This is a genomic window from Peptoniphilus sp. HMSC062D09 (assembly GCF_001811425.1).
In the GTDB taxonomy this organism is placed as follows: domain Bacteria; phylum Bacillota; class Clostridia; order Tissierellales; family Peptoniphilaceae; genus Peptoniphilus_A.
This window is the reverse complement of sequence record NZ_KV804704.1, coordinates 26,148-82,106: the sequence shown is the minus strand read 5'-3', so window position 1 is coordinate 82,106 and position 55,959 is coordinate 26,148. Positions and strand designations below refer to the sequence as shown.

63 protein-coding genes, 1 tRNA gene and 5 other annotated features (1 of these 69 cut by a window edge) are annotated in these 55,959 nt (G+C 34.2%); of the genes, 7 read left to right on the top strand and 57 right to left on the bottom strand.

Annotated features, from left to right (window positions below; all coding sequences use genetic code 11):
• The 6 genes from zapA to polA all read right to left on the bottom strand — a co-directional run.
• A protein-coding gene (zapA, locus tag HMPREF2801_RS03890) for a cell division protein ZapA (protein ID WP_070610643.1) crosses the window boundary here: on the bottom strand, window positions 1-401 show its 5' portion. The gene continues 151 nt to the left of window position 1, outside the view; the window shows 401 of its 552 coding nt (coding positions 1-401); it begins with the start codon at window positions 399-401; its stop codon lies beyond the left edge, outside the window.
• Between the two features lie 10 nt (window positions 402-411).
• Complete coding sequence (gene pheT, locus HMPREF2801_RS03885) at window positions 412-2,787, bottom strand: phenylalanine--tRNA ligase subunit beta (RefSeq protein ID WP_070610642.1); 2,376 nt, start codon at window positions 2,785-2,787, stop codon at window positions 412-414.
• Between the two features lie 10 nt (window positions 2,788-2,797).
• Window positions 2,798-3,820, bottom strand: coding sequence for a phenylalanine--tRNA ligase subunit alpha (gene pheS, locus HMPREF2801_RS03880; protein WP_019125808.1), 1,023 nt, complete (start codon window positions 3,818-3,820; stop codon window positions 2,798-2,800).
• Window positions 3,821-3,976: 156 nt separating this feature from the next.
• Window positions 3,977-4,052, bottom strand: a tRNA-Trp gene (locus HMPREF2801_RS03875).
• Between the two features lie 109 nt (window positions 4,053-4,161).
• On the bottom strand, window positions 4,162-4,752 hold the full coding sequence (gene coaE, locus HMPREF2801_RS03870; protein WP_070610641.1) for a dephospho-CoA kinase: 591 nt from the start codon (window positions 4,750-4,752) through the stop codon (window positions 4,162-4,164).
• Complete coding sequence (polA, locus tag HMPREF2801_RS03865; protein ID WP_070610640.1) at window positions 4,739-7,396, bottom strand: DNA polymerase I; 2,658 nt, start codon at window positions 7,394-7,396, stop codon at window positions 4,739-4,741. The genes coaE and polA overlap by 14 nt, the downstream gene beginning before the upstream one ends.
• 207 nt (window positions 7,397-7,603) lie before the next feature.
• On the opposite strand from polA, the gene HMPREF2801_RS03860 reads away from it, so the two are divergent.
• Window positions 7,604-8,338, top strand: coding sequence for a Fic family protein (locus tag HMPREF2801_RS03860; RefSeq protein WP_070610639.1), 735 nt, complete (start codon window positions 7,604-7,606; stop codon window positions 8,336-8,338).
• Window positions 8,339-8,455: 117 nt separating this feature from the next.
• On the opposite strand, the gene HMPREF2801_RS03855 is transcribed toward HMPREF2801_RS03860, so the two are convergent.
• The 13 genes from HMPREF2801_RS03855 to thrS all read right to left on the bottom strand — a co-directional run bounded on the left by HMPREF2801_RS03855 (window position 8,456) and on the right by thrS (window position 18,171).
• The gene (locus tag HMPREF2801_RS03855; RefSeq protein WP_070610638.1) at window positions 8,456-10,102 is read right to left on the bottom strand and encodes a DEAD/DEAH box helicase; all 1,647 of its coding nucleotides are present in this window, start codon (window positions 10,100-10,102) and stop codon (window positions 8,456-8,458) included.
• A 144-nt stretch (window positions 10,103-10,246) separates the two neighbouring features.
• Window positions 10,247-10,537: a rhodanese-like domain-containing protein gene (locus HMPREF2801_RS03850; protein ID WP_070610637.1), complete on the bottom strand. Its 291-nt coding sequence runs from the start codon at window positions 10,535-10,537 to the stop codon at window positions 10,247-10,249.
• A gap of 56 nt (window positions 10,538-10,593) precedes the next feature.
• Window positions 10,594-10,971, bottom strand: a complete 378-nt coding sequence (locus HMPREF2801_RS03845; protein ID WP_070610636.1) for a RidA family protein — start codon at window positions 10,969-10,971, stop codon at window positions 10,594-10,596.
• A gap of 2 nt (window positions 10,972-10,973) precedes the next feature.
• Complete coding sequence (gene rsfS / locus HMPREF2801_RS03840) at window positions 10,974-11,333, bottom strand: ribosome silencing factor (RefSeq protein ID WP_070610635.1); 360 nt, start codon at window positions 11,331-11,333, stop codon at window positions 10,974-10,976.
• Between the two features lie 8 nt (window positions 11,334-11,341).
• Complete coding sequence (locus HMPREF2801_RS03835; RefSeq protein WP_070610634.1) at window positions 11,342-12,220, bottom strand: LCP family protein; 879 nt, start codon at window positions 12,218-12,220, stop codon at window positions 11,342-11,344.
• On the bottom strand, window positions 12,217-12,789 hold the full coding sequence (gene yqeK / locus HMPREF2801_RS03830) for a bis(5'-nucleosyl)-tetraphosphatase (symmetrical) YqeK (RefSeq protein ID WP_070610633.1): 573 nt from the start codon (window positions 12,787-12,789) through the stop codon (window positions 12,217-12,219). The genes HMPREF2801_RS03835 and yqeK overlap by 4 nt, the downstream gene beginning before the upstream one ends.
• On the bottom strand, window positions 12,779-13,387 hold the full coding sequence (gene nadD / locus HMPREF2801_RS03825; protein WP_070610632.1) for a nicotinate-nucleotide adenylyltransferase: 609 nt from the start codon (window positions 13,385-13,387) through the stop codon (window positions 12,779-12,781). Before nadD ends, yqeK begins: the two co-directional genes overlap by 11 nt.
• Window positions 13,384-13,674, bottom strand: coding sequence for a ribosome assembly RNA-binding protein YhbY (gene yhbY / locus HMPREF2801_RS03820; RefSeq protein ID WP_019125822.1), 291 nt, complete (start codon window positions 13,672-13,674; stop codon window positions 13,384-13,386). Before yhbY ends, nadD begins: the two co-directional genes overlap by 4 nt.
• Window positions 13,675-13,693: 19 nt before the next feature.
• Complete coding sequence (gene obgE / locus HMPREF2801_RS03815) at window positions 13,694-14,962, bottom strand: GTPase ObgE (protein ID WP_070610631.1); 1,269 nt, start codon at window positions 14,960-14,962, stop codon at window positions 13,694-13,696.
• A gap of 148 nt (window positions 14,963-15,110) precedes the next feature.
• On the bottom strand, window positions 15,111-15,410 hold the full coding sequence (rpmA, locus tag HMPREF2801_RS03810; protein WP_019125824.1) for a 50S ribosomal protein L27: 300 nt from the start codon (window positions 15,408-15,410) through the stop codon (window positions 15,111-15,113).
• Between the two features lies 1 nt (window position 15,411).
• Entirely contained in the window at window positions 15,412-15,741 is a 330-nt protein-coding gene (locus HMPREF2801_RS03805; protein ID WP_070610630.1) for a ribosomal-processing cysteine protease Prp, read from the bottom strand.
• Entirely contained in the window at window positions 15,741-16,046 is a 306-nt protein-coding gene (gene rplU, locus HMPREF2801_RS03800) for a 50S ribosomal protein L21 (protein ID WP_019125826.1), read from the bottom strand. Before rplU ends, HMPREF2801_RS03805 begins: the two co-directional genes overlap by 1 nt.
• 10 nt (window positions 16,047-16,056) lie before the next feature.
• Window positions 16,057-16,125, bottom strand: a sequence feature (ribosomal protein L21 leader region).
• A gap of 135 nt (window positions 16,126-16,260) precedes the next feature.
• Entirely contained in the window at window positions 16,261-18,171 is a 1,911-nt protein-coding gene (thrS, locus tag HMPREF2801_RS03795; RefSeq protein ID WP_210394458.1) for a threonine--tRNA ligase, read from the bottom strand.
• 45 nt (window positions 18,172-18,216) lie between these two features.
• Window positions 18,217-18,395, bottom strand: a binding site (T-box leader).
• A 159-nt stretch (window positions 18,396-18,554) separates the two neighbouring features.
• Between thrS and HMPREF2801_RS03790 the strand changes: the two genes are divergently transcribed.
• The gene (locus tag HMPREF2801_RS03790) at window positions 18,555-18,893 is read left to right on the top strand and encodes a hypothetical protein (RefSeq protein WP_070610628.1); all 339 of its coding nucleotides are present in this window, start codon (window positions 18,555-18,557) and stop codon (window positions 18,891-18,893) included.
• A gap of 11 nt (window positions 18,894-18,904) precedes the next feature.
• Here HMPREF2801_RS03790 and HMPREF2801_RS03785 read toward each other — a convergent pair whose 3' ends face one another.
• The 4 genes from HMPREF2801_RS03785 to HMPREF2801_RS03770 are packed head-to-tail and all read right to left on the bottom strand — an operon-like array spanning window position 18,905 to window position 22,038.
• Complete coding sequence (locus tag HMPREF2801_RS03785; protein ID WP_070610627.1) at window positions 18,905-19,594, bottom strand: DUF6873 family GME fold protein; 690 nt, start codon at window positions 19,592-19,594, stop codon at window positions 18,905-18,907.
• On the bottom strand, window positions 19,591-20,337 hold the full coding sequence (locus HMPREF2801_RS03780; protein ID WP_070610626.1) for a TrmH family RNA methyltransferase: 747 nt from the start codon (window positions 20,335-20,337) through the stop codon (window positions 19,591-19,593). The genes HMPREF2801_RS03785 and HMPREF2801_RS03780 overlap by 4 nt, the downstream gene beginning before the upstream one ends.
• A gap of 47 nt (window positions 20,338-20,384) precedes the next feature.
• Window positions 20,385-20,885: a DUF4342 domain-containing protein gene (locus HMPREF2801_RS03775; RefSeq protein ID WP_070610625.1), complete on the bottom strand. Its 501-nt coding sequence runs from the start codon at window positions 20,883-20,885 to the stop codon at window positions 20,385-20,387.
• Between the two features lie 49 nt (window positions 20,886-20,934).
• Complete coding sequence (locus tag HMPREF2801_RS03770) at window positions 20,935-22,038, bottom strand: DUF3048 domain-containing protein (protein WP_070610624.1); 1,104 nt, start codon at window positions 22,036-22,038, stop codon at window positions 20,935-20,937.
• Between the two features lie 125 nt (window positions 22,039-22,163).
• Between HMPREF2801_RS03770 and HMPREF2801_RS09295 the strand changes: the two genes are divergently transcribed.
• Complete coding sequence (locus HMPREF2801_RS09295; protein ID WP_168162836.1) at window positions 22,164-22,337, top strand: hypothetical protein; 174 nt, start codon at window positions 22,164-22,166, stop codon at window positions 22,335-22,337.
• Window positions 22,338-22,385: 48 nt separating this feature from the next.
• Here the strand turns inward: HMPREF2801_RS09295 and HMPREF2801_RS03765 are convergent, their stop codons facing one another.
• The 29 genes from HMPREF2801_RS03765 to HMPREF2801_RS03625 all read right to left on the bottom strand — a co-directional run bounded on the left by HMPREF2801_RS03765 (window position 22,386) and on the right by HMPREF2801_RS03625 (window position 46,922).
• A complete protein-coding gene (locus HMPREF2801_RS03765) occupies window positions 22,386-23,036 on the bottom strand; it encodes a potassium channel family protein (protein ID WP_070610623.1) in 651 nt (216 codons plus the stop codon).
• A gap of 3 nt (window positions 23,037-23,039) precedes the next feature.
• Window positions 23,040-24,368 carry a TrkH family potassium uptake protein gene (locus tag HMPREF2801_RS03760; RefSeq protein WP_070610622.1) on the bottom strand — a complete coding sequence of 443 codons (1,329 nt, stop codon included), beginning with the start codon at window positions 24,366-24,368 and terminating at the stop codon, window positions 23,040-23,042.
• A gap of 65 nt (window positions 24,369-24,433) precedes the next feature.
• Window positions 24,434-24,784 carry a 50S ribosomal protein L20 gene (rplT, locus tag HMPREF2801_RS03755; RefSeq protein WP_070610621.1) on the bottom strand — a complete coding sequence of 117 codons (351 nt, stop codon included), beginning with the start codon at window positions 24,782-24,784 and terminating at the stop codon, window positions 24,434-24,436.
• A gap of 12 nt (window positions 24,785-24,796) precedes the next feature.
• The gene (rpmI, locus tag HMPREF2801_RS03750; RefSeq protein WP_019107680.1) at window positions 24,797-24,988 is read right to left on the bottom strand and encodes a 50S ribosomal protein L35; all 192 of its coding nucleotides are present in this window, start codon (window positions 24,986-24,988) and stop codon (window positions 24,797-24,799) included.
• A gap of 11 nt (window positions 24,989-24,999) precedes the next feature.
• The gene (gene infC, locus HMPREF2801_RS03745; RefSeq protein WP_245543905.1) at window positions 25,000-25,587 is read right to left on the bottom strand and encodes a translation initiation factor IF-3; all 588 of its coding nucleotides are present in this window, start codon (window positions 25,585-25,587) and stop codon (window positions 25,000-25,002) included.
• Window positions 25,541-25,648, bottom strand: a sequence feature (ribosomal protein L20 leader region). (Overlaps the previous gene by 47 nt.)
• 44 nt (window positions 25,649-25,692) lie before the next feature.
• Entirely contained in the window at window positions 25,693-26,310 is a 618-nt protein-coding gene (gene udk, locus HMPREF2801_RS03740; protein WP_070610620.1) for a uridine kinase, read from the bottom strand.
• Window positions 26,300-27,529, bottom strand: a complete 1,230-nt coding sequence (locus HMPREF2801_RS03735; protein WP_070610619.1) for a peptidase U32 family protein — start codon at window positions 27,527-27,529, stop codon at window positions 26,300-26,302. Before HMPREF2801_RS03735 ends, udk begins: the two co-directional genes overlap by 11 nt.
• Entirely contained in the window at window positions 27,516-28,172 is a 657-nt protein-coding gene (locus HMPREF2801_RS03730) for an O-methyltransferase (RefSeq protein ID WP_070610618.1), read from the bottom strand. Before HMPREF2801_RS03730 ends, HMPREF2801_RS03735 begins: the two co-directional genes overlap by 14 nt.
• 42 nt (window positions 28,173-28,214) lie before the next feature.
• Complete coding sequence (locus HMPREF2801_RS03725; protein WP_070610617.1) at window positions 28,215-29,876, bottom strand: ribonuclease J; 1,662 nt, start codon at window positions 29,874-29,876, stop codon at window positions 28,215-28,217.
• Window positions 29,876-30,334 carry a Fur family transcriptional regulator gene (locus HMPREF2801_RS03720; protein WP_070610616.1) on the bottom strand — a complete coding sequence of 153 codons (459 nt, stop codon included), beginning with the start codon at window positions 30,332-30,334 and terminating at the stop codon, window positions 29,876-29,878. Before HMPREF2801_RS03720 ends, HMPREF2801_RS03725 begins: the two co-directional genes overlap by 1 nt.
• 8 nt (window positions 30,335-30,342) lie before the next feature.
• Window positions 30,343-30,582 (bottom strand): DUF1292 domain-containing protein, encoded by a 240-nt coding sequence (locus HMPREF2801_RS03715; protein WP_070610615.1) that lies wholly within the window; start codon window positions 30,580-30,582, stop codon window positions 30,343-30,345.
• An 8-nt stretch (window positions 30,583-30,590) separates the two neighbouring features.
• Window positions 30,591-31,007 carry a Holliday junction resolvase RuvX gene (gene ruvX / locus HMPREF2801_RS03710; RefSeq protein ID WP_070610614.1) on the bottom strand — a complete coding sequence of 139 codons (417 nt, stop codon included), beginning with the start codon at window positions 31,005-31,007 and terminating at the stop codon, window positions 30,591-30,593.
• 57 nt (window positions 31,008-31,064) lie between these two features.
• The gene (locus HMPREF2801_RS03705) at window positions 31,065-31,319 is read right to left on the bottom strand and encodes an IreB family regulatory phosphoprotein (protein ID WP_019125846.1); all 255 of its coding nucleotides are present in this window, start codon (window positions 31,317-31,319) and stop codon (window positions 31,065-31,067) included.
• Window positions 31,320-31,366: 47 nt separating this feature from the next.
• Window positions 31,367-33,982: an alanine--tRNA ligase gene (alaS, locus tag HMPREF2801_RS03700; protein WP_070610613.1), complete on the bottom strand. Its 2,616-nt coding sequence runs from the start codon at window positions 33,980-33,982 to the stop codon at window positions 31,367-31,369.
• A 77-nt stretch (window positions 33,983-34,059) separates the two neighbouring features.
• Window positions 34,060-35,343 carry an AI-2E family transporter gene (locus HMPREF2801_RS03695; protein WP_070610612.1) on the bottom strand — a complete coding sequence of 428 codons (1,284 nt, stop codon included), beginning with the start codon at window positions 35,341-35,343 and terminating at the stop codon, window positions 34,060-34,062.
• 4 nt (window positions 35,344-35,347) lie between these two features.
• Window positions 35,348-36,475, bottom strand: a complete 1,128-nt coding sequence (locus tag HMPREF2801_RS03690; RefSeq protein ID WP_210394457.1) for a cysteine desulfurase family protein — start codon at window positions 36,473-36,475, stop codon at window positions 35,348-35,350.
• A 7-nt stretch (window positions 36,476-36,482) separates the two neighbouring features.
• Window positions 36,483-36,878 (bottom strand): RrF2 family transcriptional regulator, encoded by a 396-nt coding sequence (locus HMPREF2801_RS03685; protein ID WP_019125850.1) that lies wholly within the window; start codon window positions 36,876-36,878, stop codon window positions 36,483-36,485.
• Window positions 36,879-36,889: 11 nt separating this feature from the next.
• Window positions 36,890-37,345, bottom strand: coding sequence for a Fe-S cluster assembly sulfur transfer protein SufU (gene sufU, locus HMPREF2801_RS03680; RefSeq protein WP_070610611.1), 456 nt, complete (start codon window positions 37,343-37,345; stop codon window positions 36,890-36,892).
• Window positions 37,335-38,576 carry an aminotransferase class V-fold PLP-dependent enzyme gene (locus HMPREF2801_RS03675; protein WP_070610610.1) on the bottom strand — a complete coding sequence of 414 codons (1,242 nt, stop codon included), beginning with the start codon at window positions 38,574-38,576 and terminating at the stop codon, window positions 37,335-37,337. Before HMPREF2801_RS03675 ends, sufU begins: the two co-directional genes overlap by 11 nt.
• Window position 38,577: 1 nt before the next feature.
• Window positions 38,578-39,624, bottom strand: a complete 1,047-nt coding sequence (locus HMPREF2801_RS03670) for a SufB/SufD family protein (RefSeq protein ID WP_070610609.1) — start codon at window positions 39,622-39,624, stop codon at window positions 38,578-38,580.
• Between the two features lie 7 nt (window positions 39,625-39,631).
• Window positions 39,632-41,044, bottom strand: a complete 1,413-nt coding sequence (gene sufB, locus HMPREF2801_RS03665) for a Fe-S cluster assembly protein SufB (protein WP_070610608.1) — start codon at window positions 41,042-41,044, stop codon at window positions 39,632-39,634.
• Window positions 41,045-41,791, bottom strand: coding sequence for a Fe-S cluster assembly ATPase SufC (gene sufC, locus HMPREF2801_RS03660; RefSeq protein ID WP_019125855.1), 747 nt, complete (start codon window positions 41,789-41,791; stop codon window positions 41,045-41,047). It abuts the gene before it with no gap.
• A gap of 125 nt (window positions 41,792-41,916) precedes the next feature.
• Window positions 41,917-42,276, bottom strand: coding sequence for a YraN family protein (locus HMPREF2801_RS03655; protein WP_070610607.1), 360 nt, complete (start codon window positions 42,274-42,276; stop codon window positions 41,917-41,919).
• Window positions 42,270-42,887, bottom strand: a complete 618-nt coding sequence (locus tag HMPREF2801_RS03650; RefSeq protein WP_070610606.1) for a ribonuclease HII — start codon at window positions 42,885-42,887, stop codon at window positions 42,270-42,272. Before HMPREF2801_RS03650 ends, HMPREF2801_RS03655 begins: the two co-directional genes overlap by 7 nt.
• Complete coding sequence (gene ylqF / locus HMPREF2801_RS03645; protein ID WP_070610605.1) at window positions 42,874-43,725, bottom strand: ribosome biogenesis GTPase YlqF; 852 nt, start codon at window positions 43,723-43,725, stop codon at window positions 42,874-42,876. Before ylqF ends, HMPREF2801_RS03650 begins: the two co-directional genes overlap by 14 nt.
• Window positions 43,726-44,553 (bottom strand): HAD-IIB family hydrolase, encoded by an 828-nt coding sequence (locus HMPREF2801_RS03640; protein WP_070610604.1) that lies wholly within the window; start codon window positions 44,551-44,553, stop codon window positions 43,726-43,728.
• 7 nt (window positions 44,554-44,560) lie between these two features.
• Window positions 44,561-45,649, bottom strand: a complete 1,089-nt coding sequence (gene ychF, locus HMPREF2801_RS03635) for a redox-regulated ATPase YchF (RefSeq protein ID WP_019125861.1) — start codon at window positions 45,647-45,649, stop codon at window positions 44,561-44,563.
• Window positions 45,650-45,793: 144 nt separating this feature from the next.
• Window positions 45,794-46,291, bottom strand: a complete 498-nt coding sequence (locus tag HMPREF2801_RS03630) for a hypothetical protein (RefSeq protein ID WP_070610603.1) — start codon at window positions 46,289-46,291, stop codon at window positions 45,794-45,796.
• A complete protein-coding gene (locus tag HMPREF2801_RS03625; RefSeq protein ID WP_070610602.1) occupies window positions 46,272-46,922 on the bottom strand; it encodes a hypothetical protein in 651 nt (216 codons plus the stop codon). Before HMPREF2801_RS03625 ends, HMPREF2801_RS03630 begins: the two co-directional genes overlap by 20 nt.
• A gap of 169 nt (window positions 46,923-47,091) precedes the next feature.
• Between HMPREF2801_RS03625 and HMPREF2801_RS03620 the strand changes: the two genes are divergently transcribed.
• From HMPREF2801_RS03620 to HMPREF2801_RS03605, 4 genes are all read left to right on the top strand, one after another.
• Window positions 47,092-48,459: an ATP-binding cassette domain-containing protein gene (locus HMPREF2801_RS03620; protein WP_070610601.1), complete on the top strand. Its 1,368-nt coding sequence runs from the start codon at window positions 47,092-47,094 to the stop codon at window positions 48,457-48,459.
• Window positions 48,449-49,288 carry an ABC transporter permease subunit gene (locus HMPREF2801_RS03615; RefSeq protein ID WP_070610600.1) on the top strand — a complete coding sequence of 280 codons (840 nt, stop codon included), beginning with the start codon at window positions 48,449-48,451 and terminating at the stop codon, window positions 49,286-49,288. The genes HMPREF2801_RS03620 and HMPREF2801_RS03615 overlap by 11 nt, the downstream gene beginning before the upstream one ends.
• A 129-nt stretch (window positions 49,289-49,417) precedes the next feature.
• Window positions 49,418-49,939 carry a sigma-70 family RNA polymerase sigma factor gene (locus HMPREF2801_RS03610; RefSeq protein WP_070610599.1) on the top strand — a complete coding sequence of 174 codons (522 nt, stop codon included), beginning with the start codon at window positions 49,418-49,420 and terminating at the stop codon, window positions 49,937-49,939.
• Complete coding sequence (locus HMPREF2801_RS03605; RefSeq protein ID WP_070610598.1) at window positions 49,929-50,966, top strand: hypothetical protein; 1,038 nt, start codon at window positions 49,929-49,931, stop codon at window positions 50,964-50,966. Before HMPREF2801_RS03610 ends, HMPREF2801_RS03605 begins: the two co-directional genes overlap by 11 nt.
• Window positions 50,967-51,038: 72 nt before the next feature.
• On the opposite strand, the gene HMPREF2801_RS03600 is transcribed toward HMPREF2801_RS03605, so the two are convergent.
• From HMPREF2801_RS03600 to HMPREF2801_RS03580, 5 genes are all read right to left on the bottom strand, one after another.
• On the bottom strand, window positions 51,039-51,860 hold the full coding sequence (locus HMPREF2801_RS03600) for an ABC transporter ATP-binding protein (RefSeq protein ID WP_070610597.1): 822 nt from the start codon (window positions 51,858-51,860) through the stop codon (window positions 51,039-51,041).
• On the bottom strand, window positions 51,847-52,731 hold the full coding sequence (locus tag HMPREF2801_RS03595; protein WP_070610596.1) for an ABC transporter permease: 885 nt from the start codon (window positions 52,729-52,731) through the stop codon (window positions 51,847-51,849). The genes HMPREF2801_RS03600 and HMPREF2801_RS03595 overlap by 14 nt, the downstream gene beginning before the upstream one ends.
• A 33-nt stretch (window positions 52,732-52,764) precedes the next feature.
• On the bottom strand, window positions 52,765-53,754 hold the full coding sequence (locus HMPREF2801_RS03590; RefSeq protein WP_070610595.1) for an ABC transporter substrate-binding protein: 990 nt from the start codon (window positions 53,752-53,754) through the stop codon (window positions 52,765-52,767).
• 37 nt (window positions 53,755-53,791) lie between these two features.
• Window positions 53,792-54,024, bottom strand: a binding site (T-box leader).
• A gap of 108 nt (window positions 54,025-54,132) precedes the next feature.
• On the bottom strand, window positions 54,133-55,107 hold the full coding sequence (locus HMPREF2801_RS03585; RefSeq protein ID WP_070610594.1) for an ABC transporter substrate-binding protein: 975 nt from the start codon (window positions 55,105-55,107) through the stop codon (window positions 54,133-54,135).
• A gap of 50 nt (window positions 55,108-55,157) precedes the next feature.
• Window positions 55,158-55,386 (bottom strand) — a binding site (T-box leader).
• Window positions 55,387-55,461: 75 nt separating this feature from the next.
• Window positions 55,462-55,899, bottom strand: a complete 438-nt coding sequence (locus tag HMPREF2801_RS03580) for a hypothetical protein (RefSeq protein ID WP_070610593.1) — start codon at window positions 55,897-55,899, stop codon at window positions 55,462-55,464.
• Window positions 55,900-55,959: the final 60 nt, after the last annotated feature.

The following is a 55,959-nucleotide window of genomic DNA, read 5'->3' as shown; positions in this document are numbered from 1 at the left end:
AGATCTCTATTTACTTTCCTATTTCTGTCCTCTACATCAAGAGTTTTCTGTTGAAGTTCTCTGAAATTTGTATTTACTTTTTTATTTTCTTCTTCAAAAATTGAAAGTTGCTTCTTTAAATCTTTAATTTCTTCCATTTTCTCAATGATTTCTTTTTTGTCATCGTCTAAATTTGCCAAGTCATTCCTGTCAGACTTCATCTTTTCAAAATCATCTAAAAGGTTTAGGGCGCAGAGCACAAGAGTCTGCACTTGATTCAATTTAAAATTACTCCTTGCAGTTTCCTTGATCTTCATGTCAAGATCTGCTGCAAGCTCTTTAATGTAATCTTCCTTGTCATTACCCTTGACATAAAATTTCATGTCGTCAATAGTGACTTCGATTCTCTTTGTATCGGACATAATAGCCTCCTTAGGATCTTAGTTTAGCCTTAATTTCACTTTCAATCTCAGCAACTATCTTTTCACAAATTTCTGTAACTTCAGCATCTTCAAGAGTTCTGTCGGCTGCTCTAAATACAAGTGAGAAGGCTACAGATTTCTTTCCTTCTTCTATATTTTCACCTTGGTAAATATCAAACACCTTAAAGGATTCTAAAAGTTCTTTGCCATATTTTTTAGAGATTTTCTCAAGTTCAACTGAGTCAATATCTCTATCCATAACAAAGGCAAAGTCCCTCTTCATAGTTGGGTATTTAGGAAGTTCCTTGTAAGTGTAATTGCCAATAGTGTTTTCAACAATTTTGTCAAAGTCAAGTTCTGCTACATAGGCCTTTTTCTTTAGGCCATAATTTTCAAGAACCTTTGGATGAACTTCGCCAAAGACGCCAAGGCTTTCGCCCTTTAAAATAAATTCAGCTGACCTACCTGGGTGCAAGAAGCTAACTTCCTTTCTTCTAACTTCAAGGTCTTCAATGCCAAGATACCACAAGAGCTTTTCAATAGATTCCTTTAAGTAATAAAAATCGCCTAAATCATAAAAGCCAATTGTTAGTTTTAACTTTTCGGCAGGTAACTCACCATCTGTTGGGAAGAAGGTATTTCCAATTTCAAATCCGCCAACATTTTCGTTGCCCCTAACATAGTTTTTGGCAAGGGCATCAATCATAGAAGGCACAATAGTTGTCCTCATAATTGAATAGTCTTCTCCCAGTGGATTTAAAATTCTTATAATATTTTTTTCATCTTCTTTATAATTTGCCTTTTCATAGGAAGATGGACTGACAAAGGAGTAAGTCATAAATTCAGAATAACCAAGACCAATTAAAAGATTTTTGATTCTGTCTTCAACATTTCTAAATCTTGGCTTTCTTCCTACAGTTAATGTTCCCCTTAATTTCTTAGGTTCTACATTGTCGTAGCCATAAATTCTTGCAACTTCTTCTATTAAATCTTCTTCAATGCCTAGGTCAAGTCTCACGCTTGGGATTTTTGCAAGAAGATAATCTTCTTTGACATCAGTTTCAATTTCAAGTCTATTTAAAATATTGGCAACTTCATCTATTGTAAAGTCCACGCCAATTAAGTCATTAACTTTTTGAAGTCTTAATTTTATTTCCTTTGGAGCCTTATCAAAATCTCCCACATCTTTACTTCCGCCAACAACTTCAGCAATGCCAAGCATTTCTGCAAGTTGGCAAACTCTATCAACAGCAGTCTTGGCAAGATTTGGGTCGATTCCCTTTTCAAATCTTGAAGATGCTTCACTTCTAAGGTTAAGTCTTCTTGAAGTCTTTCTGATGTTTTCTTTGTTGAAGTTCGCACCTTCTAAAAGTACATTTACAGTTTTTTCTGTAATTTCAGAATCAAGTCCGCCCATTATTCCTGCAAGGCCTATTATTTCACTGCCGTCAGTGATTAAAATGTCGTCACTTGTAAGTTTTCTTGTTTCGCCATCAAGAGTTACAGTTTCTTCACCATCTTTTGCCATTCTAACTACAATTTTTTTGTTCTTTAGGCTATCTAAATCAAAGGCATGAAGAGGTTGACCGTACTCAAGCATTACAAAGTTTGTTAAATCAACTATATTTGAAATTGGTCTAACTCCTGCTTGCATAAGATAGGCTTGTAGCCAAAGTGGAGATGGTCCAATCTTTATATTTTTAAGAATTTTTGAATAATATCTATTGCAGTTTTCAGTTTCGATAACTATATCGTCAAAATAATCAGAAAAATCATCTACTTCATTTTCTATTTTAATATCATTGTGCTTAGTCTTTAAATCAAAGGATGCAGCAGTTTCTACAGCCATGCCCATGATGCTAAGGCAGTCTGGTCTATTTGGAGTGATTTCAAGTTCCAAAATGTCGCTATCCATAAAAAGAGTTTCCAAGGCAGATTTTCCAATTTCAGTTCCCTCTGGGAAGATAAAAATTCCATTTCTCGCTTCCTTAGGAATGACAGAATTTTCAAAGCCAAGCTCTTCAAGAGAGCAAAGCATGCCATTGGATTCAACTCCACGAAGTTTTCCTTTTTTAATCTTTACGCCACCAGCAACCGTAGAGCCGTGAAGGGCAACAGGGACTATGGCACCTTCAAAAACATTTGGTGCACCAGTAACAATTTGTAAAACTTCATCACCAACATTTACAGAGCAAATAACAAGCTTGTCTGCATCGGGATGCTTTTCTATTTTTTCAATTTTTCCAACTACAATTTTATCTAAACCTTCTGATGGAATAATAACAGATTCAACATGGGACCCAGAATTAGAAAGTCCATCTGCAAGTTTTTTTACATCAAAATCGAAATCAACATAATCTTTAAGCCATTTAATCGGTAATAACATCTCTATCTCCTTAAAATTGTTCCAAGAACTTCTTGTTGTTTTCAAACATCATTCTAATATCTGTAATCTTGTACCTAACCATTGCAATTCTGTCGATACCCATACCAAAGGCAAAACCAGAATATTTTTCAGGGTCAATGCCACAGTTTCTAAGAACATTAGGGTGAACCATGCCACATCCCAATAATTCCATTGACCAACCAGTATAGGCACAAGCCTTGCAACCCTTGCCTCCACAAGATGGACAAGTAGTGTCAACTTCAAGACTTGGTTCAGTAAATGGGAAGTAGTGAGGTCTAAATCTAGTCTTCATGTCTTCGCCAAAGAAGGACTTAACAAAATAATTTAAAGTGTCAATTAAGTTTGCCACAGAAATCTTTTCATCAACAACAAGACCTTCAAGTTGGTGGAACATTGGTGAGTGAGTAGCATCAACTTCGTCAGACCTAAAAACTCTACCAGAACATATCATGCGAATTGGAGCGCCATGTTCCTTCATTGCCCTAATTTGAACAGGAGAAGTTTGCGACCTAAGAATTGTATTTTTGTCAAAATAAAAAGTATCAGACATATCTCTTGAAGGGTGGTCCTTTGGAGCATTTAAAAGATCAAAGTTATTTTCCACAGTTTCGATTTCTGGACCATCGTAAACAGTAAAGCCCATGTGTGTAAATAAATCTTCAAGATCCTCAAGAGTTTTCTTTAGAGGATGTCTATGTCCCAAGATAAGTTCGTCAGTCTTTAAAGTGACATCAATTCTTTCCTCGTGAAGTTTTTCTTCCAAAATTTTGTCATTGATTTCATTTTTCTTTTCCTCAATTGACTTTTCAATAGCTTCACGCACTTCGTTGGCAAGAGCGCCCATAACAGGTCTTTCTTCATTAGAAAGGTCCTTCATACCCTTTAGGATTTGAGTAAGTTCGCCCTTTTTGCCTAAGTATTTAACCTTAAGTTCATCTATTTCTTTAATTGTATTAACTTCATTTAAAAGTTTCATGGATTCATCTTTGATTCCAAGTAATTTTTCTTTCATGTTGACCTCCAATTCATAATATATAATTATATCATAGTTATAAAATTTTTTTAAATAAATTCAATAGAAATTCCCATTTTATCAATATGTAGAGTAACTATAATATAAATTTTAAAAATGGGCATAAAAAAACTGACTGCTTGCGCAATCAGTAATTGGCAGGGGTAGCAGGACTCGAACCCACGACACTTGGTTTTGGAGACCAATGTTCTACCAACTGAACTATACCCCTAGGACAAGTTATATCTTAACAAAGAAATTAGGAATTGTAAAGTTATTTTTATATTTTGTAAATTTTTCCTTGCAAAAAAATGTGCTGGAAAATTTCCAACACATCTCTTTTATTTTTTTAAATTTTCTTCAACTTGGGCGAAAGTTTCTTCTAAAATACCTGAGTTGTCGATTATGACATCTGCTTTTTTTCTCTTTTCTTCAACAGAAATTTGTGAATTTATTTTTTCTTCTGCATATTCTCTTGAAATGTCGTCTCTATCCATGAGCCTTTTTGTCTGAGTTTCTCTGTCAACATAAACAAGCCAAATCTCGTCAAAGTCAAGTCCATACTTCTTATTTACATCTTCATTTTCAAAGAGAAGGGGTATGTCAACAAAGACGAGATCTTCTTTGCCCCTAATCTTTTTATTTATCTCTTTGTAAATTTCTGGATGCATTATGTCATTTAGTTTTTGGCGGTGAATTTTATTTGCAAAAATAATTTCAGCCAGCTTTTTTCTGTCCAGCTCCTCATTGATGTAAAGGTCGTCGCCAAAGACTTTTTTGATTTTGTTTTTTACAGATTTATAATTTGCCACATCTCTTGCAATTAAATCTGCGTCAACTACCTTTATGCCCTTGCCCTTTAAATATTTTGAGACCTGAGATTTTCCCGTTGCAATAGATCCAGTAAGTCCAATAATTTTATTTTGATTCATAGAGATTTACTCCAGTGTTCATATCAACAGAAAGTTTTACATTTAAGTCAACAGAATTTTCCATTAAGTCCTTCATAATTTTTTTAACTTCTTCCACTTCATCTTCTGCAGCGTCAACAACAAGTTCGTCGTGAATTTGAATTATTAGTTTGGACTTTAAATTTCTCTTTTTAAGTTCATTATAAACTTTTACCATGGCAATTTTTATAATGTCCGCTGCAGAACCTTGGATTGGTGTGTTAAGGGCAATTCTCTCGCCAAAACTTCTTATGTTAAAGTTCTTAGCACTAAGCTCAGGGATGTATCTCCTCCTCTTAAAAATTGTCTCAACATAACCCTTCTTTTTGCCTTCTTCAATTTCCTCTGACATATAATTTTTTATTCCCACAAAGTGTCCCAAATAATTGTCGATGTATTCCTTGGCAGCCTTTCTCGATATATTTAAGTTTTGTGAAAGTCCGTAGTCAGAAATTCCGTAGACTATTCCAAAGTTTACAGCCTTTGCCTCAGACCTTTGAAGGGCAGTTACATCGTCATAGTCCACATGGAAAACTTCTGATGCAGTTTTTCTGTGTATGTCCAAGCCATGTTTAAAAGCATCAAGCATTTCCTTGTCCTTTGAAAGTGCAGCTAGGACACGAAGTTCAATTTGTGAGTAGTCGGCGTCCACTAAAACTGAATTTTCCGATGCCAAAAATGCCTTTCTAATTAACCTTCCCTCTTCAGTTTTTATTGGAATGTTTTGAAGGTTTGGCTCAGTAGATGAAATTCTTCCCGTTGCAGTTACTGTTTGCATAAATCTTGAGTGAATTCGGTTGGTCTTTTTATTTATAACAGCCTTTAGTCCGTCAATGTAAGTTGATTTTAATTTAGAAAATTTTCTGTAGTCTAAAATATTGTCAATGATTTCGCCCTTGCCGCGAAGTTTTTCTAGAACATCGGCAGAAGTTGAGTAGCCCGTCTTTGTCTTTTTAATCACCGGAAAGTCCATCTTTTCAAATAAAATCACGCCCAACTGTTTTGGTGAATTGATGTTAAATTCTTCCTCAGCTTCTCTATAAATTTCTTCTTCCAAATCCTTTAGCTTTAAAGTAATTTTCTCGTCAATTTCATCAAGGACAGCCTCGTCAGTGTTGATGCCCACATATTCCATGGAGGCAAGGACTTCAATTAGTGGCAGCTCCATGTCCTTGTAAAGAGAGGTCATCTCTTCTTCTTCAATTTTTTCTCTTTGAAGACCTTCCAATTTGTAAATTGTATTTAACATAAAGGCAAAATATTTAAATAGGTCATCCTTATCTAAGCCTGCATAAGTTTTTTTCTTTGCCCCTTTGCCCAAGAGGTCTTCCTCATCCATATAGCCATTCTTAAAGTAGTCCATGGAAATTTTATTTAAGTCGTAGTCGCTTTTTGTAGAATTTAAAATATATTCAGCTATAACCACATCGTGGCAGTAATTTTTTATGTCCATGTCAAGATCCATTAAGATGATTATGTCTTCTTTCATGTCGTAGCCAAGTTTTTCTATGCCTTCATCTTCCATGACTTCCTTTAGCTTCTTAAAATCAATATTTCCCCAAGAAATGAAATTCACAAGGTCATCCTTAATTTTTAGGGCAAGATAAATTGGCTCTATACCTTCATAAATTTTGCCATCAGAAATAAATTTAAAGGCAAGGGACTTTTCATCTCTCGCTTTTTCTATAAAGTCATCTAGGTTTTTTATTTCCTTAAATTTAAAATTATCTTCGGAAATTTCCTCCACTTCTTCTTTCCTATACTCTTCTGGAAGTCTTGCAAGCATGGAATTAAATTCAAAGTCACGATACATCCTTGAAAGATTTTCATAATCGTAGTCCACTTTTTTGAAGTCATCTAAAGACTCTTCAATTGGCACATCTCTTACAATTGTCCCCAATTTTTTGCTCATAAAGGCAGACATTTTGCCCTCAATTAATTTTTCCTTTAGCTTTTTAGCGGTAACATTTTCAATGTTTTCGTAAAGATTTTCAATGTTTTTAAACTCTTTAATTAGTTTCAGTCCAGTTTTTTCTCCTATACCATAAATTCCTGGAATATTGTCAGATTGGTCCCCCATAAGTGCCTTTAAATCAATAAATTCATGAGGCTCAAGTCCATAATTTTTCTTTAGGCTCTCAACTGTTATGATGTCCATTTCAGTTATGCCCTTGCGAGTTAAGAGGACCCTTGTCTTGTCATTTACAAGTTGGAAATAATCCTTGTCGCCAGTTAAAAGATAAGTTTCAAAATTTTCTTGGCTGGCAAGTTTTGAAAGAGTGCCTGCGATGTCGTCTGCTTCATAGACAGGTGATTCCAAAATTTTTATATTCATCAAGTTTAAAATGTCTCGGACAAGAGGCCATTGTTGTTCAAGTTCATTTGGAGTCTTTTGCCTAGTGCCCTTGTAGTCCTTAAAAATGTCAGACCTAAAAGTTTTACCTTTCATGTCAAAACAAACTGCCACATGAGTAGGATTTATCTTCTCTATGGCATTTTCCACCATCATGACAAAGCCGTAAATCGCATTTGTGTATAGGCCCCTCTTAGTTTTTAAAAGAGGGAGAGCGTAAAAAGCTCTGAAAAAAAGTGAACTTCCATCTATAATTAAAAATTTATTATCCATAAAAAACCTCCTTACTACATTATAACAGAGTTTAAAAGAAAAAATTTGCAAATAAAAATCCCCTAATCATTTTGATTAAATCTTATGATCAATCAAGTCTTTATATAATTTTTTCTTCATAACATTTTTATTATCCAAAATAAAAATAAAAGTTTGTCAAAAACCTAATTTATTGCTGATTGCCTTTAAAAAGGATATAATACATTTATGGAAAGAAATTTATTGGATACATTAAAATATGAAAAAAACAATAAAATAAGCGGCGGAATTTATCACAAATTACAAGTTGAATTTACTTATAATTCCAATCATATTGAGGGAAGTAAATTAAGTGAAGAGCAAACTAGACTAATTTTTGAAACTAATACAATTGGTCTTGATGATGCTAATAGTTCTTTAAATGTTGACGATATAATTGAAACCCTAAATCACTTTCAAGCTATTGATAAAATTATTGACTTATATGATGAAGCTTTAACAGAAGAATTTATTAAAAATCTTCACAAAACCTTAAAGTCTGGAACAAGTGATTCAAAAAAAGACTGGTTTAATGTTGGAGAATATAAAGCATATCCCAATGAAGTTGGTGGTTATGATACAACTTTACCAGAAGATGTGGCTCATGAGATGAAAAAACTTTTGGCCTCCTATGAGAAAAGGGAAGCAAAAACTATTGAAGATATAATTGACTTTCACTACAAATTTGAAAAAATTCATCCCTTCCAAGACGGAAATGGCAGAGTTGGTAGATTAATAATCTTAAAAGAATGCCTAAAGAATGGTCTTGTTCCCTTTATTATTAGTGACGACTTAAAATTTTTCTATTACAGAGGACTTTCAAATTATAAAAAAGAGAGAGAATTTTTACTTGACACTTGCTTATCAGCACAAGATAGGTTTAAAACTTATTTAGATTATTTTAAAATTTCATACGATAAATAATAAATTATATAAGGGAGGCTTGACCTCCTTTTTTGGTAACTTGAATTTATAATCTAAATATAATAAAAAACTCCTCACTGTGAAAAATTTTCACAGGAGGAGTTCAAAATATAAATTTTATTTTTCAGAATATTCTGCTTTAAGAGTCTTGCCCTTAATTTTTTTGCCGTCAAGATCTTTTATGGCATCTTTAATCATATTTTTTGGAATTTCCACAAAAGTGAAGTTTGGCATAATGTTGATCCTGCCAATTTCACCTGGAGATACATTTGTGTGCTTCTCAATAAGCCTAATGATTTCGCGAGAGTCTACGCCATCTCTCTTGCCCTTATTGATAAAAATCTTTGGTCCTTTAATCTTTTTCATTTCTTTAGTCGTCTTGGTCTTTCTATTAGACTTGTCAGCCCTATTAGATCTATTCATTTCAAATTTTTTGCCAAAGTCAACCTTATCAAGCTCAGTAATTTTTCTGTTTTTTGAAGACTCATTTACCATCTTTAAAAGTGAAACGCTTATGTCGTATAAACTGTGTCCCTGAGCCAAAAGTTTATTTAAAACTTCGCTGTATCGGACATTGTCTTCTGCCTTTAAAATATTTTTGCTGACCCTGTCAAGTAAATTTTCCATACTTTCTCTTTCAAGGTCCCCTTTAGTTGGCAAATCTATTCTTTCCATCTTTATATTTGCATACTTTTCGATTTCTCTAAACTTTGGATAGTCCCTGCTAGTCACAAAGCTAAAAGACAGACCCTTTTTGCCAGCTCTTGCCGTACGCCCAATTCTGTGGACATAATACTCAGCTTGCTGTGGCAGGTCGTAGTTAAAAACAATGTCTATGTCAGAAACATCAAGACCACGAGCAGCAACATCAGTTGCAATTAACACATCAATTGTTCCTTTCCTAAACTTTTTCATGACATTGTCCCTAGAAGACTGACGCATATCGCCGTGAAGGGAGTCCACCTTGTAGCCCTTTTGTGCAATTTCCTCTTCCAAATTTTCCACCATTCTCTTAGTGTTGCAAAAAATAATAGACTTCTTTGGCTTGTGAATTAAGATGAGCCTGTTTAAAATTTCCGTCTTCATATTCCTATTTAATTCCAAATAGTATTGCTTAATTTTTTCTGCAGTGAGCTCCTTCTTTTCGATGATAACTTTTTTTGGATTTGTTTGATAAAGTTTTGAAAATTCCTTTATCTCATTGTCAAAAGTTGCAGAGAAAAACAAAGTTTTTCTGTCATCATTTGTCTTTTCGATTATAGTCTTCATGTCATCCCTAAAGCCCATGTCGAACATCTCGTCTGCCTCGTCAAGAACCAAAAATTTTAAATCAGATAAATCAATAGTCTTCCTCTTCATGTGATCCATGACCCTTCCTGGAGTGCCTACTACAATACTTGCGCCCCTCTTTAATTCTCTAAGTTGCTTGCCCATGTCTGCTCCACCATAAATAGCAAGGACCCTTATAAAAGTTTTATGTTTAGAAAGTTTTTTAAGTTCTTCTGACACCTGTCTTGCAAGTTCTCTCGTTGGAACAAGGACAAGTGCCTGCAAAGACTCATAATTATTATCTACAATTTTTTCTATCATTGGAATGCCAAAAGAAGCAGTCTTGCCAGTGCCCGTTTGAGCTTGCGCAAGAAGGTCGTGACCATTAAGTATTTCAGGAATTGTTTGCTCCTGTACTTCTGATGGATTTACAAAACCCATTTCCTCAATCGCCTGCAAAACTTCCCTAGATAAATTTAATTCGTTAAATCTCAATATATTCTCCTAATCTATTTTGAACAAAAAAATAGACCGAGATTCACTCGGCCCTCAAGTTCTTTCCTTACGCATTATAACACATAAGCTGCAAAAAAACTTCCTTATCGAAAAAATATTTAACAAATATTTAAATTGCAAAAATTATTTAACAAGCTTTCCCATATACTTTATAATTCCGCCCTTAAGGTTTATGGCATTGTAGCCAAGCTCACTTAGGTAAGATGCCACTTCATAGGATCTTCTGCCACTTCTGCAGAGGATATAAATTTCTCTGTCTTTTGGGATCTTGTTTAAGTTATTTGGCACTGTCATCATAGGAAGGTGAACTGCTCCCTTTATTGTCCCTGTCTCAAATACTTCTTCATCTTCACGCACATCTATGATAAAGGCATCACTAATCTTATCAATATCATTTACATTTGTCTCTTTCATTTTTCACCACTTCTATTTTATAAAAAAAGACCCCGAAGGGTCTATTATTGAAATAATTATTTTACTGCGATAGCTTCGATTTCGATTAAAGCTTTCTTTGGAAGGTTAGCTACTTCAACACATGATCTTGCTGGTTTGTGTTCTGTAAAATATTCTGCATAAACTTCATTTACTGCTGCAAAATCATTTACATCGTCTAAGAAAATATTTACTTTAAGAACCTTGTCCATGCTTGATCCTGCTTCTTCTAGGATTGCCTTGATGTTGTCAAGACTTCTTGCAGTTGCCTTTTTGATGTCGTCAGATACAAGTTCGCCTGTTTCAGGTATTAGTGGAATTTGTCCTGATGTGAAAATAAATCCGTTAACTTCTGTTGCTTGTGAATAAGGACCTACTGCTGCAGGTGCTTTGTCAGTGTGTAGTGTTTTAACCATTATTATTCCTCCTCATTTTCATGATCATGGTTTTTATTGTCGCTATCTTCCCACAATCTTTCGAGATTATAATATTCTCTCTCATCCTTGTGGAATACATGTACTATTATATCACCAAAATCTAAAATTATCCATCTACTTGAATTTTTGCCTTCAGTGTTCATAGGCTCTTCGCCTTGTTCTGAAAGTTTTTCGTCAATTTCCCTAGCAAGGGCATCTACTTGGGTTGATGAGTTTCCACTTACGATTACAAAATAATCTGCTATGGAAGTCATGCCTCCTATGTCCAAAACTTTTGTGTCGATTCCCTTTTTTGATTCACAAGATTTCAAGATAATATCTAATTTTTCTTCTACTGTCATTTTGCCTCCTATTTAAAATTATATTCAACAAGCATTACTTGTATTTTATTTTCGTTTGGCACGAAGTATGATACTCCTCCCATATATTTTGGTGTGCCTGGAAGTGTATTTGTTGTTATGTCCTCTGTGCCTATGCTGCGCATATTGGCTGCCACCTTAATAAGTTTTTTTACTGGAATATTGTTTTCAGAGTAGTTTACATAAGAGCCTATGAGGAAGGGTGCCTTTAATAAAGTCTTTGGCTCCTTAATCTTAGATAAAAGTGATGCCATAAATTGTTGCTGTGCTTTAACTCTTCCAAGGTCTGCGTCCTTGTAACCCTTTCTAAATCTTAAAAATCCAATGGCATCGTAGCCATTAAGTGTTTGTGTCCCCTCTCTTATGTCAATCTTTAGAGGTGGGTCTGCTGTTGGGTCTTCATACTTCATGTCCATGGGTACATCAACTGTGACTCCGCCAATTTTATCTACTACATCTTCTACAAATCTGTAGTCCACTGTGACATAATATTTTATATCTGTGCCAAGAAGGTTATTTACAGTGTCAAGAGTTAGCTCACTTCCTCCATACTTAAAGGAGTGGTTGATTTTTGTCTTTTTGTAACCATTGATCTTTGTGTAAGTGTCCCTTGGGATTGAAATTATATTTACCTTTTTGCTCTTGCCATCTACATTTACTACCATAATTGTATCTGACCTGGCATTATCTGCTTTTTTTGAGTCGAGAGAGTCCACTCCAAGCATTAAAAACTGAAGATCTTCTCCATCTTGGTCTAGCTTGCCGTCGTCTTCATTTCCTATAAAATAAAAGTATCCTGCCACGCCTGCTAGTGCCAAGACCAGTACGACTATTATTGTCGTTATAAAAGCTTTAAAAAAAGTTTTCAAATATTCATCTCCTTATAAAAATTTCTAGCTAAAACTGTGGTCGGGACAATGTAGGAGTCACGCTCAACTAAAAATTTTAGGGTGTTATTTAGTGCGAAATACATGGCAGCGTCTAAGTCTTTATTGGCAAGTTCCCTTGCCCTTTCTACGCCGTCAAAATTTCTCAAGGGCTCAATATAATCTGCCAAGAAAATTATTTTTTCAAGATCAGACATATTGGCTCTGCCAGTTGTGTGATAAGTAATGGCATTTAAAATGTCCTCATCATCAATGCCATAAAATTCCCTTGCAAATAGGGCGCCAAGATAAGAGTGAATGATTTGCGGAGCGTTTATCATCTCCTTAGTTAGGAGGAGATTATTATCCTTGGCTTTTTTAATTAAATCTTTCTTATCTCTTATTTTTGCACAATCGTGTAAGAAACCAGCAATTTCTGCCTTTTCCACATCTACATCGTGAATCTTTGCAAGCTTTATGGCTGTGTCTTTTACCCTTATTGTGTGAAGAAATCTCTTTTCGCCAATTCTCTCGCGAATTTCATTCTCATACTTTTTTAAATCATAGGTCATTTTTATAAAACCCGCTTTCCTTAATATAATTCACAACTTCTTCTGGAATTAAATATCTAACAGATTTTTCATCTCTAATTCTATCTCTAAGTTCAGTTGAAGAAATTTCGTAGAGGGGTGTGTGAATAATTTCCACACTAGTCCCATAATTTTCTCGCAAAAATTTTAATTCTCTATTTATTTCTTCGATGTCTATATATTTTGGTCTCAGTGCCACAACAAATTCAATTTCCTTTGAAAGCTCTTCTATTTTTTTCCAAGTCTTAAGTTGAAAAAGTGTGTCTAGACCTATTAAGAAAAATAATTTTTCTTCTTTATAAATTTTTTTTAGTTCTCTAACTGTATCAACAGTGTAGGATAATTTTACCCTCTTGGTTTCTATGTCAGAGATTTCAAAATTTGGATTTGACTCTATGGCGAGCCTTACCATGTCATACCTGTCCTCTGCCGAAACATCAAGGTCCTTGTGAGGAGGATTGCCCGTTGGTATAAAGATAATTTTGTCTAGACCTAACTCTTCCTTTAAATATTCACAAATCATGAGATGACCGTAGTGAATGGGGTTAAAAGTTCCTCCAAAAATTCCATATTTTTTCATGGCAATTCTATTTTTTTGTTTTCCTTAGATTCTCTATAAATTGTAAGTTTCTTGCCAATTTTTTGCACAAATTCCGCCCCAGTTTTTTCTAATATTTCGTCAACAATTTCATCAACTTCTACTGGTGCATTTTGCAAAACTTTTATCTTTACAAGTTCATGATCCTCTAAAAGTTTATCTATTTGATTTAAAAAGCCTTCATTGATGCCATCTTTTCCAAGTTGGATAAGGGGATCCATATTGTGAGCAAGACTCTTTAAATATGATCTTTCTTTTCCTCTTAACATTCTTTCTCCTATCTATTATTTATTCAAAAAATTCAAATTCGTATCCGCCGATAAATACAGAGCATCCATCTTCTGCCCCAAGTTCTTCCAACTTTTCAACAACTTTATTTTTTCTAAGATTTTCTTGGAAATATTTAAGTGAGTCGTAATCGTCAAAATTTGTGGAGCGAAGGAGTTTGTCAATATAAGGTCCTTCAACAAAGTATTCGCCATTATCTTTAAATACTTTTATGCCTTCTTCTCTTGTAACTTCTTCCACATGCTCTTCATCGTAGGTCTTGTAGTCACTATAATCTACTTCTTTTAGCTTATTATATGTTAGCTTCATTAATTTGTCCAAATTTTTTGTAGTTGCACAAGAACCTGCTATAATGTCGTATTTGTCGCCAAGTTCTTCTTCCAATTTTTTTAGATTTTCTTGGGCACCTGGCATATCCATTTTGTTGGCAAAAATAATTTGCTTCTTTTCGCCTAACTTTTCATTGTATCTCACAAGTTCTTCGTTGATCTTATAAAAGTCCTCAAGAGGGTCCCTGTATTCAGAGCCAGAAATGTCAAGGACATGGATTAAAATTCCAGTTCTCTCAACATGCTTTAAGAACTCGTCTCCAAGTCCAATTCCTTCAGATGCCCCTTCAATAAGACCAGGTATGTCTGCAATTACAAAGGATTCACCTTCATCAATTCTTACAACTCCAAGGTTTGGAGAAAGGGTTGTGAAGTGATAGTTTGCAATCTTTGGAGTGGCAGATGTCACTATGGAAAGTAGGGTTGACTTGCCTACATTTGGAAAACCAACAAGTCCAACATCAGCGAGAAGTTTTAATTCTAAAATTACTTCCCTTTCTTCGCCAACATTGCCTGCTTGGGCAAAGGCCGGTGCTTGTCTAGTTGATGTCTTAAATCTTGCATTGCCAAGGCCACCCTTGCCACCCTTACATACAGTGACAGCCATATTATTTTCCTTTAAGTCGTAGATGACGCCCTTGGTATTTGCATCTCTAATTAGAGTTCCAACGGGAACTTTTAAGATTATGTCCTCGCCATCTCTTCCAAATTTTAATTTACTCATGCCGTTTTGTCCATTTTCGGCCTTGTATTCTCTTTTATATCTAAAATCCATCAAGGTGTGAAGTCCAGAGTCCGTCATTACAATTACGCTTCCGCCTCTTCCACCGTCGCCTCCAGCAGGTCCACCAGCTGGTTCAAACTTTTCTCGTCTCCAAGCGACAGCGCCATCTCCACCTTTTCCGGCTTTTAATTTTATTTTTGCTATATCTATAAACATTTTAACCTCGCATTTTCTAAAATTATATCATAGAATTAACACTGAATTGTAGTGAAAACTTGAACCTTATGTCAAATATGTAAAATCTTGGTGAAATTTTAGATTTTACAAAGAAAAAAATAAAAGCAAGGTTTCCCTTGCTTCATCTTTATGCTAATTCAACTTTTTCTTCTTCGTAAACATTGGCGAATTTCTTTCCGCCCTTGCCCTTAGTTGTGAATCTCACAATACCATCAGCCGTAGCAAATAAAGTGTCATCAGAACCCTTCATAACATTTTCGCCTGGATGGATTTTTGTTCCTCTTTGTCTAACTAAGATGTTGCCTGCTAGAACAAATTGACCGTCGCCTCTTTTAACTCCAAGTCTCTTTGAGTTTGAATCACGACCGTTCTTAGAAGAACCTGCTCCCTTTTTTGAAGAAAAAAGCAATAAATCAAATTTAATCATTTTACACCTCCACGATCTTTAGTGTCAAATATTCTGGGTAAGCCTCATCGATAAGCTCAATTCCCATTATCATAAATTCAAAACAAGTTTGAATATCTTTTCTTTTAAAAATATCACTATTTAAAATTTCTATTTTCAATAATCCGTCGCCCTGTGTGTCTTTAATTTCACTTTCACAAACTCCAAGTTTATTTATCAGTGTAAAATAAAGAGTTTGAGTGAGAGTAGAAATGCTGGAGCAGACAATTTTATCAAATTCGCCCTCTGCATGACCACAAGACTTAAATCCACAGTAATAATCGCCCTTTTTGTAAAGGTCAATACTAGTCATTAGTTAATACCTGAAATTTCAACTAAAGTGTATGGTTGACGGTGTCCGTTTTTCTTTCTTTCGTTTTTCTTAGATTTGTATTTGTAAACAACAACTTTTTTGTTCTTACCTTGTGCCAATACCTTAGCTTCTACTTTTGCGCCATCAACAAATGGAGCACCAACTTTAGGCTCATCACCTGAAACAAAAAGAACTTTGTCAAAAGTTACCTTGTCGCCTTCTTTAACATCTAATTTTTCAACTTTAATTTTGTCACCAGCTTCAACAACATATTGTTTTCCGCCTGTTTCAATAATTGCGTACATTGTAGCACCTCCTCATTACAAGACTCGCCATTATAGGCACCTATGTTTTTAAACCTATTCTGTGCGGTTACATCAATGTATTTTATCACAAGGACTTGGCTTTGTAAAGAAATTATTTGCTATTTTTAGACAAATCCTCATAAAAAATAAGCAGGCTTTCACCTGCTTAGATTTTATCTTTATTTAATAAGATTTTCAACTGAAAAATTAAAAATTAGTCAGTTATTGTCATATTTTTGATTTCTTCTTTAAGTGATGCAATAAATTCATCTACATCAACGCCATCGATTTCTTCGCCATTTCTCTTTCTAACAGAAAGTTTGCCAGAAGTTTCTTCTTTTTCACCAATTACTAGCATGTAGTTGATCTTCTTGACTTGTGCTTCTCTAATCTTGTAGCCAACTTTTTCTGTACGACCATCAAGGTGAACTCTAAGTCCTTCAGCGTGAAGTTTGTCTGCAATTTTTTCTGCAAAATCTTTAAATTTGTCAGATACAGGGATAACTTCAACTTGTACTGGAGATAACCATAGTGGGAATTTACCTGCAAAGTGTTCGATTAGGATACCCATAAATCTTTCAACTGAACCAAGTAGGGCTCTGTGAAGCATAACTGGTCTCTTTCTTTCTCCATCTTCATCAACATAAGTTAAGTCAAAGTTTTCTGGAAGTTGGAAGTCAAGTTGGATTGTACCACATTGCCAAGTTCTTCCAATGGCATCTTCTAGGTGGAAGTCAATCTTAGGACCATAGAAAGCTCCGTCGCCTTCGTTAATTGTGTATGGAAGTTTCTTTTCTTCTAGGGCTTCCTTAAGTGACTTTTCAGCCAAGTTCCATGATTCGATGTCGCCCATGAAGTCATCTGGTCTTGTTGAAAGTTCAATTGTATATTTAAAGCCAAAAGTGCTGTATAGGTAATCAGCAAGGTCAATCATCTTAAATACTTCGTCTTTAACTTGTGAGAATAGGCAGTAAACATGGGCATCGTCTTGAGTAAATGTTCTTACCCTAAATAGTCCGTGTAGGGCTCCAGAAAGTTCGTGTCTGTGAACAATTCCGTATTCAGCAAGTCTAATTGGAAGGTCTCTATAAGAGTGATTGTTTGAATTGTAAACTAAAATTGAGCCTGGGCAGTTCATTGGTTTTACTGCATAATCTCCGTCGTCAATTTTTGTGAAATACATATTGTCCTTGTAGTGATCCCAGTGTCCTGATCTGTGCCACAAAGCTTCGTTTAAGATAATTGGAGTTAAGATTTCTCCATAACCATTTTCATTTAGAACTCCTCTCCACCAGTCAAGTAGAGTGTTTCTCAAAATCATTCCATTTGGATGGAAGAATGGGAAGCCAGGTCCTTCTTCGTGCATGCTAAAGAGGTCAAGCTCTTTTCCAAGTTTTCTGTGGTCTCTCTTTTCAGCTTCTTCACGTCTTTCAATGTATTCATCTAATTGTTTTTGTTTTTCAAAGGCAATACCATAAATTCTTTGTAGCATTTTGTTATTTGAGTCGCCTCTCCAATAAGCACCAGCTATTGAAAGAAGTTTTATTGCCTTAACTTTTTTAGTTGAAAGAAGATGTGGTCCCTTGCAAAGGTCAGTGAAGTCGCCAATCTTATACATAGTGATCTTTTCATCTTCTGGAAGGTCTTCAATTAGTTCAACCTTGTAATCTTGATTTTTTTCCTTGAAATACTTTATTGCTTCTTCTCTTGAAACTTCAATTTTTTCTACTGGAAGATCTTTTTTAGCAAGTTCCTTCATTTTGTCTTCAATTGCCTTTAGGTCTTCATCTACAAATCTGTGTTCAAGGTCTAGGTCATAGTAGAAGCCTGTTTCAGTTGCAGGTCCAATGGCAAATTTTGCTTCTGGATAAAGTTCCTTAATTGCATAAGCCATTAAGTGAGATGCAGTGTGCCATAAAATTTTCTTTCCTTCAATGTCATCGAATTTTACAACTTTGAAGTGAGCATCTTCATAAACTTCATCGTCAAGTCCTAAAATTTCTCCATTGACAACAGCTCCAAGGGAATCTCTAAGAAGTCCTTGGGAGATATCTCCAGTAATTTCTTTTACCTTTACGCCACTTTCATATTCCTTTTGTGATCCGTCTGGGTATTTAATTATCATCATATCCTCCTAAAATTAAAAAATAAAATAAAAAAAGTCATCATCCCAAAGGACGATGACCGTGGTTCCACCTTAATTAAACTCGAGGGATTTAACGCATCCATACGCCATAGTTTGCTATGGGGCTCCAAGTTAGTTTTCAAAAATATAAAATTGGAAACTTGCACCAGCCGTTTCCTCTCTAAAAATTTTATATAATTTACTCTTCTTATCAAAGCCATTTTTAAAATTGCTCTTATATTAACATATAATCTTTAAAAATTCAAGAGTAAAGAGAAATTCTCTCTCAACTTACTAACATTTATTACCCTCTGTAAAGTTTTTAAAACAAAATTTTTCTATTTTTGATATAATTTATGAAGAAAAATTATTTGGAGGCAAATATGAAAAACAAGCTAAAATATCTTTTTATTTTGACTATCCTTATGGGTTCTATACCAATTCTTCCTGTTCTTGAAGAAAATCTTTATGGTTTTTTTGCATTTTTAAATTTTCATGGTCTAAGTTCCCTTGCCTTGCCTATTTTAATTTCACTGCCCCTTATCTACAAAAATAAAAATTTTTACTTTTTCTATATTTTGCTTATTCCAATTATCTACAACAACTTTTTCATATTATATTTTTCCAAAGTTGTGGATTACTCTTTCACTTCAATAATTTTCTTTGTGATTGGACTTTTTTTCTCCCTTTACTTAATTAAGTACAATAAAAAAAATCCTTAAGAGGAGTTAAATTATCCTATAAAAAATATTGAGCCATAATCTTCTATTGGGTCTTTGGATAAAATTTCAATTTCATAATCATATTTTTTTATAATTTTTAAAATTTCTTCATAGGAGGAGTGATGAGAAAAATCTCCTGTGAAGAATATTTTTTTGCCCAAGGCTCCACTTGCCCCACCTATAAAACCATAGTTAAAGTTTTGAAGTTTAATCTCCCCATGATTTATCTTATAAATTGGTATAAAATCCCTTAGGCTTTCATAAATTCCGCCGTCACTTGTAATGATAAAGTCCTCTGTCACAAGGGAGGAGCACTTGCCATAGCCCTGCTTAATGTTTTTCATCTCATAGCCAGAATTTTTGTAATAATCTAAGAGAACTTGATCTGTAAATTTTAGGTTGTGGATGAAATAATTTTTAAAAGTGAAGGCATTCAGGGGCACATCTTTTGGATACTTTTTTGACAAACTTGAATGTGATGGAAGGATCTTTTTGTCTGGAAAAATTTTTTTGTAGTATTCAAAATTATCTCTGTCCACAACAAGCTCTCCACTTGGAAGTGGGTGTACTAAAATATCTGGATGAGTGTCAAGCCCCTTTAAAAGGTTTTTGTTGGCACGAGTCCTCACTACTTCTCCATAAGCTTTTAATTTTTCGGCAGAGTCTTCTGGAAAGTTTTCTGCCACAATTACATATTTCATTTCATCATCTCGTAAATTATTATTGATGCTGCAACATTGGCATTTAAGGAGTCAACATTCTCTGAGATTGGAATATTTAAAAAACCCTTGGCATGGGACATCAAAAATTCGGATACTCCCTTTGCCTCGTTGCCTATTACGACAATGTCCTTGTCCTTAAATTTATAGTCCCTTGTGGATCTTGAGTTGTTAAGTGAAGTTGCAATAATATTAAAATCTAAATTCACCAAATCTTCCCGGCTCATAAAATAAATTGGGACCCTAAAAATTGATGACATGGAAGATCTAACTGTCTTTGGATTGTATAAATCGCAGGAGTTTGGCGAAATAATTAGTCCATCAAGACCAAAGGCATCAGCAGATCTTATCATTCCTCCAAGATTTCCCGGCTCTCTTATATCATCTAAGTACAAAAATTTCCCAGACTCTTCATGAAACTTTCTGTGGACCTCACTGTAGTAGGCGATTATGCCAGGTGAAGTCACTGCATCGCAAAGATTTTTGAAAATATTGTCTGAAAAAATAAATAAGTCTTCTTCCTTCACTCTTTTTCTTATGTCAGGGAATTTATTTTCCTTAAAGGAAGACTCGCTTAGGGCAATATATTTGGGTCTAAAGTCTCTTGCCTCTTCCATTACCAGGGGCTTTTCCACCATAAAAAGTCCATGCTCTTGCCTGTATTTTTTTTCCTTTAAACTCTTTAAAAATTTATAGGTCTCATTGTTTTTACTTGTGATTATCATTTTGCTCCTCGCCTTAAAGAAAAAAGCCCCGCAGGGCTCTTCACTTTTTATTTGAATTTACTTTTGTCTTTTAAATATTCTTTGACATCAATGACTTCGCCATTTTCCATAATTATTTTAAAGGAGTAGTCATAAACATAGGCTGCAGAAAGTCCAATAAGTGATGCAGGAAGCGCCAAAATCATTCCAATGGCAGATGTCGTTAGGGAAAGAGATAAAACTGTTTCATTTTCTTTTTCAACAAGAAGTCTGCTTGCGTTGCCCTTTCTCCAAATTTCCTTTATTGCGTCAACAATTTCGTCAAGATAATTTATAACTTCGTCAACATATTCTCTGCCTGTTTTACCTTCACGACTTTCGTAGGATTCTTTTTCCTCTTCGCTTTCGAACACCTTTGAAGCCTCAGCTGCCTCTTCGTATCTTCCTTCATTGATAAATTTTATAGCGTCATCAACATCGCCATCGCTATCAAGTAGTGCCTTTCTGACAATTTCATAGGATGCTCCAGTAGTATTAATAACATAGTCAATTTTTGTCATATTAATCATAATATCACCTCGTGCTTATATTTACCCAAGAAAAATATTTTAAAAATTATTATTTCTCAGCTTGGTCTTCTGCCTTTGCATTAGTATTTGCAGAAGAATCTTGGCCTTCTTGACCTTCAGCTTGTGGAACTTGGTAAACTGCATCCTTCTCTTCATCAACTATTGAGAAGAAAGTTCTGCCTGGATAAAATTTAACTTCAGTCCCATCAGGATACTTTAAGATAGTCCTTGCATCTTCATTTGCCTTTTCCCAAGTTATTGGAGCAAGTTTTCCCTTTTGAAGAAGAAGTCCTGTACCACTTCCTATGTTTGCCATTTTTAAGGTTCCCTTAGGTCCAGCGACAACTCCCTTTTGGAAGAGAACTACAAGGTTGTCTGTAGAAAATTCTTCGCCTGTGGCTTCATCGATTACCGGCTCTCCTTGACGGATGTACTTATATTTTCCACTTGCCTCGTCGTAGATAAAATTAGTCTTATAATTTTGGTTAAAGTTAAGGGTAATTTCCTTAACATCTATGCCTTCAATTTCTGCTATCTCGTCATAAAAATTTAGTGATACAGTGTTGTCATTTACATCTACGCCCTTTTTCTCAACTAAATAATTTTCAAGTTCAGGAAGGGAAATATATCCATTGTGGGGTGCGCGCTTGCCAACATCTTTATTTCTGTGGAAGACTATTCCTTCAAGGGCAATGCCATCAAGATCAACTACGTGTCTATTTCTAACTTCAGCAAGTCCTGCTTCAGAGCCACCCCAGTGAGCATAAATTGCATTGTATTCCTTGGCAGTTTGCACAAAGTAAGGTCTTGCAGAACGAACTGGTCCAACATTTTCTGGGAAATTACTTTGGAAGAGTGCCATGTATCTTGTAAACTCGCCTTCAACTCTGTACTCATAAATTATATCAGCCTTAGAAATTTGTGCTTGAGGTCTTGCATCGTCGTGGTTATCAAGCATTACTGCAAAAATCTTTTTCTTGGCTTGTTCTTCATTATCTCTTTCTTCATGAGTAAGCGGTGTGTAGTAAACTATTTTTTCTGGTTCTTTTTTTTCTTCTTCCTTAGGTGCATTAGCTGTGTCTGTGTTTTTGTTGCAGGCAATTAGTGAAGTCGCCACTAAAGTCATAAGTAAAAGTTTTTTTAATTTTTTCATTGTCTCTCCTCTTTCTGATTTCTTTTATGTATTAACTTAATTGTAGTTTATAAAGGTCAATATGTAAACAAAGGATTAATTTTAAAAATTTTTTTCTTGTGATAAAATAAAAAGGTAGTGACTTTATGAATAAATATCTTGAAATTATTGTCTTTTTTACTGCTTTGTTTGGATACTTTTTAACTAAATACACAAAAATAGTTAAGGACGAAAAACTTAGAGGAAGGCTTTCCTATGTCTTTAACCTTATAGCTTGGCTTCTGCTTTTATATGAATTATACTTAAAAAAATTTTTCTAAAAATTTGTTAAAAAAAAAGACTAGTCACAAAAAACTAGTCTTTCTATTTTAATTATCTTCAGTAAATCTTTTTATGTCCTTGTCTGACCCCAAAACTGTTAAGATGTCCTCTTCTTTGATTTTAAAAGAAGCAAGAGGATTTACAAAATTTTCTCCACTTCTCTTTATCATTAAGACATTAAAATTATATTCTTCTCTAAGTTTTAAATCCTTTATTTCTTTTCCATGCATTTTTGGAACAGCTTTAAAATCATAAATAGTATAGCCCTTAGAAATTTCGTTGGCGTCTAGTAAATAATCATTGGATAAATTATTTGCAAGTCTATAACCCATATCTCTTTCTGGAAAAATAATTTTATCTGCTCCACATTTTAACAAAATTTTTCCAAACCTATAATTAGGTGCCTTGGCAATAACTTTTTCTATTCCTGCTTCCTTAGATGCTAGGACTGCCATAATAGCAGCTTGCAAATTTTCACCAATGGCAATTACTGCAACATCAAAATTTTTTAGTGCAAGCTCTGTCATTGCCTTTTCATCTTCAAGGTCACATATAATTGCTTCAGTGACATTTTCTGAAATTGCATCAATTTTTTCTTCGTCATAATCTACAATTACAACATCATTCTTTAAATCATATAATCTTGTGGCAACAGTAGAACCAAATCTACCACAGCCAAATACAATAAATGTCTTCATAAATTACCCCACTATTATTTTTCCTTCAGAATATTTCGTGTGTTTCTTTCTGTGATTATCTAAAATTCCCACACCTAAAGTTGCTGCTCCCACTCTTCCAAGATACATTAAGACAATTAAAATTATTTTTGAAAGAGAACTTAAATCTGCAGTGATTCCTCTACTAATACCAACTGTTCCAAAGGCTGAAACAATTTCGTATAAAATATCTAAATATAAAAACTTTCCCTGCTCAATAAGTGTAATCCAAAGAGATGAAAATATTACTAAGAAAGAGCCCAAGGTGAAAATACAAAGAGATTTTATAAGAGTTTCATAAGGTATGGTCTTGTGAAATATTTCTGTCTCTTTATTTCCCCTTAAAACAGAAATTGTTGATGATAATAAAACTCCAAAAGTTGTAGTCTTAATTCCTCCACCAGTTGATGCTGGAGAGGCACCAATAAACATTAGCATTATAGTTACAATTACAGAACCTTCTTGCATCTTTCCTATGTCAATTGTATTAAAGCCAGCTGTTCTCGATGTGACAGACATAAAGAAGGAAGATAAAATTTTTCCCTTTAGGGTCAAGCCTTTCATGGCAATACCATTATGCTCAATTAAGAAAAAAGAAATTGTGCCAACAAAAATAAGTATTGCTGTAATAGATATTACAACTTTTGAGTGAAGGCTTAAATTTTTAAATCTCCTCTTTCTATATATGTCAATAAAAACTGTGAAACCTAAACCGCCAAAAATTATTAAAATAGAAATTGTCATGTTGACAGTAAAATCAGACACATAATCCGTTAGAGAATTGCCTATGATGTCAAAGCCTGCATTACAAAAAGCAGAAACAGAATGAAATAGAGAATATAAAATTCCTTTTTCTAGACCAAAGTCTGGGATAAATTTTGTGGAAAGTAAAATTGCCCCAATAAGTTCTACAGTCAAAGAAAATTTAATAATATAAATTACAAGTCTAATGATGCCCTTGCTGGTATCTGCACTTGTTTGTTCCTTTATAATTCTTCTCTCAGTAATTCCTATTCTCTTGTTAAGTGCCATGGCAACAAGGGACAAAAATACCATTGTGCCCAGACCCCCAATTTGAATTAAAATAATTATAACGACTTTGCCAAAGACAGTCCACTGAGTGGCAGTGTTGGCGACAATAAGTCCCGTTACACAGGATGCAGATGTAGATGTGAAGAATGCATTTAAAAATCCAATTCTCTCGCCATTTGCACTAGCTATGGGAAGGTCTAATAGACAGGCTCCCAAGAAAATCAGTGCAAAAAAAGAAAGGCATACTATAAGAGGTGGATTCTTTTTTAATTTTCTAATCATAATACCCTCAAAAAATTTTTTATATATTCATTATACAAAAAAAGCTCCCTAAAGGGAGCATAAAATTAATTTTCTTTTGCAATCTCAACTAATTTTGCAAAACCAGCTGGGTCATTAATTGCCATTTCAGAAAGCATCTTTCTGTTAATATTAACATTAGCTTTCTTTAGACCACTAATGAATTTTGAATAGCTCATGCCATTAAGTCTAGCAGCAGCATTAATTCTTGTTATCCAAAGTTTTCTAAAATCTCTTTTTCTTTGTTTTCTACCAATATATGAGTAGTTTAGAGATTTCATAACAGCTTGGTTAGCAGTTCTATATAATTTTGATTTTGCACCAAAATATCCCTTAGCTTGTTTTAGGATATTATTATGTCTTTTTTTAGCGTTAACGCCTCTTTTTACTCTAGCCATCTTTACCTCCTATTAAGGGATCATGTGATCAATTCTCTTTTGATCACCTTTAGAAACTAAACTGCCCTTTCTAAGTTTTCTTAGTCTCTTAGCAGTTTTCTTACCAGTTAAATGTCCTTTATAAGCATAAAATCTTCTAAGCTTTCCAGAACCAGTTCTCTTAAATCTCTTGGCGGAAGCTCTGTGAGTTTTCATTTTTGCCATAAAAATCCTCCTTAATTATCAGACTTATCTTTGTCTTTTCTCTCTGAAAGGAACATCACAAGACTTCTTCCTTCCATTTTAGGTTTTTTGTCCACAACTCCATACTCAGAAATTAAATCATAAAACTTGTCGAGAACATCTCGTCCAAGATCAGTGTGACCCATCTCTCTACCTCTAAATCTAACTGAAACCTTAACTCTGTCACCATTTTTTAAGAAATCAATAGCTCTATTGGCTTTAGTATTTAAGTCATGATCTTCAATATTAGGAGTTAATCTAAGTTCCTTAATATTGATTACCTTTTGTTTTTTCTTAGCTTCTTTTTCTTTCTTCTCTTGTTCGTATCTGTATTTACCATAGTCCATTATACGACATACTGGTGGTTTTGCGTTTGGCGCAACATTGACTAAGTCCAGTTTTTTAGATATGGCCAAATCGATGGCTTGCATCTTAGGCACAACGCCTAATTGATTGCCTTCATCATCTACTAATCTGACTTCCTTTTCCCTTATCTCTTCATTGATTTGAAGTTCTTTAATTTCTAAGCACCTCCGTAAATTAAAAAAGCAGGCACCCAAAGATGCCCGCAAATTCATCATAATTTTAAAACAACCTAAATGACCCTGCCATTAGGTGAGAAGCGGACTTCTTCTTTAATAACAGATGATATGATAACACATAGTTTTTGTCTTGTCAAATGTTTTTTATACTAAAGATTTAATTTTTTGGTATAAAAGATCAATTGCCACTTCATTTTCGCCGCCTTCAGGAATAATTATATCGGCATACCTCTTTGAAGGCTCAACAAACTGAAGGTGAGATGGTCTTACTGTTGCCATGTATTGGTCAATAACTGAGTCAAGAGACCTTCCCCTCTCTTGCATATCCCTTTTAATTCTCCTAATAATTCTCACATCGGCATCTGTGTCCACAAATACTTTTATGTCCATGATGTCAATTAAATTTACCTCATTAAAAATTAAGATGCCTTCCAAAATTATAATTGGCTTTGGATAAACTATATCCTTTTCCTTTTTTCTGTTGTGAAGGGAAAAGTCATAGATTGGCTTTTCAATTTCCTTGCCTTCCTTTAACATCTCTAAATGCTCAAATAAGAGGTTGTTGTCAAAGGCAAGAGGATGGTCGTAGTTAGTTTTTACTCTCTCCTCAAAGGCTAGATTTGACTGGTCCTTGTAATAAGAATCTTGCTCAATTACAGACACATTATCTTTACCTATAAGCTCAATTAATTTTTTTGTGACAGTGCTTTTTCCACTACCGCTTCCACCACATATACCAATAATGCAGGCTTTAGTCTTCATTTTCTCTCCTCAAAATAAATCCTTTTTCAATAGGCTTATCTATTTTTATCTTAAAAATTTGCTTTGCCTTGTTTGCAACTTCAATTTCCTTGTCCTTGTCATCTAACATCCTTTCTATTTTGTAGTCGAAGTGTTTGATGCCAGGGCCAAAAATTTCTATTTCATCGCCAACAAAGACCCTATTTCTTTGCTCAATAGTTGCAATCTTTGAGTCCTTGTCATAATCAAGGACAATTCCCACAAAGTCATAACCCCTGATGTAGGAGTTGTCTTCATAAACTTGTGAATTTTCATTGGCCTTTCCATAAAAGAATCCCGTAGTAAAATCTCTGTGGCTAACTTTTTTTATTTCTTCCAAAAGATAGGGGTCGTACTTATAATTTTCCCTGTCAGCATAGTAAGCATCAATTGCCATTCTGTAAGACCTAATAACAGTTGCAAGATAATATTCACTTTTTACTCTGCCTTCGATTTTTAAGCTGGCTATGCCTGCCTCGATTAAGTCGTCAATGTGCTCAATCATACATAGATCCTTGGAGTTCATGATAAAAGTGCCCTCGTCATGTTCTTCAATTGGAAAATATTCCCCAGGCCTCTTTTCTTCAACTAAGTGGTACTTATACCTGCAAGGTTGTGCGCAGTCGCCCATGTTGGCATCTCTTCCCGTCATATAATTTGACAAAAGGCATCTCCCTGAGTAGGACATGCACATGGCACCGTGAGCAAAGGTTTCAATATCAATGGAATCTCCAACTTCCTTTATTATATCAGAAACTTCCTTTAAACTTAATTCCCTTGCCATTACAACTCTTTCTGCCCCAAGTTTTTGCCAGAATTTTACTGTTTCGGCATTTGTAACTGAGCCTTGAGTTGAAATGTGAATTGGAAAATCTGGTGCCACTTCCTTTACCTTCATAAACATGCCTGGGTCTGCAACTATTAGGGCATCCACTCCAATATCATAAAGTTTTTTGATATAATCTTCTACTCCCATCATGTCCTTATCGTGAGGGATAATATTTAAAGTTACATGAAGGGTTTTTCCCCTCTCGTGCAAATAGTCTGCTGCCCACTTTATATCTTCAAGGGAAAAATTCTTTGATGCCTTTCTAAGTCCAAAGCTTTCTCCTCCAAGATAAACTGCATCGGCACCATACTCCACTGCAGTCTTTAATTTATTAATATCACCAGCTGGTGCTAAAAGTTCAATCTTCTTCATCTTTTCTCCTAACTAAAAGGACTCCATCTCCAATGGGAACGACAGAAGAGATAAATCTCTCGTCTTCTGAAATGTCCTTTAAAAATTTTCTAAGTCTTTTTACAATAGTTATTTTTCTTCTCTTAACTAGGGAGTCCTCTGCAATCATGCCCTTAAATAGAACATTGTCACAGATTATAAGTCCCTTTTCATTTAAATTTTTAAGCCCAGAGTCAAAATATTTTTCGTATTGACCCTTTGCAGCGTCAATAAAAATTAAGTCGTAGGACTCTTCTAAGTCCTCCAAAAAATCATAGGCATCACTTTCGTGAACAGAAATAATATTTTCTAAGCCTACATCGGAAATATTTTTCCTGGCAATTTCTGCCATTTCATGCTTTAATTCCACACTGTCGATTTTTTCTATGCACTTATTTCTCTTAGCAAAGGAAATGGACGAGTAACCAATGGCTGTGCCCAGTTCCAGAACTTTTTTTGGCTTTTGCATTGAAATCAAAAAATTAATAAATTCTTCGCTTTCCCTTTCGATTATGGGCACATGATTTTCCTCTGCAAAATCATTCATCTCTCTTAGTTTCTCATCGTCAATTTCTTTTAAATTTCTCAAATAATTTTCTATATAATCGTAATTTATATTTGGCATAATTCCTCTAAAAAAGGGAACCTAATAGATTCCCTAAATGTCCTAAACTTCCATAATAATTGGCAAAATCATAGGATTTCTCTTTGTGTTTTTGAAAATATAAGATCTCAAATTGTCTCTGATGTCAGACTTGAGTCCATTCCAGTCCTTTAAATTGTCTCTTGAGTCATCATTTAAGATTTTTCTAACAACATTTTTTGCGTCTTCGATTAAATCTTCAGACTCTCTTACATAGACAAATCCTCTTGAAATTATATCAGGTCCTGATACAACTTTTCCTTCTTTTGTAATAGTTATTACAACTATAATAAGTCCATCTTCAGAAAGATGTCTTCTGTCTCTTAATACAATATTTCCTACATCGCCAACGCCAAGTCCATCAACTAAAATATTTCCTGAAGGAACATCGCCAACGAGCTTTGCCTCTTTTTGTGAAATTTCAAGGCAGTTTCCATTTTCCATAATGAAAATATTCTCTTCTGGCATTCCCATTTGAGTGGCAATCTTAGCGTGTTTCATCAAGTGTCTAACTTCGCCGTGAGCAGGAATAAAATATTTTGGCTTAACTAAGCTTAAAATTAATTTTAACTCTTCTTGGCAAGCGTGACCTGAAACGTGAATTTCTGAAAGAGTTTCATAAATTACCTTTGCCCCTCTCTCAAGAAGTCTATTTATAACCTTTGTAACTGCATTTTCGTTGCCAGGAATTGGAGTTGCTGAAAGAATTATAGCATCATTTGGAGTTAGCTGAATCTTTCTGTGTTCTCCATAGGCAATTCTAGTAAGGGCAGACATTGGCTCACCTTGTGAACCTGTTGTGATTAACACAATTTCGCTGTCGTCATACTTATCCATATCTCTTATGTCTACAAAGGTGTCTTTCTTAACCCTAAATTGTCCCAGCCTTCTTGCAGTTTCAGTAACATTTACCATAGACCTGCCAGATAAGACAACTTTTCTGCCATATTTTTCTGCAGAGTTTATAATTTGTTGAACTCTATGCACATTTGATGCAAAAGTTGCAATTATAATTCTGTTGTCTTGCAAGTTTTGGAAAAGTCTATTAAAGGTTTCCCCAACTTTAGATTCACTCATTGTATAGCCTGGTCTAAGGACGTTTGTAGATTCACCAATCATGGCAATAACACCCTTTTCGCCTATTTCTGCAATTCTAGTTAGGTTAATTGGCTTGCCACTAATTGGTGTAAAGTCTACCTTAAAGTCTCCTGAATGATAAATATATCCAAGAGGTGTCTTTATGGCAAGGGCACAGGCATCGGGTATGGAGTGGTTTACATTTATCCACTCAACTTCCATTTTGCCAAGCTTCACTACATCTCCAGCATTAACTACATGGAGCTTGTCCTTAGAAAGTCTGTGTTCCTTTAATTTATTTTCCAAAAGTCCAATAGTAAGTCCAGTTCCATAAATGTCTAAGTCTAACTTTCTTAAAACATAGGGAATGGCACCAATATGGTCCTCGTGACCATGAGTTAATACAAGTCCTCTAATCTTATGCTTATTATTTTCCAAATAAGTCACATCTGGTATTACAACATCAATACCAAGCATTTCGTCTTCTGGGAAAGTCATACCACAGTCGATAATAATAATATCATCTCTGTATTCTATAACTGTAAGATTTTTTCCAATCTCGTGAAGTCCTCCCAGTGGAATTATCTTCACTTTATTAGTATTTTTCATTAATTTGCCTTCTCCTCAAATTTGTGGCGGCAGTCTTCGCAATAACCCATAAATTTTAGAGTGTGGTCAACTATCTTAAAATTCTTTTCTTTTTCAATTTCGGCTTCTAGTTCATTTAAATTGTCGATATCAACTTCTTCGACTTTTCCGCAATTTATGCAGACAAGATGATGGTGTCTATGACCTTCACTTGGGACTCTAAGTTCATATCTTACAATGTTGTCGTCAAATACAATTTGATCTAATACGCCAAGCTTGTGAAATAATTGGACAGTCCTATAAATAGTTGCAATACCCATTTCAGGATCTTTCTTTGCAACTAAATTAAAAACTTCTTCAGTAGTCATGTGTTTATCCTTATTGTCCAAAAAGATTTCGTAAACCTTAGCTCTTTGTTTTGTGTATTTGTAACCCTTGTCTTTTAAGATTTTCTTAACAGGATCAATATTTATATCCATAATATCACCTATTCTAATTCGTCTAAAAGTTCTTCATAGGCTTTTTTTGCTTCTTCAAGTTCATCGTCATCGATGCCAGCAAAAAGCTCATCACCATTTTCATCTTCTATCACTTTTAATATATAGATTTCTGGCTCTTCTTCATCTGTATAGAGTGCAACATAGTCTGTGTCATCAATTGAAAATTTTGCGTCAACAAAAAATTCAACTTCAACGCCATCTTCATCATATAATTTTATTTTATCCATTTTATCACCTATAAATTAAATCTATCCAGATAGGATTGCAGAATGTATGTGGCTGCAATTTTATCTATATATTTTTTTCTATTTTCTCTGCGAACAGAACCCTCTATTAAAACTTGTTCTGCCATTAAAGTTGTCATTCTCTCGTCAACATACTCAATTTCAACATTAAATTTATTCTTCAATTTTTCTGCGAACTTCATGACCTTTTCACTTTGTGGCCCAATAGTATTGTTCATGTTCTTTGGAAGACCTACCACTATTTTTTCTACATTATTTTCTTTTATTATGTCATGAATTTTATCATAGGCTATCTTATTTGACTCTCTCTTAATTGTCACAAGAGGTTGGGCTGTAAGCATTAAAGCATCTGATATAGCTACTCCAATCCATACATCGCCAACATCAAGGCCTAGAACTCTATTCATATAACCACAACCTTTACAGGTACATATATAATATGTAAAAGAGATGGTCTAGCCATCTCAAATCTTTTCTAAATAAACTTTTAACATCTCTTGTAAAAGCTCATCACGCTCTACTTCTTGTATCATGGATCTTGCATTATCATGGCTTGTAATATATGTGGGATCGCCTGATAATATATATCCAATAATTTGGTCAGAAGGATTATAACCCTTTTCTTCTAGAGCATTATAAACAACCTTTAAAACACTCTTAATTCTCTCTTGTTCCAAACTGCTTTTTTCAAAAATTTGTGTATTATTGTTTTGATCCATAATTACCTCCAAATAGATTATATCATAAAATATCTATTTTGATAATATTATAAAAGCTCGCTTAGCTTGTTTAGAGCTTCCTCTACTTTATTTATGTCCTTGGCACCAGCAGTTGCCATGTCAGGCCTTCCGCCGCCGCCACCGCCAGCAACTTTTGCGATTTCTTTTATAATTTTGCCTGCGGCAATTTTCTTTTCAACTAAGTCTCTTGAAACTGCACATACAAAGTTAAGTTTGCCTTCATTTACTGTTGCAAATAAAACAACAACTGAACCAACTTTATTTCTCACTTCATCAGCCAAGTCACGAAGAGTATTTACATCTACTCCCTCAAATTTTTTGATGACATAATTTATGCCATTTTTATTTTTAACTGCATCCAAAATACCAGAAATTTGATCCTTAGCCATGTCGTGTTCAAGTTTTTCAATTTCTTTATTTGCTTCCTTTAGGCTCTTAATATTTAATTTTATCTTTTGTAAAATTTCTTCTTTATTAGACTTTAGTTCCCTAGCTATTTCTTCTTGTTCATCCTTAAGTTCATTTAAATATTTCAAAACAGCAGGACCAGTAATAGCTTCAATTCTTCTAATACCGTTACTTATACCACTTTCAGATAGGATTTTAAACATGGAAATTTCAGAAGTGTTGGAAACATGAGTACCACCGCAAAGTTCACGTGAGTAATCTCCCATAGAAAGAACTCTAACTTCGTCATGATACTTGTCTTCAAATAAACCAATAGCTCCCATTTCCTTTGCTTCATTTAAGTTTGTAAGCTTAGTTTCAACTGGAAGACCTTCAAAAATCTTTTCATTTACAATTTTTTCAACTTCTTCAATTTCTTCTTTAGACATTGCTTCAAAGTGTGAGAAGTCAAATCTCATTCTGTCTGGCATTACTAGTGATCCAGCTTGGTTTACATGATTACCTAAAACATCTTTAAGGGCTCTGTGAAGTAGGTGGGTTACAGAGTGGTTTCGTCTTATATTATTTCTTCTTCCTACATCTATAATAGCCTTGACAGAAGCTTTTTCTAGCTTTCCTTCTTCAACTTCTACAAGGTGAAGGTGAAGTCCATCCTTAGTCTTTTTAGTGTCTGTAACTTTTAACTTAAATTTATCAGAAATAATTTCTCCAGTATCGCCTACTTGTCCACCGCTTTCGCCGTAGAAAGTAGTCTTGTCTAAGATGACAATGCCTCTTTCACCCTCATTTATGGAGTCCACAATTTCGTCCTCATCAGAAATTATTCTTATAATATTTCCCTGACACTCATTTTTTTCGTAGCCCAAGAACTCGTTAGAAAGACCTTCAAATAGGTGCTTGTTGTCTTGGTTAGCCCAGCCAATGTTCTTGTCCTCTCTTGCTTCTCTAGCTCTTCTCTTTTGATCTTCCATTTCAGCTTCAAAGCCTGCCATGTCAACATCGAAACCTTCTTCTTTTAAGATTTCTTCTGTCAAGTCAATTGGGAAGCCGTAAGTGTCGTAAAGTTTGAAAGCTTTTTTGCCATCAAGTAGCTTTTCACCACTTGCCTTCATTTCTTCGATGTTGGCATTAAGTCTTACAAGACCATCATCAATAGTTTCTAAGAATTTTTCTTCTTCTCTTCTGATTATTTCCTTAATGGACTTTCTATTTTCCTTTAGTTCCTTGTATTGATCTCCCCAAGAGTCCATTACCATGTCTGCAATTTCATAAAGGAAGGCTCTCTCTATGCCAAGTTTTCTTCCATGTCTTGCTGCTCTTCTTATAAGTCTTCTTAGGACATAGCCTCTACCTTCATTTGAAGGCACAATTGTGTCAGAAATCATAAAAGTCATAGCCCTAATGTGGTCTGTTATAACTCTAAAGGAGATGTCTGCCTTTTTGTCTTCTCCATATTTTTTACCTGAAATTTTTGCAATTTCGCCGATAATGTCCTTGATTGCGTCAATTTCAAAAATATTGTCAGTCCTTTGTAGAACTGTGGCAATTCTTTCAAGTCCCATTCCTGTATCAATATTTGGATGTGAAAGTGGATTGTAGTTTCCTTCTTCGTCCTTATCAAATTGAGTGAAAACTAAGTTCCAAACTTCGATAAATCTGTCGCCTTCTCCACCAGGTCTTTCGTCAGCTGATCCGTATTCAAGACCTCTATCTACATAAATTTCTGAACAAGGACCAGATGGACCAACTTCAAGCTCCCAGAAGTTATCATCTTTACCAAGTCTAATTATTTTTTCTTCAGGTATTCCTATTACATCTTTCCAAATGTTGTAGGCTTCGTCGTCATCTTTATAAACTGTAACCCAAAGATCTTCCTTTGGAATTTCAAGATTAACTGTCAAAAATTCCCAAGCCCAAGGTATTACTTCGTGCTTGAAATAATCTCCAAAGGAAAAATTGCCAAGCATTTCAAAAAATGTTGCGTGTCTATCTGTTAAACCTACATTGTCTATGTCGCCAGTTCTAATACATTTTTGGCAAGTAGTAACTCTCTTTGCAGGTGGAATTTCTTCTCCAGTGAAGAATTTTTTCATTGGCGCCATACCAGCTCCAATTAAAAGTAATGATTTGTCATTTTTTGGAATTAGTGAAAAACTTGGTAGTATTAAATGATCCTTTGATTCAAAAAATTTTAAAAATTCAGTTCTTATATCGTGTAAACCTAAATATTTCATATACAACTCCTATTAAAAATCCTCCCATACCCTGGGAGGATGTGCTATAAATATTATAATTATAAAGAATATGATTGTCAATTAGAGCTATATCTGTCATTGTATTTTATTTTTGCAAAATCAATTAGAATACAGATAATTGATGTTATCGGAACGGAGATTACCATTCCCCATACACCAAAGATCCCCCCACCTATGATTATTGAAATTAAAATTAGTAGTGGGTTAAGCCCTGTGCTGTCTCCAATAAGTTTTGGAGCAAGTATATTGTTTTCTACCCATTGAACTACTAAGAAGAGAACTAGTACCCAGAAGGCCTTAGCTGGAGAATCCACTAGGGCAAATAATACTGCAGGAACACATCCGAGCAGTGGTCCAACATAAGGAATAATATCTGCAACGCAGGTTATGAGTCCAATGATTATGGCAAAGTCTACTCTTAGAATCAATAGATAAATCATAGTTAGGATTCCTACGAAGATTGCCATGAGCATTCTTCCCCTAATAAATTGTTGGAGGGCCACATCAATTCTATTAGCCAAAAATGCAAGGTCGTCTCTGTATTTATTTGGAATTGACTTTTTTACTTTGAGGGTGAATTTTTCCTTGTCCACTGAAAAGTAGAAGGAAAAAATAATTATTAGGACAAGCCTAAAGGCAGATGTCAAAGCTCCATAGACCTTAGAGAAAAGTCCAGAAAGTGAACCCATTAGTGAACCCTGTGCCTTTGCAACTAGGTCATTAATGGTTTTTGTCATGGAGTTTAAAATATTTGAGACGATTTGTGGTGTCTCAACATCTCCTTCTACCTTTGGATTTGACTCCTTGTATACATCTATAAAGTTTTCAGGAAGCTCTATGTTAAACTTAGCAAAAATTTCTGTCAAGAAATTATTTACATTTTTAGTCAAGGTATCAACCATTCCTGGCAAGCTAGTGAGCAAATTTGAAATTTCGTTAATAGTTTTTGGAATAACAGAAATTATTAAAATTGCAAAGATTAAAAATACTGAAATATAAACTATTATTACTCCAAACTGTCTCTTTACGCCCTTCCTCTCCAAAAAATTTACTATGGGATCAATTATGTAGGCAAAAATAATTGCAATAATAATTGAGGAAAGAGTGTAGCCCAAAATTGAAAATTTATTAAAAATTATGGTTATTAAATAGAGAATTAAAATCCCTATGAATATTTTTGTAATTAATTGCAGATCTATGCTTATTCTCTTTTTGCCTTCAATATATCTATTTCCTATATTTACTAGGTAGTAAATCGCCAAAAATATTAGGAGAATAGATAATATTGCCAGGGCGTAAATCATAAATCTCGCAGCATTACCGGAAATTTGTTCCAACATATTATCACCTGTTCTTGAACTTTTTCATCCCTTGGCTTATCTTTTCCACTACATAGTCACATTCTTCCCTTGTGTTGTTGTGATTAAGGGAAAGCCTAAGCATGGAAAGAGAATCTTCTTCGCTTCTTCCAATTGCCCTAAGGACATGGGATGGATTTATACTTCCTGCTGCACAAGCAGATCCAGAGGAAACACATATATCATACATATCTAGGTACTGCACCATAGTTTGTGGCTTAGTATCCTTTAAAGTGATATTAATATTTCCAGGAAGTCTCTTCTCTCTTGGACCATTTAAAATAATTCCATCAATGTTTAAAAGTTTTTCAATAGTATAATCTCTTAAATCTCTTGTGTAGTCTATGTTCGCGTCAATATTGGCGTAGGCATCTTCTAGAGCCCTTCCTATGCCAACAATTGATGCCACATTTTCTGTGGAGGCTCTCATGCCTCTTTCTTGTTCTCCACCATTTATGAAGGGAGAAATTTCAGTACCCTCTTTGATATATAAAATTCCTATTCCCTTGGGTGCTCCAAGTTTGTGACCTGATATAGAAAGCATGTCTACATTTAAATCCTTTAGGTTAAATTTAATATTGCCCATGGCTTGCACTGCATCTGTGTGCAGTAAAATATTTTTCTCGCCAGCAATTTTTGAAATTTCTTCTATGGGCTCTATAGTTCCTATTTCATTGTTGGCAAACATAATGGAAATTAATTTTGTATTGTCCCTAATTTTTTCACTTAATTCATCTAAATTGACAAAACCTTCTTGGTCAACAGAAATCAGAGAGTAATCACTACCCAATCTCTTTACTGCCTTAAGTGAATTTAAAATAGCTGGATGTTCTATCCTTGATGATATTATATGATGTTTTTCCCTTGGATTCAATGATTCTTTTATAACCCAGTTGTCTGACTCAGTACCTGATGAGGTAAAATAAATTTCACTGGGCTTAGTTTTTAAAATTTCTGCAATTTTTATTCTTGAATTTTCAATTGCTGCCCTAGATTTTTGTCCCAGAGAATAAATTGCCGATGCATTCCCATAATTTTCTCTCAAATAGGGAAGCATGGCATCAAGAACACTATCTGTTACTTTTGTAGTGGCAGCATTGTCCATGTAAATCATAATAACCTCACATGTCTGCTAGAGTCATGGACTCCATTACATCTTCAATTTGTCCTTGAAGTTTTGATAAAATATCTCTTGTTGCACAATCCTTAAGCTTGCCGCAATTGGAATTTTTGCCAAGGTCGCAACATGAAAGGGACATGTCCCCTTCAAGGGCATTTATTATTTCTCCTATTGCAATTTCCTTTGGGTCTCTCGAAAGGACATAGCCGCCGCCTGCTCCTCTTATAGATTTCACAAGGTCAGCCTTCCTAAGGAGTGTGAAGAGTTGCTCCAAGTAAGACTCAGATAAATTTTCTTCCTTTGCAATATCCTTTAGTGCAATGGGACCCTTGCCCATATTTTCCTTTAAATTATACATTGCCATTAAACCGTAACGGCCTTTTGTAGAAAGTTTCATTTAATCACCTCTTATGATGGAATAAAAGATCCTTCTTCTTTATTATTTTCTAACATGTCCTTTAAGGTGTACCAGGAAAGGACTGCGCACTTAACTCTGGCAGGAAGTGTGCTAATAGATTCAAAGGCAATGGCATCGTCAAGATCTTCTAGTTCATCGGGGTCTGTAACTTCTCCCTTTACCATTCCTATAAATTTTTTTGCCCTTTCAATGGCTTTTTCTACCTTTAAGCCCTTTAAATTGTCGCACATTATTGATGTAGAAGCTTGTGAAATTGCACAGCCATGACCTGTATAAGAAATGTCTTCTATTATTCCATCTTTTACTTTTAATTCAAGAGTAATTTCATCGCCACAACTTGGATTGTGTCCAAGTTCCTTGTGAGTGTAATCCTCAAGTTCATGTCTATTGTGTTTATTTCTTGAATGCTCCAAAATTAATTCAGTGTAAATATTATCAAGATTCAATTCCCAAAATCCTCCTTACATCTTCAAGATGTTCAACGAAATAATCAATTTCTTCCACTGTATTATAAATCGCAAAACTTGCTCTACAAGAAAAGTTTGAGCCCAAAAATCTGTGAAGTGGTTGGGCACAGTGGTGACCCGATCTTATGGCAATGCCAAAAGTGTCAAGAATTGATGCAACATCGTGAGGGTGAGCTTCTTTAAAGTTAAAAGATATAACTGGCGCCCTGTTTTTGTTACTTGTTGTGTAAACTTCAAGATAATCTAATTTTTTTAATTTATCGTAGCAATAGTCAGTTAAATATCTTTCGTATTCGTCAATTTTATCCATGCCATACTTATTTATAAAGTCAATGGCTGCTGCAAGGTTTACTGCCCCTTCAACATTGGCAGTTCCCGCTTCAAACCTTTGTGGTGCATCTAAGAAAGTTGTCTTATCTTCGTAAACATATTCAATCATGTCGCCACCTGATAGGAAGGGTTCCATTTCATTTAAGAGCTTTTCTTTGCCATAAAGGACGCCAATTCCTAGAGCAGAATACATTTTGTGACCAGAAAAGGCAAGAAAGTCAACATCAAGTTGGCTTACATTTACTTTTCTGTGAGGAACAAGTTGTGCACCGTCTAAAATAATTTTTGCAGGAGACTTTTCTCTTGCATATTTTACAATTTTTTCAATGTCTGGATTTGTTCCAACTACATTGGATGCACCTGTTATTGACAAAATTTTTGTCTTTTCAGTGACTTTTTCTTCAATTTCAGAAAAAGGAATTTGTTTGTCCTCGTCAATGTATAAATATTTTAATTTTGCCCCAGTTTTTTTGGCAACTTCTTGCCAAGGAACTAGGTTTGAGTGGTGCTCCATTATTGAAATTAAAATTTCGTCACCCTGGCTTAAATTGTTAAGTCCATAGGAGTAGGCAATTAAATTTAGTGCTTCTGTTGCATTTCTTAAAAATACAATTTCACTTGCCTTTTTTGCTCCCACAAAGTCAGCAACCTTTTGTCTTGCATCTTCATAAACTTCTGTGGACTTCATGGCAAGATAGTGAGCTCCCCTGTGAGGGTTTCCATTTTCATTTTCATAAAAATTCTTTATATTTTCTATAATCTCACGAGGCTTTTGTGTAGTTGCTCCATTGTCAAAGTAGACAATGTCTTTACCATTTGGCTTTAATTTTAAAAAGGGAAACTCTTTTCTAATATCTTCAATTTCATTTTTTGTAAACATATTAATTTCCTCTCTTTATAATTTTCCTAACTGAATCCCAAACTTCTTCTCTCAACTTTTCATCAGAAAGAGCGTCAATTGCACGAGAAAATTTGGATTCAACTATTAAGGCTTCCGCTTCTTCGTGGCTAATGCCCCTAGACATTAAATAAAATATTTGGTCCATGTCAAGCTTACCTGCACTTGATGCGTGATTGCCAACTACATCGTCTTCGTGGGCAAGCATTAGTGGCACTGACACTGAATGAACTGTGTCATCAAGTAAAATTGAATACTCTTCTTCTGAGCCAACAGCACCCCTCGCCCCTTCAATAAATTGTAGGTTTGACTTAAAGTTTTTAAAGGCTCTGTCCTTTAAGGCTCCATTAACCAAAATATCTGACTCAGTCTTCTTTCCCCTGTGAATCATGTCGTAATTCATGTTTAGATACTCGTCTCTTTGACCAAAGTAAATTGAATCTACTATTGACTGAGACTTTTCTCCAATTAACTCGCACTTATAATTTGTGTAAAGTTTTCCTGCTCCAAGTTCATATTGGTGAAGAGTTACCTTTGCTCCATCTTCTGTATAAATGCCAATGGATTCAAGGACAAGAGACTTGTCATCATCTCTCGCAATGACAAAAACTTCTACTTCAGAATTTTCCCTTGCAAGAACTTTTATTACAGAATTTCTAAATTTTTCACCTTGACCAGAAGATGTGTAGTCTAAAACTACTTTTAATTTTGAATTTTTTTCTGCAAGAATGTGATGAAGATCAAAGAGTTCAGAATAATCGTCATCTAATTCAAATAACTTAAAGTCTTCTCTCTCTTCACCTTCTTTTGCCTCGTAAGAATTATAATAATTTAAATATTTTCTATTTAATTCTAGTGCATCTTCTGAAATTCCATATTTTATTTTTTCAAATTCAGAAATTTCTCCTGGATTTTTTTCTCCAACTTCTCTATATAAGATCCCTTTAATTTCAGGGATTTTTATTTCAGTTTCATTTACCTTTAAAAAGCTAAAAGTCTTAAAGGCAATTTCATTTCCAATAATATTCATCTTTCACCTACCCAATAGCTCCAACAAGTTCAAGGTTAATGAGGTTGTTCATCTCAACTGCATATTCCATAGGAAGTTCCTTGGCAATTGGCTCTGCAAATCCTCTTACAACCATTTCCTTTGCCTCTTGTTCTGAAATTCCCCTTGACATCAAATAAAAAATTACAGAGTCAGAAATTCTTCCGATCTTTGCTTCATGTCCAATGTCGATGTCGTTATTTTCGATATTTATTGTAGGAATTGTATCAGAGCGAGACATTGAGTCAAGCATAAGTGACTCGCAGGATGTTGAGTTCTTTGAGCCCACAGCATTTTCTTTTATTTCAACGAGTCCCCTATAAATTGCAATTCCGCCAGATTTGGAAATTGACTTAGTGTTTATAGTTGACTTAGTGTGTGGTGCTGCGTGAACAACTTGTGCCCCTGTGTCAAGATTTTGTCCCTCACCTGCAAAGGAAATGCCCGTAAATTCACTAGATGCATTTTCTCCAACTAAAATTGATGCAGGATAAAGCATTGAAACCTTTGAACCAAAGGAACCTGAAACCCACTCAATCTTTCCATTTTTTTCAACAATGGCTCTCTTTGTGTTTAAGTTGTACATATTTCTTGACCAGTTTTCAATTGTTGAATATCTAAGAGTTGCATCTTGACCAACGAAAAGTTCAACTGCACCTGCGTGTAAGTTTATTACATTGTACTTTGGAGCAGAACAGCCTTCTATGAAGTGACAGTAGGCTCCGTCTTCTACGATTATAAGTGTGTGCTCAAATTGTCCTGCACCTGGAGCGTTAAGTCTAAAGTAAGATTGTAGAGGTATATCTACATTTACTCCCTTTGGCACATAGACAAAAGAGCCACCAGACCAAACTGCATAGTGAAGGGCAGCGTACTTGTGAAGATTTGGCGTAATGCACTTGCTAAAATACTTTTTTACGATTTCTGGATATTTTTTAAGGCCACTTTCAAAGTCAGTGTAAATAACTCCTTGGTCAGATAAATATTTTTGAATGTTGTGATAGACTACTTCAGAATCATATTGTGCTCCAACACCAGAAAGCATAGCTTCCTTTTCAGCTTCAGGTATGCCAAGCTTATCAAAGGTGTCTCTTATTTCGTCAGGAACATTTTTCCAGTCGTCAGACATGTCAGCATCAGGTCTGATGTAAGTTGTGATTTTATCCATGTCAACTTCTGAAAGGTCTGGACCCCAGTCAGGATTTTTCTTCTCATTAAAAATCTTTAATGCCTTTAGTCTACTTTCAAGCATCCATTCTGGCTCATTCTTTTCAGCAGAAATTTGTCTTACAATCTCTTCTGTAAGTCCCTTTTCAGTCTTGGACCTAAAAGTGAATTTATTTTTAATATCATAGACGCCGCGGTCCATGTCTTCTACATAAGTTTTTTCTGTCTTAGCCAATTATTTCACCTCTTCTCTTATCCAATTGAATCCTTCTTTTTCGATTTTATCAATTAGAGAAGCGTCTCCTTCTTTTACAATTTGTCCGTCTAAAATTACGTGAACAAAATCAGGTTTAATGTTATCTATAAGTTCCTTGTGGTGAGTGATAATTAAAACTGCATTGTCCTTATTTAAAAACTTTTCAATTCCGCTAGAAACTATTCTTGTTGCATCAACATCAAGTCCTGAGTCTGTTTCATCAAGAATGGCAAGCTTTGGATTTAGCATAAGCATTTGAAGAATTTCATTTTTCTTCTTTTCTCCACCAGAGAAGCCAACATTTAAGTATCTCTCTGCATAAGAAGAATCCATTTTTAATTCTTCCATTTCCTTTTTGATTTCCTTTTTAAATTTTAAAATAGAAATTGTCTTGTCTTCCTTTAAAGACTTAGCTGTTCTAATAAAATTTTCTACAGAAATTCCTGGCACTTCTTCTGGACTTTGGAAGGACATAAAAAGTCCCTTGTTAGCTCTCTTGTCTGTTGTAAGGTCACTTATGTCTTCGCCATCTAAAAATATTTTGCCGCTAGTCACATTGTAAACTGGATTATCCATAATTACATTGGCAAGTGTGGACTTACCTGAACCATTTGGTCCCATAATTACGTGAACTTCGCCGTAATTAATTTTTAAATTTATATTTTTTAAGATCTCCTTATCTTCCACGCCTGCACTTAAATTTTCTACTCTTAATAACTCTGTCATACTTCCTCCATTTATAAAAAATAATTCATACAAAATTACTATGTTTTTTTCTATTAACTATAATAACACAAGTTCTTTAATAATCAAATATTTATTGCAAATAAAAAAACTAGGCTTAACCTAGTTTATGAAAGCATAAATGCCGACTCTATGTGATTGATTTCCTTTTCCCTAAAATAAATTTCAATTATGTCAAAACGCACCATTATGTCAAAAAGATTTTTCTCCATAATATATGCAGTGGCAGTTTGAATAATGTTTTGCATTTTAAATTCAGTGACAGCTTCGTAGGCGTCGCCATACTTTCTTGAGTTACGAGACTTCACTTCAACAAAAACAATTTCATCCTTGCCCCTTGCTATAATGTCAATCTCTGTCCCTAGAGCCCTGTAATTTCTTTCTAATATTACATAGCCCTTTTGCTCCAAAAATTTTGTGGCAATGTCCTCTCCACGATTTCCAAAAAATAAATTGTGTCCTACCATGATTTTATATTCTTCAAAAAAGATTTTCTGTGCATTTCTGTTGGACCATAAGCCTTAAGTGCCTCTCTGTGATACTTTGTGGCATAGCCTTTGTGCTTTTCGATGCCGTAATGAGGATATTCTTCTGCCCACTTGTCGCAAAGATTATCCCTATAGACCTTTGCAATTATAGAGGCACAGGCAATGGAGTAGCAGGACTCGTCGCCCTTAATGATTGCCTTTTGAAAAATTCCAGTTTCAATTGTCTCTGCATCTATTAAGACACAATCAGCACTAACTTTTTTGCCTTCCTTGTCGCGCAAATTTTCAAGAGCATTTATCATGGAAATGTGTGTCGCCATTTTTATATTTACCTTGTCAATTATATCTGGGTTTGCTCTTCCTATGCCAACAGCAAGGCAGGACTCCAAAATTTTTGGGTAGAGTTCTTCTCTCTTTTTGGGACTAAGTTTTTTTGAATCATTTACTCCCTCGATGAAGTCATCCTTGGGCATGATAATTGCGCAGGAAACTACATCGCCAAAGAGGCAACCCCTGCCAACTTCGTCAATGCCGCAGATATTTTTGTAGCCCTTTTCGTAATATTCATTTTCAAAATTATAAAAATTCATTGGGCTCCTCCAAAGTTATTCTTCCAAGAGTTCCCTTTCTAAATTCATCTAAGATAATTCCAGAAACTTTTTCATAATCTATGAGACCCCCACGCATAAGGGCGCCCCTGTTTTTTCCAATTTCATCCATAATTTCAAGGGGCGACATTTCTTTTATGTCAGAAATTTTATATCTCTCTTCAAGAGAAGCTGGTGCAATATTTTTTAATTTTTCAATTAATTTTAAGGCTAGAGTTTCCCTATCCATAATTTCATCTTTTATGGCACCAGTAAAGGCAAGGTTAAGTCCAACTTTTTCTTCGAATTTTGGCCACAAAACTCCTGGCGTGTCTAGGAGATGAAGCTTTGAGTGAATCTTTATCCACTGATTTGTCTTTGTAACTCCAGGTCTGTTGCCAGTTCTTGCAGATTTCGTGCCAGAAATTGAATTTATAAAAGTTGACTTGCCAGAATTGGGTATGCCCACAATCATGGCACGAAGTGGACCTTTCTTTAGACCCTTGTCCTGGTATTTTTTTATCTCCTCTGCCATGAGTTCTTCTGATTTTTTTACAACTAAATTTACATTGGGCTTCATGGCATTGTAAGATATGGCAAAATTATTTTCGTCAGTAATTTTTTCCATCCACTCTTCATTTAATTTTGGATCTGATAAATCAGACTTATTAAAAATTAAAAGTCTCTTTTTATTTTTTAAAAGGTCCTTAAAGAGAGGGTTCCTACTTGAATAGGGAATGCGAGAGTCAATTATCTCGATTACAAAATCCACGAGTTTTAATTTTTCCTCTATGTCCTCAATGGTCTTTTTCATGTGACCTGGATACCAGTTAATATTCATTTAATCACCAAATAAAACCTTGTCTAAAATTTTTACTGCTCCATCACTATTGTTGTCAAAGTCAGACACCACATCGGCCGCTTCTCTTAGTCTCTCAACGCCATTTTTCATGGCAATGCCAAGGCCAACAGACTTTATAAGCATTACATCGTTGGAGTCGTCGCCAATTGCTGCAACATCTTTTAAGTCAATTCCCCTAATTTCTGCGTATTTTTTTACGCCATAAAATTTGTCGCCAGATTTTTGCAAGACTTCCAGCATCCACTTTGGCTCTCTCCTAATCTTCATAATGTGAAAATTAAATCTATCAGAAATTTCGTCTCTCATCCTATTTCTAAGGCTTACTAAATCGTCATGGCTTCCTGCAAAGACAATGGAAAGAGGATTGCCCTCTAAGTTGTCGAAATCATCTAATCCTAGATTTCTTCCCCTAAAGGCGTCAACATAAGTGCCCTCAAAATTTGTAAAATTCTTTTTCTTGTAGACAAGATCAATGCCATCATCTCTTTGGATGTGAAGTGATGTAAAGACTTTGTCATTGTCATCAAAGGCCATGACCCTCTTTAAGTCCTCGTCACTAATTGGATTTACATAATGAACCTTGCCAGATAAATTATCTCTAATTACATTTCCATTGTTGCAAATTAAATCTATGTCTACCTTATTTCCCACAAATTTATGGGCAGAATAGTATTCTCTTCCCGTTGCCACTACTGGAATAATATTATTTGATTTTAGTTTATTTACAAAGGATTCAAAACTCTCTGTAATGACCTTATCTGTAGTCAAAAGAGTTTCATCTAAATCCATAGAAACCATTTTAATCATAAATCACCTATACATTAAATTTAAATACAATTACATCGCCATCTTCTACGACATAATCCTTACCTTCACTTCTTATTAGTCCCTTTTCTCTTGCCACAGCAACTGAACCTGACTCAACTAAGTCCTTGTAGCTAACAGTGTCAGCCTTAATAAAGCCCCTTTCCATATCTGTGTGGATTTTTCCTGCAGCTGTTGGAGCCTTTGAGCCCTTCTTAATAGTCCAAGCCCTAGTTTCCATTTCGCCCGTAGTTAAAAATGAAATTAAGCCTAAAAGTTTGTAGGAAGACTTAATTAACTTGTCTAGACCAGAGGAATCGAGACCAAGTTCTTCCAAGAAGAGTTCCTTTTCATCTTGGTCAAGAGCGGCAATTTCTGCTTCGATTTCTGCAGAGATGACAACAACTTCGTCGCCAGATTTTTCTGCATAGGCTCTAACTTTTTTTACATATTCATTGTCTTCCTTGTTTATGTCTTCTTCAGCCACATTGCAGACATAGATGACAGGCTTTGCACTTAGGAGAGAATAATTTTTTATGATTTTTTCTTCTTCCTCGTCAAGTTCAACTTCTCTTGCAGGTCTTCCTTCTTCCAAGGCTAATTTTATTTTTTCCAATAGATCTCTTTCCTTGGCAAGAGATTTTTCTGCTCTAGCTTTTTTTACTACCTTGCCATATCTGTTGTCCACTTGTTCAAGGTCTGAAAAAATTAATTCCAAATTTATATTTTCAATATCACGAAGAGGGTCGATAGAGCCGTCAACGTGAATAATATTTTCATCGTCAAAGCATCTTACTACATGGACAATGGCATCAACTTCACGAATATTTGATAAAAATTGATTTCCAAGTCCTTCGCCCTTGCTGGCACCCTTAACAAGACCAGCTATGTCATAAAATTCTATATTAGTGTGAACAATTTTTTCTGACTTGCTCAACTTTGCAAGCACGTCTAATCGTTCATCAGGTACATTTACAACCCCAACATTGGGCTCAATAGTTGCAAAGGGATAGTTTGCAGCTTCAGCACCAGCACTTGTTAGGGCATTAAATAAAGTTGACTTACCAACATTAGGTAGTCCTACGATTCCAAGTTTCATTAGAAAACCTCCATTCAAAGTAAAATTATATCACAATTAGAAAGCTTAGGTATGTAAATTAAAAAAATAGTGCTAATCTTTATGACTAACACTATTATTTACCGCTTAAATTAAATTTTCAAATTAAACTATAGAATATTTATTTTATATCCTATCCCCAAAATTGGATATTTCTCCATATCCATGTATCGGAGAATCGACTCCCCTCGTTAAATCTGTGTCCATTCTAAAAAAATACTTTCCATCTATATAATGTAAATTATTAAAGTGAGCACGATCTGACCCATTTAAAGACATACTTTCTTCTCCAACATAGTGGTATGACCAATTTCTATACGCTTTCTCATATAAAGAAATAGAAAACGCTGGTGTAAAAGTAGTTCCTTCATAAGTAGAATTACAATAAATTGTCGTATAACTATTAGTTAATGTGAATTTATCAGAAGCTAGTCCTTGATAAAAGGAATAATCAAATGAACCGTCAGAGCTCATTCTATCTTCTCTACTCGCCCAATTAAAGATACCATCATCACTCTCCTTTTTTCCATCAACGATTTCATTGCTTGTAGCAAATACACTAGAAGAACAAATCAATATCATAATTGATATTAAAACAAATTTCTTACAAAACCTTTTTATCATTAAAACCTCCTAAATTTAACTTAAACGGAATTTTACAAATAATTTCAGCTGTAATAATAGCAGATAATAAACCTAATAAGATATTGTCTAAATTAAAGCTTTTGTATAAAAAGAATTTCACCACTTCTAACGAAATAATAATAATTGAAATAAATATATAGTAATTTCTATGGTATTTAGTTTTGATAAAAATAAAAACTGGAATTAGATAAATAATTGGAAATATAATAAATTTAAAAAAAGAAAAATAATTTAGTTTACTTGTTAAAGTCAAAAAATCATAAAAATAATTTATAACTGATTTAAATGGAATCACATTAACTGTTGGATAATTATAATTAATATTTCTGATAAAAATGAAAAATATAAAGAATATATATACGAAAATCGAAATATATTCTGTTATTTTTAATAATATTTTTCTTTCATTTCCATTTATCGATAAAACAACTAGATATGCCAGAACCAATAAAAATAATAATATTATAGAGAAGCGCATTAAAGTATCATTATCAATAAATAATTTTCCTCTTATCATACCAGGTAAAACACTTATTAACATTACAAGTAATGACAATATACCCAAATAAAAACTTGTTAGATAGATTAAAGATAAAACTTTCTTTTTCATAATGCCCCCTAAATAATCAAGAAATTATTTTTAGCTTGCTTTATTCATTTACTATGATATTACTTTTCCCCCAAAAAAACAAGCTCCTTTTTCAATAATTTTTCTATCCTTTTATTTAGCTATTTTTTATTGTATAATGAGTTTATCAATTATTAAAGAGGTGAATAGTATGAGTGCCATCGTCATAAATGACCTGACAAAACGCAAGGGCAAGGAAAAAGTCTTATCAAATTTAAATTTAGAAATTTTAGATGGCGAATTTTTCTCTCTTCTTGGAACAGAAAACTCCGGAAAGACAACTCTTGCTAGAATTATAATGGGATACTTAAAACCTGGTAGTGGATCTATTAGGGTTTATGATATGGATTCATTTAAGGAATCAAAAGAAATAAAAGAAACTGTGTCCTTCGTATCTGAAGATATGATTTTCGATTCAAAGATAAAATCTTATGCTTTACTTAAGAAGACACTTAGCGCACATGGTTTGTCTAACACAGAAGACATTGATGTCCTTTGTGATTATTTTGAATTTAATTCAAACCTTCGCATTTGCGACCTAAGAGATAGAGAAAGAAAACTCTTTGCTCTTATTAATGCCTTAGTTATAAAACCAAGACTTTTAATTTTAGACTCTCCAGCAAAATTTTTAGAAGAAAAGGATATAGATAGACTCTTCTCTCATGTAAAGAGATTAAATGAAAGTGAAGGCTTGACTGTTTTACTACTCTCTGATTCTCTTAGAGAGGCAAAAAAATATTCTTCACGAATTGCCTACTTGTCTGATGGAAAAATCCAAGACACTGAATACAATAATGTCAAGGCAGCTGGAGACAAGGTTTTAAAAATTGACTCTTACAGAGGAAATTTAAATTACTTTACTTCCATTGGCGCAAGAATTATTAAGGATGAGGAAGATGAAACAATCCTCTATTATGATGGAGCTCTTCCTGAACTTTCAAAGGTGATCTATGAAGAAGCCCTTGAAAATTATGTACTTGAAGACGCAAAATTATCTGACAAGGTCAATGCTTACTACAAGGGAGAAAATGCAAAGCTTCCTAGAAGAAAAGCTCCTGCTCCAGTAAAAGATGTAGAAGAGACTCCTACAGAAAAAATTTCTGCAAGTAGTCTTGAAACTTCTGAAGTTAATGGAGTGACAGAAAGCACAATAAAAATTAGCGATGCAGAAAATAATTTTTCTGAAGTAGAAGGCGTCAATGTAGAAAATTCTGAAAAAGATGTAATTCACAACACAAAGACAAATCTTTTTGTCGATGAAGATAAAGTTGTTCTTGGAGAAGAAAAATCTCCTGAAATAAAAGAAGAAGTTTCTCCTGAATTAGAAATTGAAAAAGCAGAAACAATTAATGAAGCTGAGCCTAAAGTAGAAGAAAACTTTGTTGATAATACAGAAATTTTCCACGACAGTTCAGAAGAAAATAGAAAAGACGATACAATTATTTTTAAAACCTCTGATGAAGGCGTCTTTAATGCAACAGAAGAGACAAGGCTAAAGGAGGATAAAGATGATATTTAATATGGAATTTAAATCAAATTTTGCAAAGATGATATCTTGGGCAATCGTCCTAATAATTTTACTTGGACTTATGCTTGCCTTCTATCCTTTCCTTGCAGAGTCACAAATGAACTCACTATTTAATTCAGTTATGGAAAGCTTTAACGAGCCAACTAGAAATATTTTGGGAGTTTATGAAGGTATGGACATAGTAAATATTGGCGATTACATTGCCCTTGTTTACCATTACCTTGCAGTTTTAATATTTGTATTTGCAATGCAACTTGGAGCAAGCTCCATTGCTAAGGAACAAAGCTCAGGCAACATTGAATACATTTATTCAAACCCAATTTCAAAATCAGAAATCGTAACAGGAAAAATTGCCGCCAACTTGTTGACTTACATCTTATTTTTAATAATTATGGGACTTGCAACAGTTGGACTTGTCCTTGGAATCTCTTCCATAGGAATTGGAGCAAGTGATGCTGCTGAAATAACAAGCTTTGAAATTTTTGAAGCAGTAGTAAAAGTTTTCGTTGGACTACTTGGCTCAGGTCTAGTATTTATGTCCATTGGCTACTTCTTCTCTTCAATGTCAAAATCTTCACTACACCAAGATGCAGTAGCTGCACTATTTGTATTCTTAATTGTACTACTTACAATTGTTGGAAAAGTTATGGGCGATGTCTTTGGCATGGTTGTATCTTACTTCCCTAACGAAGCCTTTAGACCTTATAGCTTTGTCAGTGCAGACCTAAACCTATTTGGCATAATAGCAAATGCAGTAATCTTTATACTGATGATTGTCTTGACTTACACAATCTATTCAAGCAAGGAACTTAAATATTAATTTAAAAAAACTATTTTGGTTAAGCCAAAGTAGTTTTTTTGTGCTCAAAATTATTTTTCATAAATTTTAATTTTAAAAATTTGTCAGAATTATTATCTCTATCACGAATATATTAGTGAAGGAGGAAATATGGATAATAAAGACTTGATAGAAAGGCTAAAAAATAAAGATGAAGATGCCCTTTATATATTTATTGAAGAGTACGGAAAAATATTAAAGGGAGTTATTTCAAAAACGCTTTGGAAATATCCAAACCTTTGGGAAGAAGCCATGAATGACGCACTTTTAAGTATATGGCAAAATATTAAATACTTTGACCCAAGTAGGTCTACTTTTAAAAATTGGTGTGCCCTTGTTGCTAAGTATAGAGCCATAGATATTCTTAGAAAAGAAATTAAATTTGAAAGCCTTAGATTAGATGAAGATTCAAAAATTGTGGATTCAGATTTATCTTCAAATCTAGAAATAGAAGAAATCCTTTCACTTTTAAATGACGAAGACAAAAAACTTTTTAAAAATATTTTTATCCATGGTCTTTCCTATAAAGAGGCAGCGTCAAAGCAAAATATTTCCACAGCAAATGCCTACAAAAAAGTTAGCAGAGGAAGAAATTTTTTAAAAAAATGGAGGGAAAATTTTTATGAAAAATAATATATATGATGAGTTAAACGACATGAAAATTGAATACGAAGAAGTTCCTCTTAATGATTTTGAAAGAGAAAATCTAAAAAGAACTGTGAGATCATTAAAAATAAAAAACAAGAAAAATAAGTTTAATAAAAAAGTGGTAGCAATAGCAGCATCTCTTATATTAGTTTTGGGGATAACAAATTACACATCCGGTGGCTATGTCTTTGCCAAGACAAGAGAATTAGCAAGTAACTTTAAAATTACTTTATCTAATGCCATGGGACTTTCAAGGGAAGTTGATAAGTACAGCGTAAATTTAAATGAAGCTTTTGAAATAAATGGCAAAAAATATATTTTTGATAAATTTATTATTGAAGATAATAAATTATACACTGTAATTTTGAGCTTAAATGACTCAGAAAAAATGCTCTCTGGAGAAGTTAACTTAACTGAACTTAAGGTTAATGGCAAGAAAAATAATATTCTTAGCTACAGTGCCTCTGGATATACTTTACCTGAAGATAAAAAAGTAAATGTCTATACTCTTGAACATATTTTGGAAGACTCATTGCCAAAAGAAGGCAAAGTTAATTTAGAATTTTCCTTTGATGAATTTTTAGGAAACGAGAAAAAAATTACTCTCTCAACAAATATAGATATGTCACAAATGAAAATGAAGAAAAATCTTATAGCAAAGGACTTTACTATTCCAGATACAAATAACATTGTCATTGAAAGCCTTGCTACAAGCCCAGCTTCACAAAAAATAGTATTGACCTATCCTGATTCCGAAGATGGATATCTTTATTCAATAAAAGCAAGAGATTCCAAAGATAAATTTGTTTATTTTGAAACTCGCGAAGCAGAGAAAAATAAATCCAACCTATACTTTTCACCAGTCATTAGCAAAGTTACTGCCGATGAACTTTTAAATGAAATCAAAACACTAAAATGCCAATTATACAGAGTGACAGTCCACAGCTATGACAAAGAAATGCCTATTGGAGAACAAAAAATTGGTGACGAGTTTACTCTCACTTTAAAATAAAAATTTATATTATGGAAAAAGTCCTACCTTTTGTCGGGTAGGACTTTTTTCCATGCAATTATTTTATGAGGTTTATGCAATTTTTTCTATTTGTTTCATATTTTCTATGCTTTTTAATCTTTCTGATTCTATATTATTTGATTCTTCAATTTTTTCGTTGTAAATTCTATTTAATTCTTCTTCTGTGACCTCACTTGGAAGAATGTCTAGGACAACTTTGCCCTTGTTGAGCATTATTATTCTGTCTGAATATTCTATGGCGTTTTTCAAGTTGTGAGTGATCATAAGGGTTGTAATCTTTTCTTTTTTTATTAAATCATTAGTCTTATCCATGATTAACTTTGAGGTCTTTGGGTCAAGGGCTGCTGTGTGTTCATCAAGTAAAAGTATTTTTGGCTTTTTTACTGTCGCCATTAATAGAGATAGGGATTGTCTTTGTCCACCTGATAAAAATTTTACTTGTGTCTTTAATTTGTTTTCAAGACCCAGGTCAATGGACTTTAGTTTTTCAATTATTTTTTCATTGTTGTTCTTGTCGATTAATTTTTTGAAGGTAAATTTGTTGCCCTTCTTAAAAGCCATGGACATATTTTCTAAAATATTTAAGCTTTGGCAAACTCCCTTTGATGGGTCTTGGTTTACCTTTCCAATGTCTATTGCCCTCTTGTCTTCAGATAATTTTGCAATATCAACATCACCTAATAAAATTTCTCCAGAGTCTGGATTAAGTGAACCAGAAATCATATTAAATAGTGTAGACTTGCCACAGCCATTTGGTCCCAAAATTGCAACGCACTTATTTTCTTCGATTTCAAGGGAAAAGTTATCAAATACTTGGTTTTCTTCTTCCATTCCCTTGTAAAAAGTTTTTGATATGTTTTTAATTTTTAGCATTTTCTTCCCTCTTTCCCTTTAATACAGCTAGTCCCTTAGATGAGACATTGTTATAAACTATAAAGAATACTACGATGATTGCAGTTATTCCCTTTAAATCACTTGGAGCAAGTCCAATGTAAAGGGCTATACCGTAGATTATTCTATAAATTATTGCTCCTATAATTGCTCTTGTTGTTCTATTTAAAAAGTTTGCACTTTTCAAAAAGGCATCGCCTATAATAACTGATGCAAGTGCTGATACGATAATAGCTTGACCCATGGTAATGTCAGCGTAGCCATTGGACTGTGCCATTAAGGCTCCACCTAAGGCTGCAAGTGCATTTGAAATTATAAGACCTATGGCAATGTACTTGTCTGGGTTTTTGCCAAGAGACTTTACGAGAGTTTCGTTGTCTCCCGTCGCTAAAAGCAAATATCCCTTTTCTGTTTTTAAGAACCAGTCCAAGGCAATTTTTATTATTAAAGTTATAATAATTAGGATTACAATCTTTGGTAGGCTTTCAAAAAGTTGGAAAACAGTTTTGTAATCAAAGAAGGTAACATTTGGCGTGCCAGTAATTCTTAAATTAACTGAATATAAAAATGTCATGGTCAAAATTCCTGCAAGGATTGCCTGAATTTTAAATTTTCTAAATAAAACATAAGTTATATATCCGCCAAGACCACCTGCAATAAGTGAAACTAACATTGCAAGCAGTGGGTTGGTCCCAAGGGTTAGCATCTTTGCAAAGACAAAGGCTCCCAGTGGAAAGGTCCCTTCCACAGACATATCTGGAAAATCTAAAATTTTAAAGGTTATTACAACTCCTATTGTCAATATGGAAAATATAAGTCCTGTGACAATGGATTCCATTATTACTGAATTCAACTTTCTTCCTCCTAAAAATTTTTGTGTGTTTTATTATTCAACGACCTTTGCGTCCTTCATTAAATTATCGTCTTCACTTAGTCCAAGTGCATCAGCAGTTTTTTTGTTTACAACTTTTCTAGTGTCTGTAGAGAATACTACTGGAACTTCAGAAACTTTTTTGCCGCCAAGTATTTCACTTGCCATGCCAGCTGCTTTCTTTCCAAGGTCTACATAGTCAACGCCTGCACTAATTAAGATTCCATTTTCAACAGGTCCTTCTTCTGATGCAAAGGAAGGGATTTTTGCTTCCTTTAAAGATTCAGCAATAATTGTTGATGCAGATGAAACTGTGTTATCTGTAATTGCCATGAAGATGTCAATCTTTGGTTCGATTGTCTTTATTGCCGTTGATACATCGTTAATATTATTTACTCCAACTTCAACTACATTTAGTCCAAAGCCTGCTGCTGCCTTTTTTAATTCTTCTATTTGGAATTTTGAATTGGCTTCGTTAGTAGAGAACATTACGCCAACATTTTTAATGTCTGGGAAAATACTTATCATTTCTTCAAGTTGTGCTTCTATGGAGAAGTAATCGCTAACGCCTGTAATATTTCCTTCAGGCTCTTCTAAGTTCTCTAATAGGTCTGCACTTTCAGGGTCAGTTACTGCGTTAAAGATAATTGGAATTTCCTTTTCGCCATTCTTTGCACCTTGTGCTGCTGGAGTTGCTATTGCGTAAATTAAATCAACTTTTTTATCTTGAAAAGATTTAATAATTGATGGGACAACTGTCAAATCTCCATTGGCATTTTTTGAAATAATTTCAACATCAGGGTTTGTATTTTTTATTTCATCTTCAAAACCCTTTCTCGCTCTTTCAAGGGCAATGTGGTCGGCAATTTGAATTACGCCAATTCTTTTTGCCCCTTCTCCACTTTCCTTTGCAGTTTCTTCCACTGGCTTCTCATTTTTACCCCCTGAGCAAGAAACTAAAAAAAGTGACAACAAAACTAAAACAAATACTCTTCTAAATTTCATAAAAAACCTCCATAAAATAAAAAAAGTCTTTCATCCACATTGGGACGAAAGACTGACTTCGCGGTACCACCCGATTTTATAATCTAAAAAGATTACCTCACTTTAAGGTCTAACAACCTCTAGCCTCAGTTAACGGTGGCTTCCGTACTTGCCTACTAATTTCAACAAATAAGCTTTAGAGTGTATATTAAACTTTTGTGTATTGCCTTGCACCAGACGGCAACTCTCTTAAATCATCAAAAATTCTTTTTTCTCTTTCAACGCTTTTATTAAATTAAAATGATTATAATCTAGTAGCAAAACAAAGTCAAGCCTTTTTTTATTTTTCCCAAAAATTTTTTTATTTAGTTTTTAAAATTTAATTTATGCTTGGCGAAATTATTTTAAAATTTCAGCATCCTTTAAATTTTCGTTGTTTAAGTCAAGTCCAAGAGCCTCTGCAGTTTTTCCATTTACCTTTTTCTTGGAAGTCTTGTTGTCTTCTGCATGAATGTTTTTAATGTCTTCGCCTTTTAAAATTTTTATGGCAAGGTCGGCTGCTTGTCTTCCATGTTCATAGTAGTCAACGCCTTCGCTCATAAGTAGTCCCTTAGAAACTTGTCCCTCTTCTGCTGAAATAGATGGCACCTTGTCCTTTAACAAGTGCTCAGCAACGATTGGACCAGCTGAGGCAACTGTGTTGTCTGTTAGGGCATAGTAGGCATCGATCTTTCCAGTTAAAGTTGAAAGAGCTTGACCAATGTCGTTAATATTATTTATTCCAACACTTTCAAGTTTAAGTCCAAGCTCTTGGCAAGCCTTCTCTAAAGCTTCCACTTGTACCTTTGAATTGGCTTCATTAGTTGAAAAAATTGTTCCTATAGTTTTTATGTCAGGATAAATTTTTAAGAAGGATTCGATTTGAGCCTTGGCAGAAACTGCATCATTAACACCAGTGATGTTTGTAATTTTATCTGGTGCTTCAATTAGTCCTGCTTCCACTGGGTCAGTAACTGCTGAATAGACAATATTTTTATTAGGAAGAGCAGTCTTTACTCCCTGTGCAGCTGGAGTAGAAATAGCATAAACTAATTTGTAGTCCTCGCCTTCAAATTTTTTTGGTGCAGTAGTAGTTAAAGCTTGGTCGCCTTGCAAATTTTCCACTTCAACTTCTGCCTCAATGCCTTCTTCCTTTAACCTGTCCTCAAAACCCTTTAGGGCATTGTCAAGGGACACATGTTCAATATACTGAATGGCTCCAATTTTTATTTTTCCATCTTCTTTTTCTGCCTTTTTGTCTCCACTGCAAGCAACAAGTGATGCAGCAAGGGCACCTAATACAATAACTTTTACCATTTTCTTTAAATTTTTCATTTTTGTCCTCCAAAAAAATTATTTAAAATAATAAAAAAATCCTTCACCCCATATAGGGCGAAGGATTCGCGGTACCACCTAAGTTCGAAATATAAATATTTCCTCATTAAAGATCTAACAATCTCTAGTCCATGATAACGGTGACTGCCGTGAAGATCTACTTGTTTTCAATCTTCATGCTTTAGAGTGAATATATGATACTAACTTGTCTGTGGGCTCTCACCATCCCCACTCTCTTTGAGACTTATTAAATACCTTTTTCTCTTTCTTCGCATTTATTATTTTATTAAAAAGTATTATAGGCACAGGAAAATTATTTGTCAAGAACTTTTTTACTTCCTTTTTATTTTTTACTTAATTCCCTTGAACAATTTTAAAATCTATATCGATTTCTCCACCTTCAGTAGGACTAGCTAAAAATTTATAATCAACTTTATCTTTTTTTATCGGAGCAGAAGTCTCTCCATCTTTTCCAGCTTCAACAATTACAGGGTATTCTCCATTAATTTTAATTTCTACTGAATTTAGTCCCTTGTTTTTTATCCAAAAATTCACTTCACTTCCATTGGACTTTTCTAAAGAGCGCTCTTGTTGGAAAGCAGAACCTTTTTGACTTCCATTGTCAACAAGGTATAGCTCATTAGATTTTTTGTCAGCTTCTTTACTTTGATTCATATTTTCCGCAATTTCTTTTTTATTTTTTTCTTCTGCACTATTAATCTTTTTTGTGCATGCTGATAAACTTATAAAAGCTAAAGCAACAGCAATAACAATTAAAAATTTTTTCTTCATTTTAAACCTCCAAATTATAAATTTTAAACGAATTTTAATTTTCTTTTTTATTTTTTATTT

Coding starts and splice junctions, on each gene's coding strand:
- coaE (WP_070610641.1), bottom strand. CDS start 4,752: ATGAATCAAAATAAAATTATTGGACTTACTGGATCTATTGCAACGGGA.
- HMPREF2801_RS03720 (WP_070610616.1), bottom strand. CDS start 30,334: ATGGATATAAATATTGATCCTGTTAAGAAAATCTTAAAAGACAAGGGT.
- pheS (WP_019125808.1), bottom strand. CDS start 3,820: ATGAAAGAAAAATTACTTGGAATCAAAGATGAATCCATGAAACTTTTA.
- HMPREF2801_RS03690 (WP_210394457.1), bottom strand. CDS start 36,475: ATGATTTACATGGACAATGCTGCCACTACAAAAGTAACAGATAGTGTT.
- yhbY (WP_019125822.1), bottom strand. CDS start 13,674: ATGTTAAGAGGAAAAGAAAGATCATATTTAAAGAGTCTTGCTCACAAT.
- rplU (WP_019125826.1), bottom strand. CDS start 16,046: ATGTACGCAATTATTGAAACAGGCGGAAAACAATATGTTGTTGAAGCT.
- HMPREF2801_RS03580 (WP_070610593.1), bottom strand. CDS start 55,899: ATGAAGAAAAAATTTTTAATTGTTATTGCTGTTGCTTTAGCTTTTATA.
- alaS (WP_070610613.1), bottom strand. CDS start 33,982: ATGAAATATTTAGGTTTACACGATATAAGAACTGAATTTTTAAAATTT.
- HMPREF2801_RS03620 (WP_070610601.1), top strand. CDS start 47,092: ATGAGTGCCATCGTCATAAATGACCTGACAAAACGCAAGGGCAAGGAA.
- yqeK (WP_070610633.1), bottom strand. CDS start 12,789: ATGACCTATGATTTAAAAAAGTATGAGAATGAAATTCGCGAGAGAATT.
- HMPREF2801_RS03805 (WP_070610630.1), bottom strand. CDS start 15,741: ATGACTAGTATTGACCTTTACAAAAAGGGCGATTATTACTGTGGATTT.
- HMPREF2801_RS03760 (WP_070610622.1), bottom strand. CDS start 24,368: ATGATTAGAAAATTAAAAAAGAATCCACCTCTTATAGTATGCCTTTCT.
- rpmA (WP_019125824.1), bottom strand. CDS start 15,410: ATGATTAAATTTGATTTATTGCTTTTTTCTTCAAAAAAGGGAGCAGGT.
- HMPREF2801_RS03600 (WP_070610597.1), bottom strand. CDS start 51,860: ATGCTAAAAATTAAAAACATATCAAAAACTTTTTACAAGGGAATGGAA.
- HMPREF2801_RS03725 (WP_070610617.1), bottom strand. CDS start 29,876: ATGAAAAATACTAATAAAGTGAAGATAATTCCACTGGGAGGACTTCAC.
- HMPREF2801_RS09295 (WP_168162836.1), top strand. CDS start 22,164: ATGAATAAATATCTTGAAATTATTGTCTTTTTTACTGCTTTGTTTGGA.
- HMPREF2801_RS03640 (WP_070610604.1), bottom strand. CDS start 44,553: ATGATTAAAATGGTTTCTATGGATTTAGATGAAACTCTTTTGACTACA.
- HMPREF2801_RS03850 (WP_070610637.1), bottom strand. CDS start 10,537: ATGAAAGAGACAAATGTAAATGATATTGATAAGATTAGTGATGCCTTT.
- rplT (WP_070610621.1), bottom strand. CDS start 24,784: ATGGCTAGAGTAAAAAGAGGCGTTAACGCTAAAAAAAGACATAATAAT.
- nadD (WP_070610632.1), bottom strand. CDS start 13,387: ATGAAAAAATATGGAATTTTTGGAGGAACTTTTAACCCCATTCACTAC.
- sufC (WP_019125855.1), bottom strand. CDS start 41,791: ATGACAGAGTTATTAAGAGTAGAAAATTTAAGTGCAGGCGTGGAAGAT.
- obgE (WP_070610631.1), bottom strand. CDS start 14,962: ATGTTTATAGATATAGCAAAAATAAAATTAAAAGCCGGAAAAGGTGGA.
- HMPREF2801_RS03780 (WP_070610626.1), bottom strand. CDS start 20,337: ATGATAATCACAAGTAAAAACAATGAGACCTATAAATTTTTAAAGAGT.
- ruvX (WP_070610614.1), bottom strand. CDS start 31,007: ATGAATAGAGTTCTAGGCCTTGATGTTGGCGATGTATGGATTGGAGTA.
- HMPREF2801_RS03615 (WP_070610600.1), top strand. CDS start 48,449: ATGATATTTAATATGGAATTTAAATCAAATTTTGCAAAGATGATATCT.
- HMPREF2801_RS03845 (WP_070610636.1), bottom strand. CDS start 10,971: ATGGTTAAAACACTACACACTGACAAAGCACCTGCAGCAGTAGGTCCT.
- infC (WP_245543905.1), bottom strand. CDS start 25,587: ATGATGAATTTGCGGGCATCTTTGGGTGCCTGCTTTTTTAATTTACGG.
- HMPREF2801_RS03715 (WP_070610615.1), bottom strand. CDS start 30,582: ATGGATAAAATAAAATTATATGATGAAGATGGCGTTGAAGTTGAATTT.
- polA (WP_070610640.1), bottom strand. CDS start 7,396: ATGGATAATAAATTTTTAATTATAGATGGAAGTTCACTTTTTTTCAGA.
- HMPREF2801_RS03775 (WP_070610625.1), bottom strand. CDS start 20,885: ATGATTAATATGACAAAAATTGACTATGTTATTAATACTACTGGAGCA.
- HMPREF2801_RS03605 (WP_070610598.1), top strand. CDS start 49,929: ATGAAAAATAATATATATGATGAGTTAAACGACATGAAAATTGAATAC.
- udk (WP_070610620.1), bottom strand. CDS start 26,310: ATGAAGACTAAAGCCTGCATTATTGGTATATGTGGTGGAAGCGGTAGT.
- HMPREF2801_RS03610 (WP_070610599.1), top strand. CDS start 49,418: ATGGATAATAAAGACTTGATAGAAAGGCTAAAAAATAAAGATGAAGAT.
- HMPREF2801_RS03585 (WP_070610594.1), bottom strand. CDS start 55,107: ATGAAAAATTTAAAGAAAATGGTAAAAGTTATTGTATTAGGTGCCCTT.
- HMPREF2801_RS03695 (WP_070610612.1), bottom strand. CDS start 35,343: ATGTTGGAACAAATTTCCGGTAATGCTGCGAGATTTATGATTTACGCC.
- HMPREF2801_RS03655 (WP_070610607.1), bottom strand. CDS start 42,276: ATGGTAGGACACAATTTATTTTTTGGAAATCGTGGAGAGGACATTGCC.
- HMPREF2801_RS03730 (WP_070610618.1), bottom strand. CDS start 28,172: ATGCCAAATATAAATTACGATTATATAGAAAATTATTTGAGAAATTTA.
- HMPREF2801_RS03705 (WP_019125846.1), bottom strand. CDS start 31,319: ATGGATCAAAACAATAATACACAAATTTTTGAAAAAAGCAGTTTGGAA.
- ychF (WP_019125861.1), bottom strand. CDS start 45,649: ATGAAACTTGGAATCGTAGGACTACCTAATGTTGGTAAGTCAACTTTA.
- HMPREF2801_RS03650 (WP_070610606.1), bottom strand. CDS start 42,887: ATGAATTTTTATAATTTTGAAAATGAATATTACGAAAAGGGCTACAAA.
- ylqF (WP_070610605.1), bottom strand. CDS start 43,725: ATGAATATTAACTGGTATCCAGGTCACATGAAAAAGACCATTGAGGAC.
- HMPREF2801_RS03860 (WP_070610639.1), top strand. CDS start 7,604: ATGGAAAGAAATTTATTGGATACATTAAAATATGAAAAAAACAATAAA.
- HMPREF2801_RS03790 (WP_070610628.1), top strand. CDS start 18,555: ATGAAAAACAAGCTAAAATATCTTTTTATTTTGACTATCCTTATGGGT.
- HMPREF2801_RS03590 (WP_070610595.1), bottom strand. CDS start 53,754: ATGAAATTTAGAAGAGTATTTGTTTTAGTTTTGTTGTCACTTTTTTTA.
- HMPREF2801_RS03765 (WP_070610623.1), bottom strand. CDS start 23,036: ATGAAGACATTTATTGTATTTGGCTGTGGTAGATTTGGTTCTACTGTT.
- HMPREF2801_RS03630 (WP_070610603.1), bottom strand. CDS start 46,291: ATGATAAAAAGGTTTTGTAAGAAATTTGTTTTAATATCAATTATGATA.
- HMPREF2801_RS03785 (WP_070610627.1), bottom strand. CDS start 19,594: ATGAAATATGTAATTGTGGCAGAAAACTTTCCAGAAGACTCTGCCGAA.
- HMPREF2801_RS03670 (WP_070610609.1), bottom strand. CDS start 39,624: ATGAATATTATTGGAAATGAAATTGCCTTTAAGACTTTTAGCTTTTTA.
- thrS (WP_210394458.1), bottom strand. CDS start 18,171: ATGATAATTAAATACCCAGACGGATCACAAAAGGAATATGAAAGTGGC.
- HMPREF2801_RS03735 (WP_070610619.1), bottom strand. CDS start 27,529: ATGAAGAAGATTGAACTTTTAGCACCAGCTGGTGATATTAATAAATTA.
- HMPREF2801_RS03625 (WP_070610602.1), bottom strand. CDS start 46,922: ATGAAAAAGAAAGTTTTATCTTTAATCTATCTAACAAGTTTTTATTTG.
- rsfS (WP_070610635.1), bottom strand. CDS start 11,333: ATGACAGTAGAAGAAAAATTAGATATTATCTTGAAATCTTGTGAATCA.
- HMPREF2801_RS03770 (WP_070610624.1), bottom strand. CDS start 22,038: ATGAAAAAATTAAAAAAACTTTTACTTATGACTTTAGTGGCGACTTCA.
- rpmI (WP_019107680.1), bottom strand. CDS start 24,988: ATGGCAAAAATGAAAACTCACAGAGCTTCCGCCAAGAGATTTAAGAGA.
- HMPREF2801_RS03675 (WP_070610610.1), bottom strand. CDS start 38,576: ATGTTTACAAAAAATGAAATTGAAGATATTAGAAAAGAGTTTCCCTTT.
- HMPREF2801_RS03685 (WP_019125850.1), bottom strand. CDS start 36,878: ATGAAACTTTCTACAAAAGGCCGTTACGGTTTAATGGCAATGTATAAT.
- pheT (WP_070610642.1), bottom strand. CDS start 2,787: ATGTTATTACCGATTAAATGGCTTAAAGATTATGTTGATTTCGATTTT.